50 protein-coding genes are annotated in these 56,334 nt (G+C 75.0%); 28 read left to right on the forward strand and 22 right to left on the reverse strand.

What is annotated here, in order from left to right; all coding sequences use genetic code 11:
* Positions 1–458: 458 nt before the first annotated feature.
* Together AC02VZ_RS14885 and AC02VZ_RS14890 are read right to left on the reverse strand one after the other, a co-directional pair.
* Entirely contained in the window at positions 459–2,393 is a 1,935-nt protein-coding gene (locus AC02VZ_RS14885) for a glycoside hydrolase family 15 protein (RefSeq protein WP_432058577.1), read from the reverse strand.
* Positions 2,394–3,031: 638 nt separating this feature from the next.
* Complete coding sequence (locus tag AC02VZ_RS14890) at positions 3,032–4,165, reverse strand: methyltransferase (protein ID WP_432058581.1); 1,134 nt, start codon at positions 4,163–4,165, stop codon at positions 3,032–3,034.
* 67 nt (positions 4,166–4,232) lie between these two features.
* Here AC02VZ_RS14890 and AC02VZ_RS14895 point away from each other — a divergent pair, with 67 nt between their 5' ends.
* From AC02VZ_RS14895 to AC02VZ_RS14910, 4 genes are all read left to right on the forward strand, one after another.
* Positions 4,233–4,883: an alpha-ketoglutarate-dependent dioxygenase AlkB family protein gene (locus AC02VZ_RS14895; protein WP_432058576.1), complete on the forward strand. Its 651-nt coding sequence runs from the start codon at positions 4,233–4,235 to the stop codon at positions 4,881–4,883.
* A gap of 36 nt (positions 4,884–4,919) precedes the next feature.
* Positions 4,920–6,158, forward strand: coding sequence for an ROK family protein (locus AC02VZ_RS14900; RefSeq protein ID WP_432058575.1), 1,239 nt, complete (start codon positions 4,920–4,922; stop codon positions 6,156–6,158).
* A gap of 198 nt (positions 6,159–6,356) precedes the next feature.
* On the forward strand, positions 6,357–7,238 hold the full coding sequence (locus tag AC02VZ_RS14905; RefSeq protein WP_476475569.1) for an NAD(P)-dependent oxidoreductase: 882 nt from the start codon (positions 6,357–6,359) through the stop codon (positions 7,236–7,238).
* A gap of 93 nt (positions 7,239–7,331) precedes the next feature.
* Positions 7,332–7,754, forward strand: coding sequence for a PPOX class F420-dependent oxidoreductase (locus AC02VZ_RS14910; protein ID WP_476475570.1), 423 nt, complete (start codon positions 7,332–7,334; stop codon positions 7,752–7,754).
* Between the two features lie 339 nt (positions 7,755–8,093).
* Here AC02VZ_RS14910 and AC02VZ_RS14915 read toward each other — a convergent pair whose 3' ends face one another.
* The gene (locus AC02VZ_RS14915) at positions 8,094–8,648 is read right to left on the reverse strand and encodes an ATP-binding protein (RefSeq protein ID WP_432058573.1); all 555 of its coding nucleotides are present in this window, start codon (positions 8,646–8,648) and stop codon (positions 8,094–8,096) included.
* A gap of 195 nt (positions 8,649–8,843) precedes the next feature.
* Positions 8,844–9,167: a hypothetical protein gene (locus AC02VZ_RS14920; protein ID WP_432058580.1), complete on the reverse strand. Its 324-nt coding sequence runs from the start codon at positions 9,165–9,167 to the stop codon at positions 8,844–8,846.
* A 324-nt stretch (positions 9,168–9,491) separates the two neighbouring features.
* Here AC02VZ_RS14920 and cds1 point away from each other — a divergent pair, with 324 nt between their 5' ends.
* Positions 9,492–10,616 (forward strand): L-cysteine desulfhydrase Cds1, encoded by a 1,125-nt coding sequence (gene cds1, locus AC02VZ_RS14925; protein WP_476475571.1) that lies wholly within the window; start codon positions 9,492–9,494, stop codon positions 10,614–10,616.
* Between the two features lie 160 nt (positions 10,617–10,776).
* Here the strand turns inward: cds1 and AC02VZ_RS14930 are convergent, their stop codons facing one another.
* Positions 10,777–11,739, reverse strand: coding sequence for a DeoR/GlpR family DNA-binding transcription regulator (locus AC02VZ_RS14930; protein WP_476475572.1), 963 nt, complete (start codon positions 11,737–11,739; stop codon positions 10,777–10,779).
* A 290-nt stretch (positions 11,740–12,029) separates the two neighbouring features.
* Here AC02VZ_RS14930 and AC02VZ_RS14935 point away from each other — a divergent pair, with 290 nt between their 5' ends.
* A complete protein-coding gene (locus AC02VZ_RS14935; RefSeq protein WP_476475573.1) occupies positions 12,030–14,477 on the forward strand; it encodes a hypothetical protein in 2,448 nt (815 codons plus the stop codon).
* Here AC02VZ_RS14935 and AC02VZ_RS14940 read toward each other — a convergent pair.
* From AC02VZ_RS14940 to AC02VZ_RS14950, 3 genes are all read right to left on the reverse strand, one after another.
* A complete protein-coding gene (locus AC02VZ_RS14940; protein WP_476475574.1) occupies positions 14,447–16,897 on the reverse strand; it encodes a right-handed parallel beta-helix repeat-containing protein in 2,451 nt (816 codons plus the stop codon). The two genes, AC02VZ_RS14935 and AC02VZ_RS14940, sit on opposite strands and share 31 nt — an antisense overlap.
* Before the next feature lie 335 nt (positions 16,898–17,232).
* Positions 17,233–18,081 carry an MOSC domain-containing protein gene (locus tag AC02VZ_RS14945; RefSeq protein WP_476475575.1) on the reverse strand — a complete coding sequence of 283 codons (849 nt, stop codon included), beginning with the start codon at positions 18,079–18,081 and terminating at the stop codon, positions 17,233–17,235.
* Between the two features lie 76 nt (positions 18,082–18,157).
* Entirely contained in the window at positions 18,158–18,592 is a 435-nt protein-coding gene (locus tag AC02VZ_RS14950) for a DUF6643 family protein (RefSeq protein WP_362100614.1), read from the reverse strand.
* A gap of 294 nt (positions 18,593–18,886) precedes the next feature.
* On the opposite strand from AC02VZ_RS14950, the gene AC02VZ_RS14955 reads away from it, so the two are divergent.
* Positions 18,887–20,152 (forward strand): TerD family protein, encoded by a 1,266-nt coding sequence (locus AC02VZ_RS14955; protein ID WP_476475656.1) that lies wholly within the window; start codon positions 18,887–18,889, stop codon positions 20,150–20,152.
* A gap of 19 nt (positions 20,153–20,171) precedes the next feature.
* Here AC02VZ_RS14955 and AC02VZ_RS14960 read toward each other — a convergent pair whose 3' ends face one another.
* Positions 20,172–21,365 (reverse strand): glycosyltransferase, encoded by a 1,194-nt coding sequence (locus AC02VZ_RS14960; RefSeq protein WP_432058578.1) that lies wholly within the window; start codon positions 21,363–21,365, stop codon positions 20,172–20,174.
* 39 nt (positions 21,366–21,404) lie between these two features.
* Here AC02VZ_RS14960 and AC02VZ_RS14965 point away from each other — a divergent pair, with 39 nt between their 5' ends.
* Both AC02VZ_RS14965 and AC02VZ_RS14970 read left to right on the forward strand, forming a co-directional pair.
* On the forward strand, positions 21,405–22,199 hold the full coding sequence (locus tag AC02VZ_RS14965; protein ID WP_432058567.1) for a glutamate racemase: 795 nt from the start codon (positions 21,405–21,407) through the stop codon (positions 22,197–22,199).
* A 153-nt stretch (positions 22,200–22,352) separates the two neighbouring features.
* Complete coding sequence (locus AC02VZ_RS14970; protein ID WP_432058566.1) at positions 22,353–22,895, forward strand: hypothetical protein; 543 nt, start codon at positions 22,353–22,355, stop codon at positions 22,893–22,895.
* 33 nt (positions 22,896–22,928) lie between these two features.
* On the opposite strand, the gene AC02VZ_RS14975 is transcribed toward AC02VZ_RS14970, so the two are convergent.
* The gene (locus tag AC02VZ_RS14975) at positions 22,929–23,930 is read right to left on the reverse strand and encodes an O-antigen ligase family protein (RefSeq protein WP_476475657.1); all 1,002 of its coding nucleotides are present in this window, start codon (positions 23,928–23,930) and stop codon (positions 22,929–22,931) included.
* 388 nt (positions 23,931–24,318) lie between these two features.
* Here AC02VZ_RS14975 and lnt point away from each other — a divergent pair, with 388 nt between their 5' ends.
* Entirely contained in the window at positions 24,319–25,965 is a 1,647-nt protein-coding gene (lnt, locus tag AC02VZ_RS14980; RefSeq protein ID WP_476475576.1) for an apolipoprotein N-acyltransferase, read from the forward strand.
* Positions 25,966–26,213: 248 nt separating this feature from the next.
* Here lnt and AC02VZ_RS14985 read toward each other — a convergent pair whose 3' ends face one another.
* Positions 26,214–27,704: a SulP family inorganic anion transporter gene (locus AC02VZ_RS14985; RefSeq protein ID WP_432058563.1), complete on the reverse strand. Its 1,491-nt coding sequence runs from the start codon at positions 27,702–27,704 to the stop codon at positions 26,214–26,216.
* 424 nt (positions 27,705–28,128) lie between these two features.
* Here AC02VZ_RS14985 and AC02VZ_RS14990 point away from each other — a divergent pair, with 424 nt between their 5' ends.
* The 7 genes from AC02VZ_RS14990 to AC02VZ_RS15020 all read left to right on the forward strand — a co-directional run bounded on the left by AC02VZ_RS14990 (position 28,129) and on the right by AC02VZ_RS15020 (position 34,818).
* Positions 28,129–28,542, forward strand: coding sequence for a MerR family transcriptional regulator (locus AC02VZ_RS14990; RefSeq protein WP_476475577.1), 414 nt, complete (start codon positions 28,129–28,131; stop codon positions 28,540–28,542).
* 173 nt (positions 28,543–28,715) lie between these two features.
* On the forward strand, positions 28,716–29,195 hold the full coding sequence (locus AC02VZ_RS14995; RefSeq protein ID WP_476475578.1) for an NUDIX hydrolase: 480 nt from the start codon (positions 28,716–28,718) through the stop codon (positions 29,193–29,195).
* Between the two features lie 113 nt (positions 29,196–29,308).
* Positions 29,309–31,564, forward strand: coding sequence for a helix-turn-helix domain-containing protein (locus AC02VZ_RS15000; RefSeq protein WP_476475579.1), 2,256 nt, complete (start codon positions 29,309–29,311; stop codon positions 31,562–31,564).
* A 76-nt stretch (positions 31,565–31,640) separates the two neighbouring features.
* A complete protein-coding gene (locus tag AC02VZ_RS15005) occupies positions 31,641–32,222 on the forward strand; it encodes a gas vesicle protein (RefSeq protein WP_476475580.1) in 582 nt (193 codons plus the stop codon).
* Positions 32,223–32,232: 10 nt separating this feature from the next.
* Positions 32,233–33,150, forward strand: a complete 918-nt coding sequence (locus tag AC02VZ_RS15010; RefSeq protein ID WP_476475581.1) for a gas vesicle protein — start codon at positions 32,233–32,235, stop codon at positions 33,148–33,150.
* A gap of 472 nt (positions 33,151–33,622) precedes the next feature.
* Positions 33,623–33,937: a gas vesicle protein K gene (locus AC02VZ_RS15015; protein ID WP_164335082.1), complete on the forward strand. Its 315-nt coding sequence runs from the start codon at positions 33,623–33,625 to the stop codon at positions 33,935–33,937.
* Positions 33,934–34,818 (forward strand): GvpL/GvpF family gas vesicle protein, encoded by an 885-nt coding sequence (locus tag AC02VZ_RS15020; protein ID WP_476475582.1) that lies wholly within the window; start codon positions 33,934–33,936, stop codon positions 34,816–34,818. The genes AC02VZ_RS15015 and AC02VZ_RS15020 overlap by 4 nt, the downstream gene beginning before the upstream one ends.
* Positions 34,819–35,007: 189 nt before the next feature.
* Here AC02VZ_RS15020 and AC02VZ_RS15025 read toward each other — a convergent pair whose 3' ends face one another.
* On the reverse strand, positions 35,008–35,376 hold the full coding sequence (locus tag AC02VZ_RS15025) for an STAS domain-containing protein (RefSeq protein ID WP_432055691.1): 369 nt from the start codon (positions 35,374–35,376) through the stop codon (positions 35,008–35,010).
* 202 nt (positions 35,377–35,578) lie between these two features.
* Here AC02VZ_RS15025 and AC02VZ_RS15030 point away from each other — a divergent pair, with 202 nt between their 5' ends.
* The 5 genes from AC02VZ_RS15030 (at position 35,579) to AC02VZ_RS15050 (ending at position 41,284) form a co-directional block, all read left to right on the forward strand.
* Positions 35,579–37,228, forward strand: a complete 1,650-nt coding sequence (locus AC02VZ_RS15030) for a PP2C family protein-serine/threonine phosphatase (protein ID WP_476475583.1) — start codon at positions 35,579–35,581, stop codon at positions 37,226–37,228.
* A complete protein-coding gene (locus AC02VZ_RS15035; protein WP_432055689.1) occupies positions 37,225–38,331 on the forward strand; it encodes a cobalamin B12-binding domain-containing protein in 1,107 nt (368 codons plus the stop codon). Before AC02VZ_RS15030 ends, AC02VZ_RS15035 begins: the two co-directional genes overlap by 4 nt.
* Positions 38,332–38,427: 96 nt before the next feature.
* Positions 38,428–38,646 carry an EF-hand domain-containing protein gene (locus AC02VZ_RS15040; protein WP_432055688.1) on the forward strand — a complete coding sequence of 73 codons (219 nt, stop codon included), beginning with the start codon at positions 38,428–38,430 and terminating at the stop codon, positions 38,644–38,646.
* Between the two features lie 479 nt (positions 38,647–39,125).
* On the forward strand, positions 39,126–40,190 hold the full coding sequence (locus AC02VZ_RS15045) for a right-handed parallel beta-helix repeat-containing protein (protein WP_476475584.1): 1,065 nt from the start codon (positions 39,126–39,128) through the stop codon (positions 40,188–40,190).
* 68 nt (positions 40,191–40,258) lie between these two features.
* Positions 40,259–41,284, forward strand: a complete 1,026-nt coding sequence (locus AC02VZ_RS15050; RefSeq protein ID WP_432055686.1) for a methyltransferase — start codon at positions 40,259–40,261, stop codon at positions 41,282–41,284.
* A 163-nt stretch (positions 41,285–41,447) separates the two neighbouring features.
* Here the strand turns inward: AC02VZ_RS15050 and AC02VZ_RS15055 are convergent, their stop codons facing one another.
* The 7 genes from AC02VZ_RS15055 to AC02VZ_RS15085 form a co-directional block, all read right to left on the reverse strand.
* Complete coding sequence (locus tag AC02VZ_RS15055; protein ID WP_476475585.1) at positions 41,448–41,780, reverse strand: TcmI family type II polyketide cyclase; 333 nt, start codon at positions 41,778–41,780, stop codon at positions 41,448–41,450.
* Between the two features lie 56 nt (positions 41,781–41,836).
* Positions 41,837–42,319 carry an SRPBCC family protein gene (locus AC02VZ_RS15060; protein WP_476475586.1) on the reverse strand — a complete coding sequence of 161 codons (483 nt, stop codon included), beginning with the start codon at positions 42,317–42,319 and terminating at the stop codon, positions 41,837–41,839.
* 2 nt (positions 42,320–42,321) lie between these two features.
* Complete coding sequence (locus tag AC02VZ_RS15065) at positions 42,322–42,582, reverse strand: acyl carrier protein (protein ID WP_432055683.1); 261 nt, start codon at positions 42,580–42,582, stop codon at positions 42,322–42,324.
* Between the two features lie 26 nt (positions 42,583–42,608).
* Positions 42,609–43,874, reverse strand: a complete 1,266-nt coding sequence (locus tag AC02VZ_RS15070; RefSeq protein ID WP_476475587.1) for a ketosynthase chain-length factor — start codon at positions 43,872–43,874, stop codon at positions 42,609–42,611.
* Complete coding sequence (locus AC02VZ_RS15075) at positions 43,871–45,139, reverse strand: beta-ketoacyl-[acyl-carrier-protein] synthase family protein (protein ID WP_432055681.1); 1,269 nt, start codon at positions 45,137–45,139, stop codon at positions 43,871–43,873. Before AC02VZ_RS15075 ends, AC02VZ_RS15070 begins: the two co-directional genes overlap by 4 nt.
* A complete protein-coding gene (locus AC02VZ_RS15080; protein ID WP_362100557.1) occupies positions 45,136–45,603 on the reverse strand; it encodes a cupin domain-containing protein in 468 nt (155 codons plus the stop codon). Before AC02VZ_RS15080 ends, AC02VZ_RS15075 begins: the two co-directional genes overlap by 4 nt.
* A 67-nt stretch (positions 45,604–45,670) precedes the next feature.
* On the reverse strand, positions 45,671–46,792 hold the full coding sequence (locus AC02VZ_RS15085) for a SchA/CurD-like domain-containing protein (RefSeq protein WP_476475588.1): 1,122 nt from the start codon (positions 46,790–46,792) through the stop codon (positions 45,671–45,673).
* 247 nt (positions 46,793–47,039) lie between these two features.
* On the opposite strand from AC02VZ_RS15085, the gene AC02VZ_RS15090 reads away from it, so the two are divergent.
* Positions 47,040–48,698, forward strand: a complete 1,659-nt coding sequence (locus AC02VZ_RS15090) for an FAD-dependent oxidoreductase (RefSeq protein ID WP_432055679.1) — start codon at positions 47,040–47,042, stop codon at positions 48,696–48,698.
* A gap of 20 nt (positions 48,699–48,718) precedes the next feature.
* On the opposite strand, the gene AC02VZ_RS15095 is transcribed toward AC02VZ_RS15090, so the two are convergent.
* Together AC02VZ_RS15095 and AC02VZ_RS15100 are read right to left on the reverse strand one after the other, a co-directional pair.
* On the reverse strand, positions 48,719–49,690 hold the full coding sequence (locus AC02VZ_RS15095; RefSeq protein ID WP_432055678.1) for a tetratricopeptide repeat protein: 972 nt from the start codon (positions 49,688–49,690) through the stop codon (positions 48,719–48,721).
* A gap of 236 nt (positions 49,691–49,926) precedes the next feature.
* Positions 49,927–51,372, reverse strand: coding sequence for a glyceraldehyde-3-phosphate dehydrogenase (locus tag AC02VZ_RS15100; RefSeq protein WP_432055677.1), 1,446 nt, complete (start codon positions 51,370–51,372; stop codon positions 49,927–49,929).
* Between the two features lie 177 nt (positions 51,373–51,549).
* Here AC02VZ_RS15100 and AC02VZ_RS15105 point away from each other — a divergent pair, with 177 nt between their 5' ends.
* The 5 genes from AC02VZ_RS15105 to AC02VZ_RS15125 all read left to right on the forward strand — a co-directional run bounded on the left by AC02VZ_RS15105 (position 51,550) and on the right by AC02VZ_RS15125 (position 54,846).
* The gene (locus AC02VZ_RS15105) at positions 51,550–51,954 is read left to right on the forward strand and encodes an SseB family protein (protein WP_432055676.1); all 405 of its coding nucleotides are present in this window, start codon (positions 51,550–51,552) and stop codon (positions 51,952–51,954) included.
* 273 nt (positions 51,955–52,227) lie between these two features.
* Entirely contained in the window at positions 52,228–52,485 is a 258-nt protein-coding gene (locus tag AC02VZ_RS15110) for an ArsR family transcriptional regulator (RefSeq protein ID WP_476475589.1), read from the forward strand.
* Between the two features lie 453 nt (positions 52,486–52,938).
* Positions 52,939–53,424 (forward strand): fluoride efflux transporter CrcB, encoded by a 486-nt coding sequence (gene crcB, locus AC02VZ_RS15115; RefSeq protein WP_476475590.1) that lies wholly within the window; start codon positions 52,939–52,941, stop codon positions 53,422–53,424.
* Entirely contained in the window at positions 53,421–53,795 is a 375-nt protein-coding gene (gene crcB, locus AC02VZ_RS15120; RefSeq protein WP_476475591.1) for a fluoride efflux transporter CrcB, read from the forward strand. The genes crcB (AC02VZ_RS15115) and crcB (AC02VZ_RS15120) overlap by 4 nt, the downstream gene beginning before the upstream one ends.
* A 118-nt stretch (positions 53,796–53,913) precedes the next feature.
* Positions 53,914–54,846, forward strand: coding sequence for a glutaminase (locus AC02VZ_RS15125; protein ID WP_476475592.1), 933 nt, complete (start codon positions 53,914–53,916; stop codon positions 54,844–54,846).
* 112 nt (positions 54,847–54,958) lie between these two features.
* Here AC02VZ_RS15125 and AC02VZ_RS15130 read toward each other — a convergent pair whose 3' ends face one another.
* Complete coding sequence (locus AC02VZ_RS15130) at positions 54,959–56,167, reverse strand: D-alanyl-D-alanine carboxypeptidase family protein (protein ID WP_432055671.1); 1,209 nt, start codon at positions 56,165–56,167, stop codon at positions 54,959–54,961.
* Between the last annotated feature and the right edge of the window lie 167 nt (positions 56,168–56,334).

Genomic DNA, 56,334 nt, shown 5'->3' on the forward strand with positions numbered 1-56,334 from the left:
CTCAAGCGATTCGTCGCCCGCGAGGTCTACCGCACCCTGACCAGCACATCAACCGGACGAATCACCCAAACCAACCTCGCTCCAGCCGCTTGACAGCCATAGGAGCATCCCCGGCACCACGGACCCGGACGGCACGACCCCGGGGAACTCGCACTCCGGGAGTCCGGAACACTCTGGGAGTCCGGAACACTCCGGGAGCGACACGCCCGGCGGGGACCACGACCCCGCCGACGGGCACGGCCACTGACCGGCAGGTTCCGCGACCGGGGACCACCCGAGCCGGCCCCGGCACCACCCGCGCCCGCCCCTGGACGACCCGAGCGCATCCACGGACCACTCGATCGAGCCCCCGGCCACCCGAGCCACCGTCGGCCGACCCTCACGAAGGGGCCGCCGGCCGGGCTCAAGGGCGACCGCCGGCCGGGCTCCACGGTGACCGTCGGCCGGGCCGCGGGCCGTCAGCCCAGTGCCCGGTCCAGGTTGAACGCGGCGCTGATCAGGGACAGGTGCGTGAACGCCTGCGGGAAGTTGCCCTGCTGCTCGCCGGTGTGACCGATCTGCTCGGCGTACAGGCCGAGATGGTTGGCGTAGGTCAGCATCTTCTCGAAGGCGAGGCTCGCCTCGTCCAGCCGTCCCGCCCGCGTCAGCGCCTCCACGTACCAGAACGAGCAGATGGAGAAGGTGCCCTCGCCGCCGCGCAGCCCGTCGGGGCTGAGGCCGGGGTCGTACCGGTACACCAGCGAGTCCGACACCAGCTCCCCGGTCAGCGAGTCCAGGGTGCGCAGCCACTTCGGGTCGGTCGGCGCGATGAACTTGGTCAGCGGCATCATCAGCACCGAGGCGTCCAGCACCTCCCCGTCCTCGTGCTGCACGAAGGCGCCCCGCTGCTCCGACCAGCCGTGACTCATGATCCGCCGGTAGATCGTGTCCCGGCACGCCTGCCAGCGGGGCAGGTCGGCGGGCAGCCCCCGCCGGTGGGCCATGCGGACGGCGCGCTCGATCGCCACCCAGCACATCAACCGCGAGTACAGGAACGTCCGGCGACCGCCCCGGGTCTCCCAGATCCCCTCGTCCGGCTGGTCCCAGTGCCCGCACACCCACTCCACCAGCGCGCAGACGTGGTCCCACTCCTCGCTGGAGACGGGTTCCGCCCACTTGTCGTACAGGTAGACGGAGTCGATCAGCGCGCCGTAGATGTCGAGCTGCAACTGCTCCGCGGCGGCGTTGCCGACCCGCACCGGGGCAGAGCCCAGATGGCCCTCCAGGTGGCCGAGTTCGGTCTCGGTCAGGTCGGTGCGGCCGTCGATGCCGTACATGATCTGCAGCGGGCCGGACGGGTCGCCGTCCCCGGGGCTGATGTGCCGGGACACGAACCCCATGAAGGCCCGGGCCTCCTCCGAGAACCCCAGCCGCAGCAGCGCGTACACGCAGAACGCGGCGTCGCGCACCCAGACGTAGCGGTAGTCCCAGTTGCGTTCCCCGCCGATCTCCTCCGGCAGGCTGGTGGTCGGCGCGGCCACGATCGCCCCGGTCGGCGCGTAGGTGAGCAGCTTCAGGGTGAGGGCCGAGCGGTGCACCATCTCCCGCCAGCGGCCCCGGTACCGCGAGGAGGACAGCCAGCGCCGCCAGTAGCGCACCGTCGCGCCGAACGCGTTCTCCGCCTCGTCCGGCGCGCAGCCGCGCGGTGTCACACCCTCGGCCAGGTGGTCCAGGGCGAGGATCGCCGTGCCGCCCTCGGCGAGCCGGAACTCCCCCCGCACGTCGTCCCCGTCGGGCGTCAGGGGGACGGTCGAGGTGAGTCCGAGGGACAGGCGCTCGGACGCGAACACCGTCACGTCCCCGAGCGGGCGCACGGTGTGCGGCCGGGTGCCGTAGTCGAAGCGCGGCGCCACCCGGACCCGGAACGGCATGGTCCCGCGCACGCACAGCACCCGCCGGATCAGCCGGTGCCTGCCGATCTCGGCGGGGTCCTCCGAGACGGGCATGAAGTCCTGCACCTCTCCGACGCCGTCGGCGGTGTAGAACCGGGTGATCAGCACGTTGGTGTCGGGGAAGTAGAACTGCTTCGTGCGGGCCGGCACGGCCGCCGCCAGCTCGAAGCAGCCGCCGCGGTCGGCGTCCAGTACGGCCGCGAACACGCTGGGCGCGTCGAAGGACGGGGAGCAGTACCAGTCGATGGTGCCGTCGATCGCCACCAGGGCCGCGGTGCGCAGGTCGCCGATCAGTCCGTGGTCCGCGATCGGCACGTACCGCCGGCCGTCGCCCCGCCCGTCCTGCGTGTCCTGCCCACCCCGCCCGTCGACCCCGCCTCTCCCGGGCTCCGCGGCGGGGCCGTGACGTTGGGCGGCGCGGTCGTCCCCGGCGGCCCCGTGTTCCCCGTCCGTTCCGCCCATCGCAGCCTCCCTGGCCCGGCGGCGTGTCGTCGTCCTGCCTGCCAGCCTAGGGTCCCGGGCCGGACCCGGCCCGGTGTGCGGCGCTCGCGCCACGACGACCCGGAAGGAGCCCCGCCTCCTTGGACACGCGCGCCGTCCGTGGGGCCGCCGTCGCGCCGCTGACCGGCGTCTCCACCGCCGCCGCCGTGCGGGTCCGGGCGAACGCCCGGCGACCCCGTCTGCCGCAGCCGGCGGCCACCACGCCGCCGCAGCGCCCGCGACCCGCCCCGTGGTGCCGGCCCCAACACCCCGGCGACCCGCCCCGCGGAGCGCGCCCGCCCCAGCGCCCGCGACCCGGGCGCCCCGGCGCCGACTCGCCCACCCGGGAAGGACCGGCCGTGCCCCTCGCCACCACCGCCGCGCTCGTCTCCCGCGCCACCGGGTCCCGCTCGGCGGTCGCCTCCCTCAACGTCATCACCACGTTCCGGCACGTCGGGGCGGTCATCGCCGGGGCCGAGTCGGTGGACACCCCCTGCCCCCCTTGTCCTCCAGGTCGGCGGGGCAGCCGGCCCGTTCCGCTACGGCCGGCTGCTTCCGCTCTGCCGGGCCGCCGCCGCCGGACGCGTCGCCCTCAGGCGGTCACCGGCGTCGGCGGACGGTCACCGCCGGACGGCCCGGAGCACCACGAACTTCCGGTCGGACGCGGCCACTTCGCTGCCCCCGAACAGTCGCCGGAGCCGTAGGTGGTATCCCAGGTGCCGGTTGCCGACGACCCACAGCTCCCCGCCCGGCCGCAGCACCCGCCGGGCGTCGCCGAACATCCGCCGGGCCGTGGCGTCCGTGGTCGCCTGGTGCGAGTGGAACGGCGGGTTGGTGAGCACCAGGTCGACGCTCCCGTCCGGGACGCCCGCCAGCCCGTCACCGACCCGGAACTCCGCGTGCCCCGGCACGCCGTTCGCCCGATAGGTGGCCTCGGCCGATGCCACGGCCTGGAACGACTCGTCGGTGAACAGCACTTCGGCCCGCGGCTGCGCCAGCGCCACGGACGTGCCGACCACACCGTTGCCGCAGCCCAGGTCCACCACCCGTGTCCCGTCACCGGCGGCCGGGAGGTGTTGCAGGAAGAACCGGGTGCCGATGTCGAGGCGGTCCGCGCAGAACACCCCCGCGTGGTTGACGACCGGCCGGCCGGACACCGCGCCGATGCCGTCGGGCAGCGTGTACCGGTACGGCCAGGGGTTGTCCGGCCGCTTCAGGGCCGGGTCCGGGGTGCACAGGATCAGCCGCGCCTTCTGCTCGGCGAGCGTGGTCCTGGTCGGGCCGAGGATCCGTTCGAACAGGCGCAGCGTGGAGGTGTGGATCTCCTTCACCATGCCGGTGCCGATCACCACCGTGTCCGCGTGCACCGCGGGCGCCAGCCGCAGCAGCTGGTCCTCCAGCAGGGCCAGGCTCTTGGGCACCCGCACGAGCAGCACGTCGATCCGGCCCGGTGGCGCGTCCTGCGTGGTGAGCAGCCGGACCGCACCGGGCTCCACCCCGTTGCGCGCCAGGTTGGCCCGGGTCGCCTGCTGCCCCAGCCAGGAGTCCGTGATCTGCGTCGGCCGGTGCGCCGCCAGCGCGGTGACCAGCGCGCCCCACCGGTCACCGAGCACCACGACGGTCCCGGACGGCACGATCCCCTCCCGGTCCAGGTACCGCAGCAGATAGGCGTCGGAGGCGTCCCAGGCGCGCAGCCGGTCGCGCGGATCCTCGGGGAAGCGGGTCAGCGCCGGCGCACCCCACGGCGTCGTCATACGGTCGTCCATCGTGCCCACAGGCTAGCCGAGCCCCAGCTCAGGCCCGGTCCGGCAGGATGGGGGCATGGACGCCGAGCTGTTCCCCAGGGCCCGGGCGGAGATCGCGCCCGGCGCGGTGCACGTGCCGGGCTGGTTGGACCTCGCCGGGCAGCGCGAACTGCTCGCGGCCTGCCGGGAGTGGGCCCGGCCGCCCGCCGGACTGCGCACGGTCCGCACCCCCGGCGGCGGCACCATGTCCGCCCGCCAGGTGTGCCTGGGATGGCACTGGTACCCCTACGGGTACGCCCGCACCGTCGTCGACGGTGACGGCGCCCCGGTCAAACCGTTCCCCGACCTCCTCGGGCGCCTGGGCCGGCGCGCGGTGGCCGACGCCCTGGGGGCCGACGCGGCCCGGGCGGCGGCGTACGACATCGCGCTGGTCAACTTCTACGCCGCCGACGCCCGGATGGGCATGCACCGCGACAGCGACGAACGGGCGGACGCCCCCGTGGTGTCCCTGAGCCTCGGCGACACCTGCGTCTTCCGCTTCGGCAACCCCGAGACCCGGACCCACCCGTACACCGACGTCGACCTGCGCAGCGGCGACCTGTTCGTCTTCGGCGGCCCCTCCCGGCTCGCGTACCACGGGGTGCCCCGCGTGCACGGCGGCACCGCACCACCGGAGTTGGGGCTGGAGGGACGGCTGAACATCACGCTGCGGGTGTCCGGCCTCTAGTCGGCCACCGGGACGGATCATGGAACACTCTCCTTCATGAGCGGCAACGCGGACCCCGGGACGCCGGGGAAAGGGACCACCACGAGGGCGCGGCTGGACCGGGGGCGCGCCGCGCTCGGGCCCGCCCTGGAGCTCGTCCACACCGGCCGGGCGCCCACCCGGGCGGTGCTCACCGCCGAACTCGGCGTGACCCGGGCCACCGCGGGGGCGGTCGCGGCCGAACTGGAGGCCCTGGGCCTGATCCGGGTGGACGCCCGCCCCGGGGCCGCCGCCGGTTCGCAGGGGCGTCCCTCGCACCGGCTGGCGGTCGCCGAGGACGGACCGGTGGTGCTCGCCGCCCAGGTGCACGCCGACGGGTTCCGTGCCGCCCTGGTCGGTCTCGGCGGCCGGATCGTCGCCACGACACCCGGCTGCGAGGTGGTGGACGCCGACCCGGCGAAGGTGCTCGGCTCCGTCGTGGCGGCCGGCGCCGACCTGCTCCGCGAGACCGGGCGCCGGTGCGTGGGAGCGGGGCTCGCCGTGCCGTCCGCGGTCGCCGAACCGGAAGGGCTGGCGCTCAACCCCCTCCACCTCGCCTGGCCCGCGGGGGCGCCGGTGCGGGAGATCTTCACCGAGCAGGTGCGGGCCGCCGGGCTCGACGGCCCCGCCTTCGCCGCCAACGACGTCAACCTCGCCGCCCTCGCCGAGCACCGGCACGGCGCCGGACGGGGCTCCCGTGACCTGCTGTGCGTGGCCACCGGCCACCGCGGCGTCGGCGGCGCGCTGGTCCTCGACGGCCGCCTGCACTCCGGCAGTTCCGGGCTCGCCCTGGAGGTCGGCCACCTCCCTGTCCACCCGGAGGGACGCCCCTGCCACTGCGGCAGCCGCGGCTGTCTCGACGTCGAGACGGACCCGCTGGCCTTCCTGACCGCGGCCGGCCGGGCCCCGGGTCCCGAGGTGTCCCTGCTGAAGCACGCCGACACCCTGATCCGTGAGCATGGCGACGACCCGGCCGTCCGCGCTGCGGTGGAGCGCCTGATCGACCGCCTCGGCCGCGGCCTCGCCGGGCTGGTGAACATCCTCAACCCCGACCGGATCATCCTCGGCGGCCTGCACGGCACGCTGCTGGAGGCGGACCCGGACCGGCTGCGCGCCGTCGTCGCCGACCGCAGCCTGTGGGGCCGCAGCGGCAGCGTCCCGATCCTGCCCTGCACCCTCGCCCATAACAGCCTGGTCGGCGCGGCCGAACTCGCCTGGCAGCCCGTCCTGGACGATCCACTGGGCGCCCTCGCGTAGCCCGGGCCCGGACGATGGTGGCGGCCGGGACGGCAACTGGCCCGGGGACACGTCGCAGGCGACTCCGCGACCGCACGCGCACGCACCGACCGCACGCGCACGCACCCGGCGGAACCGGGTACAGGAGAGCGGGGGGCCCGGGAGACCGGACCCCCGGGGCCGCGAGGCGGCCCGGCCCGACGACGGAAGGCGGACGGCATGACCGACGACCAGCTCACCGTGGCGGTCCTGGGCACCGGCATCATGGGTGCCGCGATGGCCCGCAACCTCGCCCGCGCCGGACACGCCGTCCGTGCCTGGAACCGCACCCGCGCCAAGGCCGAACCGCTCGCCGCCGACGGCGCGCACGTCGCGGACACCCCCGCCGACGCGGTCGGCCCGGCCGACGTCGTGCTGACGGTGCTGCACGACGGCCCCGCCACCCTCGACACCGTGCGGCAGGCCGCCCCCGCCCTGCGGCCCGGCACGGTCTGGGCGCAGTCCACCACCGCCGGACCCGACGACGTCACCGGACTCGCCGCCCTCGCCCGCGAGCACGGCCTGCTGTTCTACGACGCCCCCGTACTCGGCACCCGGCAGCCCGCCGAGGCCGGGCAGCTGACGGTGCTCGCCGCCGGCCCTGCCGAGGGCCGGGAGAGGGTCACGCCCGTCTTCGACGCGGTCGGCACCCGCACCGTGTGGACCGGCGACGACGGCGCCGCGGGCAGCGCCACCCGCCTGAAACTGGTGGTCAACAGCTGGGTCCTGGCGGCCACTTCCGCCGTCGGTGAGTCCCTGGCGCTCGCCGAGGCCCTGGACGTCGACCCCGACGGCTTCCTGGACCTCGTCAGGGGCGGCCCCCTCGACATGGGCTACCTGCACGCCAAGGCCGGCCTGATCCGCTCCGGACAGCTGTCCCCGGCCCAGTTCGCCGTGACCACGGCCGCCAAGGACGCCCGCCTGATCGTGCGGGCCGGTGAACAGCACGGCGCACGCCTGGACGTGGCCGCGGCGGGCGCGGAGCGCCTGGAACGCGCCGCCGCACAGGGCCACGGCGACGAGGACATGGCCGCCGCCTACTACGCCAGCTTCCCGGACTGATCCGGCCGCCCGGCCACCCCGCCCGTGCCGCCCCGGCACGCCCCCCGACCCCCAGTCACCACCTCTTAACACCAAGAACACGAAGGAGTGCCCGTGTCCGAGCCCCCGCTGCCCGCCGACGCCGTCGACCTGCTGCGCCGCCCCAACCCCTGCGTCATGGCCACCGTGCGCGCCGACGGCTCGCCCGTGTCCACGGCGACCTGGTACCTCTGGGAGGACGGGCGGGTCCTGCTCAACCTCGACGAGGGCCGCGTCCGCCTGAAGCACCTGCGCCGCGACCCGCGCGTCACCCTCACCGTGCTGGCCGAGGACGGCTGGTACACCCACGTCACCCTCATCGGCCGGGTGGCCGAGTGGCGGGACGACGCGGACCTCGCCGACATCGACCGCCTCGCCCGGCACTACACCGGCGGCCCGTACCCGAACCGGGAGCGGGGCCGGGTCAGTGCCTGGGTCGAGGTCGAGCGCTGGCACGGCTGGGGCCGGATGAAGGACACCGCACAGCCCTCGTCCTGACCCCGTCCCGCGCGGCTTCCGGCGCCACGGCCCCGGAGCCACCGGCAGGCGGGGCGGGGGCCGCGCCCGCCGGGCGGCCCGGGGCCGTACGTCCGTGCGGTCCCGGTCCCGGTCGCACGACCGCGCCCCGCGCGGTGCCGGTCCGGGCGCCCGTGGGGGAGTCCGGCAGGACCCCGCGGCCGTGACAGGTACGGCCGCGACCGCGGGCGCACTCCCGTCGCGGACGCGGCCGGACACTGACACGGCCGCGACCGTGACCGCGACCGTGGATCACCCCGGACAACACCGAGGCACAGCGCGACCGCGCCGACATCGCCCGGCGACGAGGTCACCGCCCGGTCAGCCGGGAACGGCCGACCGGGCGGGAGCCGGTTCGGGGCGGTGGCCCTCGGTGGCACGTTCGACCAGGGCGACCTCCGCGACCTCGGTGATCCGGGGCGAGGGACGCTCCGCCCCGTTCAGGCGCGGGAGGCGGGCCGGCACGGTCGCTGCGGTCGCGGCCGGCGTCGGCAGGGTGAACCACACGACCTTGCCGTCGTCGCCGTCGGGCAGCGCGCCCCAGCTCTCGCTCATCGCGGCGACCATCGCCAGCCCCCGGCCGCAGGTCGCGAGCGGGCTCGCGTCCGACACGACGGGCAGGCGCGGATCGCGGTCGTGCACCGAGACCTTGAGCCGGTCGAGCAACAGCTCCATCTCGACGGTGCAGGTCTTGTCGGGCCGGGCATGCCGGTGGACGTTGGACAACAACTCCGTCACGCCGAGCGAGGCCCGGTCGATCAGGCAGTCCATATGCCAGTAGCGCAACTGCGCAGATACGATTCTGCGGACCTGTCCGATCCGCGACGGCAGGGCTTGGAGCTCCACCGTGCACTGTCTGCTTGGGTGACTGATCACGGCTGCGACTCCCCGATGTCAGGTCCGGATCGGAGTCCGGAAGAACACGGAGTACGGATCCAGCAGGATGCCTGCGTGACGCTGCCGCCTGCTGTCGTGGCCGGCGGGCTGGTTCGCAGCGTTATCGCCGGTAAACCCAGAGTGACGTGTGAACAGCGTGACGCACGGGGCGGTGTGGCGCAACTCACGGACATCTCAGTCGTCGCGCCCCGCCGCCCGCCGCACGGCCTCGATGAAGCGGCGTGCCGCCGGCGGGCCCGGCTCGCCCGGGGCGGGATCGTGGTCACCGAGGGTGAGTGAGTAGCGGGTGCCGTTGACGTCGGCCAGGGCCCTGTCCTCCGGGGCGAACCAGGGGCGGGAGGCGCGTACGGCCTGCACCGGCGCGCTGTCGATCTCCGTGCCGTAGCTGGTGAGCAGTTCGAGGCGGCCGTCGCTGATCCGGACCTGGCCGGCCCGGGTGAGCGACCGCAGCCGTCTGCCGATCCGCACGCCGGTGGCCGTGAACTCCGGCTCCGCCATGTCCCACGCCCCCTCGTCGCGCGTCGTTGTGCCGAACCCTTCCGGGTCCGGCGCGTCCACCACCGGTCTCCCCGCCCGGGGATCCTCCCGCCGGTGCAGTGTGCCCCCGCACGCCGTCGAGCACCAGTGCGCGCGCTCCCTCTTCCGCAGGCGCGCGAAGCACTCGGGCCCGTGCGCCCCCGCGACTTCACGCCTCCGTCCCCAGGAGCCCCTTTGAGCCGGTCAAAGTTGCGTTTATGCAGGTGAAGAGGGGTGCGCGGGGTGCTTATGATCGATGTACCGGCCGCGTGAGACGCCGTCGGCGCTCAGCGTAAGGAGCCCGCCGTGAGCACTTCCCCCCTGACCCGGGCGGACGTCACCCTCGACGTCGACCGGACCGACACCGCCTACCGCGACTGGCTGAAAGAGGCCGTCCGCCGGGTCCAGGCGGACGCCAACCGCTCCGCCGACACCCATCTGCTGCGTTTCCCGCTGCCGGAACGGTGGGGCGTCGACCTCTACCTCAAGGACGAGTCCACGCACCCCACCGGCAGCCTCAAGCACCGGCTGGCCCGGTCGCTGTTCCTCTACGGGCTGTGCAACGGCTGGATCCGCCCGGACCGTCCCGTGATCGAGGCGTCCAGCGGCTCCACGGCCGTGTCCGAGGCGTACTTCGCGCACCTGATCGGCGTGCCCTTCATCGCCGTGATGCCGCGCACGACCAGCGCCGAGAAGTGCCGACTGATCGAGTTCCACGGTGGCCGGTGCCACTTCGTGGACGACCCCCGCACCATGTACGAGGCGTCCGCCGCACTCGCGGCGGAGACGGGCGGCCACTACATGGACCAGTTCACCTACGCCGAGCGGGCCACGGACTGGCGGGGCAACAACAACATCGCCGAGTCGATCTTCCGGCAGATGGAACGGGAGCGGTTCCCCGAACCCGAGTGGATCGTCGCGACGGCCGGCACCGGCGGCACCTCCGCCACCCTCGCCCGCTACGTCCACTACCTCCAGTACGACACCCGCATCTGTGTCGCCGACCCCGAGAACTCCTGCTTCTTCGACGGCTGGACGACCGGTGACGCCGACGTCACCTGCGACCGGGGGTCACGCATCGAGGGCATCGGCCGCCCCCGGATGGAGCCCAGCTTCGTGCCCGGCGCGATCGACCGGATGATGAAGGTGCCGGACGCGGCGAGCGTGGCCGCGGTCCGCGCCCTGGAGAAGGCGATCGGGCGCCGGGCGGGCGGCTCCACCGGCACCGGGCTGTGGAGCGCGCTGCGGATCGTCGCGGAGATGGTGGCCGCCGGGCGGCAGGGCAGCGTGGTCACCCTGCTGTGCGACCCGGGGGACCGCTACCTGGACCGCTACTACTCGGACGCCTGGCTGACCGGGGAGGGGCTGGACATCACCCAGTACGCGGCGGTCATCGACACCCTGCTGAGCACCGGCGTGTGGCGGGAGTGACACGCCGGCCGGAGTGACCCACGCGGGCGCCTGGGCGTCCGGGTCCGTACGGAAGGGCACCGGGAGGTCCCGGCCGCACGGGCCGGCGCTGCGCGCCGAGCCGCCGGGCCGGCGCCGTGACCGCGTCGCGGAAGGCCCGTGCGAGGTCGGGCCGCGCGGCTCAGGAAGGCCGGTCGCCCTCCCCGGCGTGTCCGGCTGAACCGGGGCCGTCACCGTCGTCGCCGTCGGGTGCGGAACCGGTCGTGCCCCCGGGGCCGTCGTCGTCGCCGGGCGCGGTGTCCTCCGGTCGCCCCCCGGTCTCCGCCGGCGTCCCGGCCTCGCCCGCCACCACCAGCCGCCGCAGCCGCTCCGCGACCTGCTCCCGGGCCCGGGCCGGCAGCCCGGAGTCGGTCACCAGCGTGTCCACCTGGTCCAGGGACGCGAACGAACTCAGGCCCACGGTGCCCCACTTGGTGTGGTCGGCGACCACCACGACCCGGCGCGCCGACTGCACCAGCCGACGGTTGGTCTCGGCCTCCGCGAGGTTCGGCGTCGACAGGCCCGCCTCGACGGATATCCCGTGCACGCCGAGGAACAGCAGGTCGAAGTGGAGCGTGGCGATCGCCTGGTCGGCCACCGGGCCCACCAGCGAGTCCGACGGGGTCCGCACCCCGCCCGTCAGCACCACCGTCGCGGCACCCGGGCGCGGCCCCGACGTGCGCTGCGCCGCGTGGAAGACGTCCGCCACCCGCACCGAGTTGGTGACCACCGTCAGATCGGGCACCTCCAGCAGCCGGTGCGCCAGGGCGAACGTCGTCGTCCCGCCCGAGAGCGCGATCGCGGCGCCCGGCGGGACCAGTTCGGCGGCGGCCCGCGCGATGTCCTCCTTGGCGCTCAGCTCCAGACCCGACTTGGCCTCGAAACCGGGCTCGTGGGTGCTGGCCTCCACCACCGGGACCGCGCCGCCGTGCACCTTCTCCAGCACGCCCTGCCGGGCCAGCGCGTCGAGGTCGCGGCGCACCGTCATGTCCGACACACCGAGCCTGCGGGTCAGCTCGTTGACCCGGACCCCGCCCCGGCGCCGGACCTCGTCCAGGATCAGGGTGCGTCGTTGCTCCGCGAGGAGGTTCTGATTCTCGCTCACGTACGCTCGGGTCCTTTCGCCGCGTAACCGTCCGACACGCCCGGCACTCCCGCGGCGGCGAGCACGTTCCACCCGGCCCCGGTGCACGGACGTTCCATCCTCCCACGACGGGACCCGCCCGGCGCCACCGGCGGATCGTCGCGCACACGTCACTCGCGTCCCGTCCGTGACCCGCCTGTCACACGGACCGGGGAGATTGCGTGACGGGAGGTGTGAGGGGGTCCGCCGCCGGACATCCTGAGCCCGCACGGACCGAGCCGACGGCGTGTCACGGGGGGAGTTGCCGAGCAGTGGAACGGGCGCAGGAACGCGGATCGGCGGAGGACACCGGGGCCCCCGCCGCGGGTCCCGGGGAGGGCGGCGCGGCCCTGGAACTCCTCGTCCACGGCGTGGGCGGCACGACCCCCGAGGCGATGCTCAACGACCCCCGCACGGTCCGCGTCACCGGCGACGACGTGGCCGCCGTCTTCCGCCGGGCCGACGACGCCGACGCCGAGCGGCGGGCCCCCGGGCAGCGCGACGGGCCCGTCCCCGAGGCATACGTCTGGTGCAACCTCACCTCCGGCAACGGCACCCGCGCCCTGTGGCTGCTGCTGCTGCCGTTCATGGTCGTCAACCTCGCCCACTGGATGCGCCCCACCGCCCGCGGACGCCCCCGCACCGTCCGCCTGTACGGGGTGCTGCTGCGGCTGGCCGGACTGAGCCTGACGGTGCTCCTCGTCGCCGCCGCCTGCGAGGTCGCCCTGGACCTGGCCGCCTGGCAGTGCGCGGGCACCGGCGCGTGCGCCGCCCGCCACTCCTGGCTGGGATTCCTCTCGCCCGAGATCTCCGACGGCGGCTGGTGGAGCCAGCCCGGCCGCCGCCTCGCCCTCGCCGCGCTGGTACCCACCGCGCTGACCGGTCTGCTGTGGTACCTCTCCCTGCGCACCTGGAGCGCCTACGAGTCCCAGCAGCCGCTGTCCCCGCGGCAGGACCCCGGCACTCCCGCCGGTCCGGCGGGAGAGGAGGGGGACGGCGGTACCGCGCTGGGCCGCCCCGGCTTCTGGTACGGCCGCCGCCTCGGCGCCCGGCTGCGGGCCGCGCACACCGCGGCGGCGCTGCTGACGGTCGCCGCCGCGGTCGGCTCCGCCGCCGCCCGCCACGACCGCGAGAGCCCCGAGCCGGCCGTGCCCGCCCTGCTCGGACTCCTCCTGGAGAGCGCGCTGGCCGCCGCCGCGGCCGTCGTCGTGTGGGTGGTGTGCCGCCGGGGCCGGGCCGAACGCCGGGCCGACGCCGCCCTCGACACGCGCCTGGTGCGGTGGCTCCCGCTGACCGCCCTCGCCCTGCTCGTGCTCAGCGTCGTCCACGCCGGGTGGGAACGCCCCGGCTGGGCGTCCTCCGGCAGGCTCCCCGGCGACGAGACGTTCGGTGCCCTCGGCCTGGCCCAGGGGCTGCTGGTGATCGCCCTCGGTGGTGCCGCCCGGGTGCTGCACCGCAGCGACCCCGACCGCCGTGCCGCGCTGCGCGGCCTGGCCGGACCCGCCGTGGCGATGCTGGCCTGCGCCCTGGGCGGGGTGATGTCCGGCGGCGTCGCCCAGCGGGTGGCGGACTGGCTCGACGGCACCGGCACCGCGATGCCCGGACCGCCGGTCGTGCTGACCTGGCAGGCCTCCGCGATCCCGCCCCTGCTGGTCCTGCTGCTGGTGCTGGCCGGCTGGCTGGCCCGGCGCGCCTGGCAGCTGGCCCGCGAGGAACGCGCCGCCGTCGCCCGTGACTACGCCGGCGAACCGGCGGACCCCGCCCGCACCCGCCGCATCGCCCGCACCCGCGCCCTGGCCGCCCTCACCGACCGCGGGCCGCGCATCGTGGCCGTCACCTCCGGCGCGACCCTGCTGCTGGGAGCGGGCGCCCTCGTCGGCGCCCTGGTCACCGACCGGACGCCCGGCGAAGCCGCCCGCGGCTCGTACGCCGTCGTCCACGGCGCCGCCGAGACCGCGCAGGCACTCGGCTCCTGGCTGATCGGCCTGGGCTTCATACTGTTCGTCACCTGGGGGCGGCGCGCCTACAAGGACGCCTCCGCGCGGCGCACCATCGGCATCCTCTGGGACGTCGGCACCTTCTGGCCGCGCGCCGCCCACCCCTTCGCCCCGCCCTGTTACGCGGAGCGCGCGGTGCCGGACCTGACCTGGCGGATCGCCACCTGGACCGAGGACACCGGCGGCCGGCTGGTCGTCTCCGGCCACTCCCAGGGCAGCGTGCTGGCCGCCGCCGCGGCCTGGCAACTGCCGCCGGCCACCCGCAGCCGGGTCGCGCTGCTGACGTACGGGTCGCCGCTGGAGCGCCTCTACGGCCGCTGGTTCCCGGCCCACTTCGGGCCGGAGGCCCACGACCGGCTGCACCGGGAGGCCGACTGCTGGACCAACCTGTACCGGCTCACCGACCCCATCGGCGGCCCCGTACGGCTGTCCGGCGACGACGGCCCGCCGGTGGACCGCCCGCCGCTGAAGGACCCGCTCGCCTACAGCCGCACCCGCGCCCACCCGCTGCCCGCGCCGATCCTGGGCCACTCCGACTACCAGGCCGACCCGGTCTTCGCCGAGGAACGGCGTCGGCTACTGGCACGGCTGCGGCCCGAGGTCCCGGGACCGCGTCACACCGGGCCGTCGTCCGGCGCGGTGCCCGGGCCGGCGACCCGACAGGCGGCCGGAGGCGCGTCCGGCGCGGCGGATCAGGGCAGGGCCGGCAGGTCCTCGCCGTAGAGCAGGGTCAGGTCGTCGGTGCTCGGCTCCGCGAGCTGGGCGACCCGGCCCGCGTGCCGTTCCACCATCGCCTCGAACGTCTGGCGCGCGGTGCGGCCGTTGCCGAAGGCGGCCCCCTTGGGGATGTCGGTGAAGTACGCCAGCAGGGCCTCGGCGGCCCCCGGGGCGAGCCGGTACTCGTGCTCCTCGGCCTGCTGTTCCACGATGCGCAGCAGTTCCTGCGGGCCGTAGTCGCCGAAGGTGATCGTCCGCGAGAAGCGGGACGCCACACCGGGGTTGACCGACAGGAACCGCTCCATCTCCGCCGTGTAGCCCGCGACGATCACCACGACCGCGTCGCGGTGGTCCTCCATCAGCTTCACCAGCGTGTCGATGGCCTCCTTGCCGAAGTCCCGGCCGGCGTCCTCCGGGGAGAGGGCGTACGCCTCGTCGATGAACAGCACACCACCGCGCGCCCGCTCGAACGCCTCCTGGGTGCGGATCGCCGTCGAGCCGATGTGCTCGCCGACCAGGTCCACCCGGGACACCTCGACCAGGTGCCCCTTCTCCAGCACCCCGAGGGAGGCCAGGATCTCGCCGTAGAGCCGGGCGACGGTGGTCTTGCCGGTGCCGGGGGAGCCGGTGAACACCAGGTGCCGCTTCACCGAGGCGGCCTTCAGGCCCGCGCGCTGCCGGGCACGGCCCACCTCGATCATGTCGATCAGCGCGCGGACCTCCCGCTTGACGCTCTCCAGACCCACCAGCGCGTCGAGTTCGCCGAGCACCGCCTTCGACTCGCGGGCCTCCGGTTCCACCGTGGTCACCGGCGCCACCGGGGCGGCGGGCACCGGTTCGGGGCGCTGCTCCGGGACGGCGCCCAGCAGACCGGGGGAGTGGCCCGCCGTCTGCACGGCCGGTTCGGCCGGCGCGGTGGCGGCGGGGCGCAGGCCGCCGCTCTCGTCGCTGGTGCAGTCCTCGACGAGCGGGCCGCCGGCCCCGGTCGCGTCCGCGCCGCCCTCCGCGAACTCGTAACCCCCCCGCGCGCAGCGCTCGGTACGGCACTTGCGCAGCGTGGTGCGGCTGCCGTCGATGACGTGGAAGCCGTAGCCTCCGCTGCCGGTGACCCGGCAGTTCAGGAAGGAGCCGCGGCCCCCCGCCGAGACGTACACGCCGGCTTCGGCGGGGGAGTCGACGGTGCAGCGCTCGACGGTCGGGTCGGCGCCCTTGGTGACGATGACCCCGGTCTGGGTGCCGTCCAGGGTGCAGTTGCTGAGGGTGCCGCCGCTGCCGTGGTCGCGGAACCAGGCGCCGGTGGCCGCCTCGCGGATCCGGCAGTCGTCGAGCTGCGCGGTGGCGCCGTCGCTCACCGACACCGCGGTGTTGCGCACCTGGGACAGGTCGCTGTCGACCACGTCGGCGCGGGATCCGCGGTCGAGCACGAACAGGGCGTCCGGCACGTCGTGCACCCGGCAGGAGTCCAGCACGGCGGTGGCCCCGTCGCTCACCCAGACCGCCGGGTAGTCGCCGGTGCTGTCGAAGATCTCGCACTGGTTGGCGTCCACGCGGGTGCCGGGGTCCCACACCGACAGGCCGTTGCGGCCGAACTGCCGCACGGTGGTGCGGGTCAGGGTGAGCACCGAGCGGGAGCGCAGGTCGACCGCGTTCTCCGGGATGTCGTGGATACGGCAATCGGCCAGCGTCAGCACCGCGTCGGTGTCGAGGGTGACGCCGTCGCCGGTGGTGCGGTGCACGTCGCAGTCGGTGAGGTGGGCGGCGGCCCGGTGGGTGACCTGGACGCCGCTGCCGCGCACCTCGTACACCTCGCAGCCCACCGCCTCCAGCGCCGAGTTGTCCCCGGTCACGGTGAGGCCGGACCCCGCGGCGTGGTGCACCCGGCACCGCTCCAGGCGCGGGTGGCCGCCGCCGCGCACCGCGACGCCGGCCTGTCCGGCCGAGACCACCTCGCACTCCTCGAACACCCCGCCCCCGCCGTCGAGTACGGCGATGCCGACGCCCGCCGGATTGTCGACCGTGCAGCGGCGCACGGTGGGCCGGGCGTCGCCGCGCACCTCGATGCCGGCGGCGGAGCGGGTGACGATCCGTACGTCCCGCAGCTCGGGGGTGCCCTCCTCGACGAGGACGGCGGGGGCGGCCGCGTCCTGGCCCTCCACGTGCAGGTCCTGGACGACCGCGGAGGCCCGCACGGTGAGCGGCACGCCGTCCGCGGGCGCGATGCGCACCGAACCGGGCGAGCCGTCCGGCCCGCGCAGCGTCACGGCCCGCTCCACGACGAGGTTCTCCCGGTACGTGCCGGGGGCGACGGTGAGGACGTCGCCGTCGGCCGCGGCCTCCAGGGCGGCGGCGAGCGATGCGTACTCACCCGTGCGGCGCCGCCACCGCGAGGTGCCGGTGTGCGTCACCTGGACCGTGCCCTGTGCCATGGCGTAACTGTGCCCCCACCTCGTTGTACGCGGGTTGTCGCCGAGTGCCTCGGCCCGGTCCACCGTAGCGTGCGCGGGGCGCGCGAGTTGACCGGAGCCGGAAGGCGGCCCGCGCCCGCCGTACGGCTTCCCCCGGCCCCGCGCCCGCACGCCTCGGCGCCTCGTCGGTACCGCACCGGCCCCGGTGGGTGCCGGAGGGGAGGGGGCGCGCATGGGGGCGCTCACGGCGGCGGGCGCGCGGCGCCGTCCGCCCTGCCGCCGCTCGGCCGGTGAGCCGCCCCGGCCGTGCCCCGCCCCGGCCGGTGAGCCGTTCCGGCCGTGCCGCGCCCGGCGGGTCAGTCGCCCCGGCCGGACCGGCGGGCGAGGACCCGCACCGGGTCGCCGGTGCGGACGGTGCCGGTGGTGAGCGGGATCAGGTTCTGGCCGAAGAGCAGCTTGGTGCCGTCCCGGCGGTGCCGCGCCAGGGAGTGCAGCGGCTCCCGGCCGCGCCGCCCGGTGCGCTGGTCGGTGGTGGTCACCACGCACCGCCCGCAGGGCTTGGCGATCCGGAACGCGACCTCGCCCACCGCGACGCGCTCCCAGTCGTCCTCCGCCCAGGCGTCGGTGCCCGCCACGACGAGGTTCGGCCGGAAGCGGTTCATGGGCAGCGGCCCCTCCGAGGCGTGGTCCCCCACCGCGATCAGGGAGTTGAGGGCGTCGAGGGACGCGGTGGTGGTGAGCAGCAGGGGGTAGCCGTCCGCGAAGGTGACGGTGTCGTCCGGACCCGCGTACGCCGGGTCGATCCGACGGCGGGTGGCCGGGTCGTCCAGGTGCACGAGACGATAGCCGGTGCCGAAGCGGGCCCGGCACCACTCCCGCACGGCCGGGTCCTCGACGGGCGACGCCTCCACCTTGTCGCTGAAGATCTCCACCGTGACCGTGGTGCCGGTCCGGGGGACGGGCACCGTCAGCGGCTCCGTCCCCGGCACGGACAGCCGTACGCCGCCGCCGGGCAGCAGCTCGGCGACGGCGAGTGCGAGGCGCGGCTGCTGACGTTGCGTGACGACCCTGCCCCCGTCGTCGATCAGCATCCAGCGCCGGTCTCCGGCGGGCCCCCACGGCTCGACGACGACCTCCGTGAGCGGCACGCTCCGGAGCGCCTTGACCGGATGAATGTGAATCGAGTGCAGACGCGCGTTCCCCATGGAGCCATCCTGCCGGACGCCACGGACGGCACGGTCGGCGCGGACGGCTCCATGGGCCGGCTCGGCGGCGCGGTGCTCAGTAACCGCGGTACTGCTGGCTCTGGTACGGGTCCTGGTAGGGAGCCGGGCCGGGCCGCGGGGCCGCCGCCGGGCGCATCGCCTCGTAGCCCCCGCCCGGGGGCACCGGGCGCGGCGGCTGCGGCTGCGGGCCGGGGTAGCCGCGCGGCGCGGTGGCCTGCTGCGGGATGTAGGCCGTGGGCGCCTGCTGCAGCGGTGCGGGCTGCTGCGCCTGCGGGTAGCCGTAGCCGTACTGGGAAGGAGCCGCCGGGAGAGCGGGCAACGCCGAGGGAAGCGCGGGCAGATGACTGCCGGGTGCTTCGTAGGCTGCCGGGACCCGGATCGGGGCGATCTGCGGGGTGCCCCGCTCGGCCACGAGCGAGTCGTAGATCGGAGTGTCCGGGAAGGAGGCGGAGTAGTAACCGCCGCCATAAGTGGAGCGGGGGGAGGTCATGGCACATAAGTTAAGCCCACGATGTGTTTTTGGGGAGACCGGTAAGACGGTTCTTTTCCGTGCCCGCAGTGGCGTGGCCGCACTTATGTGAGTGAACGTGTCGAAAAGGGGCGTCCGGGCGGTTGACGTTATGGTAAAGCCCGAGTTCCGGGCCTGTTACCGCCGGTTGACTCCCGGTCATGACGGGTCGTTCCTCACGTCCGCGGCCCACGGGGCATAGTGGGGCGGACGAGAAGACCACGCGTGCCGGGGCCCGACCTGGCGTGATGACCCGTGATGGGGGCGCACATGTCCATGCCGAAGGGATCGAACACACCGGTGCCGACCGCGGCGCTGCGGGTGGAACTGGGGTGGCGTACCGGCCCCGGAGTGCCGGACGCGGACGCCTCGGCGCTGCTTCTGGTCGGCGGGAAGGTCCGCTCCGACGACGACTTCGTCTTCTACAACCAGCCGTCCCACGCCTCCGGGGCCGTGCGCCACGAGGGCAAGCGGAACGCCGGGGACCGCGTCACCGACACCCTCGCGGTGGACCTCACCCGGGTGGAACCCGCCATCGAGACGGTGATCCTCGCGGCCTCCTGCGACGGCGGCACCTTCGGAGCGATCCCGGACCTCTACATCGAGGTGCAGGAGCCCGGGGGGACCGTCGCCGCCCGGTACGACAGCACCGGCGCCACCACCGAGACGGCGTTCGTCCTGGGCGAGTTCTACCGGCGCCAGGGCGCCTGGAAGTTCCGCGCCGTCGGCCAGGGGTACAGCAGCGGCCTCGAAGGACTCGCCACCGACTACGGCATCAGCGTCGACGAGCCCCAGCAGGCGACGCCCCCGCCCGCCGGCCCGCCCGCGGCCCCCGCCGCGGCCCGGCCGGTGACGCCCCCGGCCCCGCCCGCCGCTCCGCCCGCCCCCGCCGCGGCACCCGTGCGGCTGACCAAGGTGACGCTCACCAAGGCCGCTCCGTCGGTCTCCCTCACCAAGCAGGGCGGCACCTCGGGCGCCCTGCACGTCAACCTCAACTGGGAGGTGCGCAAGCAGTTCTCGGGCTGGGCCGCGAAGCTCGGCCGCGCCGTCGCCACCCACTCCGACCTGGACCTCGACCTGTGCGCCCTCTACGAGCTCACCGACGGCCGCAAGGGCGTCGTCCAGGCCCTCGGCAACGCCTTCGGCTCGCTGCACCAGCCCCCGTACATCCACCTGGACGGCGACGACCGCACCGGCGCGGTCGCCAGCGGCGAGAACCTCACCGTCAACCTCGACCACAAGCAGGCCTTCCGGCGCATCCTGGTCTTCGTCACCATCTACGAGGGCGCCCGGTCCTTCGCCGACCTGAACGCCACGGTGACCCTCCGGCCGCAGAACGGCGCCCCGATCGACTTCTCGCTCGACGAGTGCACCGTGCCCTCGACGGTGTGCGCCCTCGCCCTGATCACCAGCACCGGTGACGGCGACCTCATGGTGCAGCGCGAGGCCCGCTACCTCATCCCGGACCGCGGGGTGAGCCCCCAGCGCACCGTCGACCACGCCTACGGCTGGGGCATGAACTGGACCCCCGGCCGCAAGTGACCCCTCCGCCCGGCCGGCGTCAGCCCTCCTCGGGGAGGGCGTCCGGCCGGGCGTAGGTGCGGCCCTTCCACGCGGCACCGCGCCCCCGGTGGTGCTGCACCGCGGAGTCCACCGTCATCAGCAGGTACAGCGACGCGGTGAACGGCAGCAGCGGCGCGAGCCACCACGGCTGCCCGTAGTGCCGCACCATCGGCAGGTACGTCCCCGTCATCACCAGCCAGACCGCCCCGCCGAGCGCCGCGGCCGGCCACGTGCCCGTCACGGCACCCGCGACCACCGCCACCGGCGGGACCAGGTAGACCAGCGCCAGCCCGGCGACCGTGCCCGCCAGCAGCAGCGGACTGTGCCGCAGCTGCGCGTAGGCGCTGCGCGACACCATGCGCCACAGGTCGCCCAGCCGCGGGTACGGGCGCACGCTGTCCACCCCGTCGGCCAGGCCCAGCCAGACCCGGCCGCCGACCCCCTTGACGGCCCGCGCCAGCGCCACGTCGTCGATCACGGCGTGCCGGACGGCGTCGGGGATCCGGGCCCGCTCGGCCGTGTCGGCCCGCAGCAGGACGCAGCCGCCCGCCGCGGCCGCGGTACGGGCGCCCGGCCGGGAGATCCACCGGAACGGGTACAGCTGGGCGAAGAAGTAGACGAAGGCCGGCACCACCAGCCGCTCCCAGCGGGCCGCCACCCGCAGCCGGGCCATCTGCGAGACCACGTCGAACCCGCCGCCCGAGGCCGCCGCGACCAGCCGGCGCAGGCTGTCCGGCGCGTGCGCGATGTCGGCGTCCGTCAGCAGCAGGTACACGGGCTCCCGCTCGCGGGCCAGGGCGATGCCGTGCCGCACCGCCCACAGCTTGCCCGTCCACCCGGGCGGCGGCTCACCGGGCGTGCCGACCGTCAGCGGCAGCCCGCCCCGCTCCCGGGCCAGCTCCCGGGCGAGGGCGCCGGTGCCGTCCGTGCTGCCGTCGTCGACGAGGAACACCTCCGCGCGGCCCGGGTAGTCCTGGGCCAGCAGCGTCGGCAGACTGACGGGCAGCACCGGGGCCTCGTCCCGCGCCGGGACCACGACGCACACCCGCGGCCAGGTCTCCGGCTCCCGACCCGGCGGCAGCCGGACGTCCGTCCGCCAGAAGAAGCCCTGGCCGAGCAGCAGCCACAGCCAGGCGACGAGTGATCCGGCGGCACTCCACACGACGACGTCCACCGGCGCAGTGTCCCCCACCGGGGCGGCCGGAACCGGCACATCGATTATCGTGACCGGGTGAAGATCGCGCTCATGGACTCCGGAATCGGTCTGCTGGCGGCCGCCGCCGTGGTACGGCGCCTGCGCCCGGACGCCGATCTCGTGCTCTCCCTCGACCCCGACGGCATGCCGTGGGGCCCCCGCACCCCGGAGGACCTGACCGCCCGCGCCCTGGCGGTCGCCGAGGCCGCCGCCGCGCACCGGCCCGACGCCCTCGTCGTCGGCTGCAACACGGCCACGGTGCACGCCCTCACCGCCCTGCGCGCCCGCCTGGAACCCGGACTGCCCGTGATCGGGACCGTCCCGGCGATCAAACCGGCCGCGGCCGGGGGCGGGCCGATCGCGATCTGGGCCACCCCGGCCACCACCGGCAGCCCCTACCAGCGCGATCTGATCGACACCTTCGCCGACGGGGTGGAGGTGGCCCAGGTGCCGTGCTGGGGACTGGCCGAGGCCGTGGAGCGCGCGGACGAGTCCGCCGTCGACGCCGCCGTCGCGGCGGCCGCCGCCCTCACCCCGGACGACGTGACGGCCGTCGTCCTGGGCTGCACCCACTACGAACTCGTCGGTGAGCGCATCCGGGCCGCCGTCCAGCGTCCCGGCCGCCCGCGGCTCGCGCTGTACGGCTCCGCCGGTGCCGTGGCGGCGCAGACGCTGCGCCGGATCGGCGGGGAGCCCGCGCCGCAGGCGCCGGCGACCGGCACCCTGACGGTGCTGCTGAGCGGGCGGGAGGGGCCGCTCCCGGCGTCGGTGCTCACGTACGCCGAGGGCCGGCTCCTGGACGGCACCGCCGGGACCGCCCCGGTCGGCTGACTCCGTCCCTTCCGTCGGTCCCTCCGTGGTCCCGTGGCCCGGCCGCCCGCCCGCGCGCCGGAGGGTGCCGGGCCCGGCCGTGCCCGCGCCCGCGGAATCGTCACGCGGAGTGACGCCGTACCGACGGAGCGAAACCTGAGTAACCTCGAAGGTATGAGGGACCACCCCCACGGCAAGCCCGCCCCCTACACCGACGTCTGGATCGGCCGGGCGACCAACCGCATCCAGTGGCTGCTCGCCCTGATCGGTGCCGCCTGCCTGGCACTCGGCATCACCCTGGCCGTCGACTCCGCGTGGACGACCGGCATCGCCCCCCTGGCCATGGCCGTCGTCGGCTGCATCGCCGCCGGGCTGCTGGTGCTGTTCGGCACCCTCGCCTTCGTGCACGTGGCGCTGCGCGTCGACGAGGACCACCTGGAGGTGCGGTGCGGCCACATCGGCGTGCCGCGCCGCCGCATCCCCCTGTCGCAGGTGGCCGGGGCGGAGTTCGCCCCGCACGTCACCCCGCGGCACTGGGGCGGCTGGGGCTACCGCTGGCGGCCCGAGAAGGGCACCGCGGTCGTCGTGCGGCGCGGGGAGGGGATCGTCCTGCGCCTGTGGGACGGACACACCTTCACCGTCACCGTCGACGACGCGGAGGCGGCGGTGCGCGTCATCCGCGACCGGCTGCACCCGCACCGGGGCGCGGCCCGCTGACCCGCGCGGCACCGGCCGGGGGAGCTGGGGCCCTCAGGGTGCCGGCCGTCCCTGCCCGGGAGGGGCAGGGGGCGGCGGTGTCCGGTCCTGGGCGAAGGGGCGCGCGGTCGCCAGCCCGGCGAGCAGCCCGGCGCCCAGCGACACCACGGTGAAGCTCAGGGCGTTGCCCACGGCGGCGACGGCCGCGACGGCGGTCAGCGCGGCGCCCGCGGTGAGCACCACCGCCGTGCTCCGCGGACTGCGCCACAGCGCGTGGAGGATCCAGCCGAACGCCGCCGCCAGCAGCGCCGCCCCGACCAGCCCCTGTTCGGCCGCGAGCTGCAGGGGCGCCGAATGCGGCCGGTCGCCGGAGAACACGGACCGCGCGGCCGCGGTGCTCAGCTCCCCGAAGTTCCCCGGCCCCACACCCACCCCGGGGTGCCGCTCGGCCATGGCCAGCGCGTCCCGCCACAGCTCGACGCGGTGCGGGGTCAGCCGCCCCTCCAAGGCGGCGGCGAACCCCTCGGGCACGGCCCGGCCGGCCACCGCCCAGGTCAGCCCGGTCACCCCGGCGGCGGTCACCGCGAGCGCGGCGAGGCCCGGGCCGCGGCGGACCGCCCGGCCGGCGGCGAGGGAGCACAGCAGGACCACCGCGGCGGCCGTGCAGCCGCCCACCGAACCGAGCGCCGCCCCGGTCACCGCGATCCCGGCCGCCAGCAGTCGCAGCGCGAGCCGGGCCGCCCGGCCGGACGCCGCCCCGGCCGCGCAGCAGGCGCCCCCGGCGGACAGCGCCAGGACGGCCGCGGTGGCGCCCGCGTGTCCCGGCGGCGTCACCATCTGCGGGCCGGGCGTCAGGTCCGGCACCAGCACCGCCGCACCCGCTCCGGCCAGGGCCGCGACAGCGGGGGCCGCCACCGGCAGCAGCGCCCCGCCGATCCGGCCCGCCGCGTACCCGGCCGCGACCGCCAGCACGGCGAGCAGCATCCCCTCGGGGCGCCCGCCCCGGACGGCCGCCGTGATCAGCGGCCAGGCCGCGCAGGCGCCCAGGACCACGATCCCCGCGGCGTCCGCACCCGTACGTCTGTCGCCGTCCGTCTCCGGACCGGCCGTGGACCTCTCCGTGGAACCACCCACCCCGCACCCCGTACCGCGTCGCCCCCGACCCTGACGGCACCCCGGCCGTCGGCCGCCGCGTCCCGCGGGCACGTCCAGGGCACCGGCACACCGTAACGGGTGACGGCCGGTCCGGGACGGTCGTGAACCGGTCCGGTCCGCCCGCCCCGCGGCAGCGCGGGCCCGCTCACGGGGCCCCACCCCGGTCCGCCTCGGCCTGTCACGACCCGCGGCGACCGAGGCGGAGGGCCCGGCCGAGCGGGCCGAGGGCGCCCCGGGGGCCGCCGGTCCGCGCTGTCGTCGCCGAGGTCACGCGCCGTAGACTCCCCGCGTGACCGTCACCGCACCTCCCGTCGGCGCGGCGGACCCCGTGCCACCGCCGGCCCCCACGCCCCGCGACCGCCTGCTCGGGCGCGCCCGGCGCCTCCTGCCCGCCGCCGCGTCCGCCCTGGCCGGCCTGCTCCTCTACGTCAGCTTCCCGCCGCGCACCCTGTGGTGGCTGGCCGTGCCGGCCTTCACCGTCCTCGGCTGGGCCCTGCGCGGGCGCGGTTTCCGGGCGGCGCTGGGCCTGGGCTACCTCTTCGGACTGGGCTTCCTGCTGCCGCTGCTGGTGTGGACCGGGGTCGAGGTGGGTCCGGGGCCGTGGATCGCCCTGGTGGTGATCGAGGCCGTGTTCGTCGCGCTGGTGGGGGCCGGTGTGGCCGCCGTGTCCCGGCTGTCGGCCTGGCCCGTGTGGGCCGCCGCCCTGTGGACGGCCGGCGAGGCGGCCCGCGCCCGCGTGCCCTTCAGCGGTTTCCCGTGGGGCAAGGTCGCCTTCGGGCAGGCCGACGGCGTCTTCCTGCCGCTGGCCGCGCTGGGCGGCACGCCCGTGCTCGGCTTCGCGGTCGTCCTGTGCGGCTTCGGCCTGTACGAGACCGTGCGCGTGACCGCGGCGGCCCGGCGCACCGGCGGCCTGCGGCGCGGCGCGGCGGCCGCCGGCCTGCTGAGCCTGGCCGTCCCGCTCGTGGCGGCGGTGGCCGCCCGGCCGCTCGTGACGGACACGGCCGAGGACGGCACCGTCAGGGTCGCGGTCATCCAGGGCAACGTGCCCCGGCTCGGTCTCGACTTCAACTCCCAGCGGCGCGCGGTCCTCGACTACCACGCGCGGGAGACGGAACGCCTGGCGGCCGAGGTCGCCGCGGGCCGGGTCGCTCGGCCCGACGTGGTGCTCTGGCCGGAGAACTCCTCCGACATCGACCCCTTCACCAACCCCGACGCCCGCGCCGTGATCGACCGGGCGGCCAAGGCCGTGGGCGCGCCCGTCTCCGTCGGCGGCGTGGTGTCCAAGGACGGCAGGCTGCTCAACGAGCAGATCCTGTGGGACCCGGAGAAGGGCCCCGTCGACACCTACGACAAGCGGCAGATCCAGCCGTTCGGCGAGTACCTCCCGCTGCGCTCGCTGATCGGGGCGATCAACGACGAGTGGACCTCGATGGTCCGCCAGGACTTCAGCCGCGGCTCCGAGCCCGGCGTGTTCTCGATGAACGGCGCGGGCGTCGGCCTGGTCACCTGCTACGAGGCGGCCTTCGACTGGGCGGTGCGCGACACGGTCACCGCGGGCGCCCAGCTGATCTCCGTGCCCAGCAACAACGCGACCTTCGGCCGCAGCGAGATGACCTACCAGCAGCTCGCCATGTCCCGGGTCAGGGCCGTCGAGCACAGCCGCACCGTCACGGTCCCGGTGACCAGCGGGGTCAGCGCGATCATCATGCCGGACGGCACGGTGGCGCAGCGGACCGGGATGTTCGTCGCGGACTCGCTGGTCCAGGAGGTGCCCCTGCGCTCCTCGCAGACCCCGGCGACCCGCCTCGGTGTGCTGCCGGAGGCGGCCCTGGTCCTCGTCGCCGCGGGCGGCCTGGGCCTGGCCGTCGCCGTGCGGCTGCGCGCGCGGCGGACCGGGGAGGCACAGAGCGGGGACACGCGGACCGGGCAGGCGTAGACCCGGGACGCGTAGCCCGGCGAGCAGGCCGGGCGGACGCGGCCGTGACCGCCTGTTCGCGGGTCCGCACCGCCGTGGCGGTCCGGTCCCTCCCGGGCCCCGGGCCCCCGGCCCGTCGGCCTCCGGGCGCGCTTCTCGCCCTGCGTCGTGACCGCGCCCGAACGGACCGAGCGGCGGGCAGAAGACCTACGGAAGGACCCCGGCACGACGGGCCGGGGTCCTTCCGCCGTGGTCGTGCGGCGACGCGGTCAGTGGCTGCCGGCGAGTTCGCCGGTGAGCTTGCCGTGGAGGTCGGCGCTGGGGTGGTTCAGGCCGGTGATCTCCACCGTCTTGCCGCGCTGGGCGTACTTGGTCTCGATCGCGTCGAGAGCGGCCACGGAGGAGGCGTCCCAGACGTGCGCGGCCGACAGGTCGATGACGACCTTCTCCGGGTCGTTCGCGTAGTCGAACTGACCGACGAGGTCGTTGGAGGAGGCGAAGAACAGCTCCCCGGTGACCCGGTAGACGACCGTGGTGTCGTCGGGGTCGGTCACGGAGGTGACCTCGGCGAGGTGAGCGACCCGCTTGGCGAAGATGACCATCGCGGTGATCGTGCCGACCACGACGCCGATGGCGAGGTTGTGGGTGGCGACCACGGCGACCACGGTGATGACCATGACGCCGATCTCGCCCGCCGGCATCCGCTTCAGCGTCTTGGGGGCGATGGAGTGCCAGTCGAAGGTCGCGAACGACACCATGATCATGACGGCGACCAGCGCGGCCATGGGAATGTCGGACACGACCGGCCCGAAGACGATGCACAGCACCATCAGGAAGGCGCCGGCGAGGAAGGTGGACAGACGGGTGCGGGCGCCGGACACCTTCACGTTGATCATGGTCTGGCCGATCATGGCGCAGCCGCCCATGCCGCCGAAGAAGCCGGTGACGATGTTGGCGATGCCCTGGCCGACGGACTCGCGGGTCTTGTTGGAGCGGGTGTCGGTGATGTCGTCGACCAGCTTGGCCGTCATCAGCGACTCCATCAGACCGACCAGGGCCATCGCGAAGGCGTACGGGGCGATCGTCGTCAGGGTGTCGAGGGTGAACGGCACGTCCGGCAGGCCGGGGACGGGCAGGGAGGAGGGAAGTTCGCCCTTGTCGCCGACGGTCGGCACCGCGATGGCGGCACCGACGGTGATGACGGTCAGGATGACGATGGAGACCAGCGGCGCCGGGATCACCGTGGTGACCCTGGGGAAGAGCACCATCAGGGCCAGGCCGCCGATGATCAGCGGATACACCGCCCAGGGCACGTCCCTCATCTCCGGGACCTGGGCCATGAAGATCAGGATGGCGAGGGAGTTGACGAAGCCGACCATCACCGACCGCGGAACGAACCGCATGAGCTTCGCCACGCCGAGCGCGCCGAGGGCGACCTGCATGACACCGGCGAGGATCACGGCGGCGACGAGGTGGCCGAGGCCGTGCTCGCGGTTGAGCGGGGCGACGACGAGCGCGATGGCGCCCGTGGCGGCGGAGATCATCGCCCGGCGTCCGCCGACGACCGAGATGACCACGGCCATCGTGAAGGAGGCGAACAGTCCCATCGCCGGGTCGACCCCGGCGATGATCGAGAAGGAGATCGCCTCCGGGATCAGTGCCAGGGCGACCACCAGTCCGGCCAGGACCTCCGTGCGCCAGACCTTCGGGTTGTTCAGCCAGTCGGGCGTGACGCCGCGCAGCCGCGCGGTGAGTGTCACAGCAGCAGAAGACAAGAGGATGCGTACCTGTCGTGTTCGGGCACACCCCGTCGGCAGGCCGGGGCGTGCGGGAAGGACGCGCGAGGGCCGGGCCGGCACCCCGCGGACGGCCCGCGGAACGAGCCGGAAGTCGAAGAGGGGGAGGAGGTGTGGGGCGGACGGCGCGCACGGGCGGCCGGGCGGCTCACCTCCGGGGGCGAAGCCTCACGGCGGGCAGACAGCGGCGGTGGGCGTCATGGGCTCGCGCACGCGCTCTCTCCTGCGGGATCTCGGGTCTTCGCCGGGGGCGTCGTCGGCCCCGGAACAGCGGCAGCGAGGAGGCCGGGCCACCCTCACGGGCAGCTACCCTACCCTAACGTTAGAGTAGGGCTTGCTGGGGCCGCGGACCGCGGGCCGCCGACGGAGAAGGGCCGGGACCACGGGCGTGGACGACACACACATGCAGATCGGCGAGGTCGCCGCGCGCACGGAACTGTCCTTGCGGACCATCCGGCACTACGAGGAGACCGGCCTGGTCACCCCGTCCGCCCGCTCCCGGGGCGGCTTCCGCCTCTACACCGAGACCGACGTCGCCCGCCTGATGGTCGTCCGCCGGATGAAGCCGCTCGGCTTCACCCTGGAGCAGATGCGCGACCTGCTGGACGCCACCGACCGGCTGGAGAGCCACGACACCCTCGACGCCGGCGAGCGTGAGGTGCTGCTGGAGCGTGTACGGGCCTACCGGCAGGACGCCGCCGAGCAGGTGGAGAAGCTGCGCGTCCAGCTCGCGCGCGCCGAGGACTTCGTCGCGACCCTGGGCGCCCACCTGGAGCGGAACGCTCCGTCCACCCGCGTCTGACACGCCGCGGCGTCCCTCGGGGGCCGCTTCCTCGTCCGCTGCGCGGCGGCGGCTCGTGTGGGGGCTCGTGTGGCGGCTCGTGGGGAGGGTCACCCATGGCCCCCGGCCACGGAAGGTGATCACCGGTCGGGCCCGTGGCTCGGGCGCCGCCGGACACGCCGTAGGGTCGGGCCATGGCCACTCCCGATTTCATCCGCACCCTGCGTGCCTCCGCCGGGCATCAGCTGCTGTGGCTGCCCGGTGTCACCGCCCTCGTCTTCGACGACCGGGGGCGCGTGCTGCTGAACCGGCGGACCGACACCGGCATCTGGTCGGTGATCGGCGGCATCCCGGACCCCGGTGAGCAGCCCGCGGCCTGCGCGGTGCGGGAGGTCGAGGAGGAGACCGCGGTGCGGTGCGTCGTCGAACGGGTCGTCCTGGTCCAGGCGTTGTCACCCGTGACGTACGGCAACGGCGACGTCTGCCAGTACATGGACATCACCTTCCGCTGCCGGGCGGTGGGCGGCGAGGCACGGGTCAACGACGACGAGTCGCTCGACGTGGCCTGGTTCGACATGGACGCCCTGCCGGAGCTGGGCGAGTTCGCGCACTTCCGCATCAAGCAGGCCATGTCCGATGCACCTACATGGTTCGACACCACAGGAATCGGCTGAACTGTGTAGGGCGGATACATGGGGCGAGGGTCGACCGCTGTCTAGGGTCGGCCGCATGACCGCGTTGTCCACAGGCCTGACGGGGCGGCCGCGTGATGAGGAATCCTGTGACCATGTCCCGTGACCACCAGCCGCTCGCCGGGCGTCCGCGCACCGGGTCCCGCGCCCAGGCCGGGACCCCGGCCGACGCGACGGCGGCAACCGCCCCCGCTGCCCGACCGGCCACCGGCCCCGACCGCGGCCCCGCGTCCCCGAGCCACCCGCGCGCCGACCGTCCGGGAACCAGGACGGCGACGAGAACGCGGACGGACACCGCCACGGAGACGGAAGCAAGGCCCGGGACCGACACGGACCCGGGCCGGGGCCCGGGTGCCGCCTCGGCCGACTCGGCTGCCCCGACCGCCGCGGCCGGTTCGGCCGAACCGGCCGGTCCGGACCGGGCCGGCGAGCCGCCCGCCTCCGCGTCCGCCCCCACCCCCGCCGAGACGCCGTTCCTGGAACTGCTCGCCCGGGGCGCGCCCGCCGAGGCGTACGAGCAGCCCGTGCTGCTCGCCCGTGCCGAGGGGCGGCCCGCCGAGCGGGTCGCCGCGCTGGAGGACGCCAAGCTGCTCGCCCTGCGCGTCCGTGCCGAGCTGGAGGGCAGGCGCCGCCGGGAGGCCGAGCTGTCCGCCCTGTTCGAGACCGCGCACGACCTCGCCGGGCTGCGCGACCTGGACGCCGTGCTCCAGGCCATCGTGCAGCGCGCCCGCTCCCTGCTCGGCACCGACGTCGCCTACCTCAGCCTCAACGACCCGGCCCGGGGCGACACCTACATGCGGGTCACCGGGGGGTCCGTGGCGGCCCGCTTCCAGCAGTTGCGGCTGGGCATGGGCGAGGGACTCGGCGGCCTGGTGGCGCAGACCGCCCGCCCCTACGTCACCGACGACTACTTCCGCGACGACCGCTTCCAGCACACCGTCCCCATCGACACGGGCGTGCGCGACGAAGGTCTCGTGGCCATCCTGGGCGTGCCGCTGATGCTCGGGAACACCGTGATCGGCGTGCTGTTCGCCGCCGACCGCCGGGCCCGGGTCTTCGAACGCGAGCAGATCGCCCTCCTCGGCTCCTTCGCCGCCCTCGCCGCGGCGGCCATCGACACCGCCAACCTGCTCGCCGAGACCCGGGCCGCCCTCGCCGGGCTGGAGCGCGCCAACGAGATCATCCGCGACCGCAGCGGCGTCATCGAACGCGCCTCCGACGTGCACGACCGGCTCGCCGAGCTCGTCCTGCGCGGCGGCGGGGTGCACGACGTGGCCGCCGCCGTCTCCCAGGTCCTGGACGGCACCGTGGAATTCACCGAGGCCGCCGCCGCGCCCGCCCGCGCCCTGCAGACCTCCCGCGCGGAGGGCCACGCGGTCCCGCACGGCGACGACTGGATCGCCGCGGTGGCGGCCGGCGGCGAACTGCTCGGCGCGCTCGTCCTGCGCGGGCACCCCGGACTCGACCCGGTCGACCAGCGCACCCTGGAACGGGCGGCCATGGTGACCTCGCTGCTGCTGCTGGCCCGCCGGTCCGCCGCCGAGGCCGAGCAGCGCGTGCGCGGCGAACTCCTCGACGACCTGCTCGACGCCCGGGACCGGGACCCCCGCCTGCTGCGGGAGCGGGCGAGCCGGCTGAACACCGACCTCGACGCCACCTACGCCGTGCTCGCCACCCGCCTGGAGACCGGTACCGCCGACGCGGACCAGGAGGCCGACGCCCGGCGGCGCCTGTGGGCCGCGGCCTCGCACCTGGCGGCCACCGGAGAGGGCCTCGCCGCCGCCCGGGACGGCGGCACGGTCCTGCTGCTGCCGCTCGCCCCCGGGGACACCGCCACCGACCTGGCCCGCCGCGCCGCCCGCCAGCTCGGCACCGCCGTCCAGGAGCCCGTCACCGTCGGCGCCTCCGCCCCCGTCGAGCACCTGACCGCCGTGCCCGACACGGTGGCCCGCGCCTACGCGGAGGCACGGCGCTGCCTCGACGCCCTGCGGCTGCTCGGCCGGGCCGGGGACGGTGCCGCCGCGGAGGACTTCGGCTTCCTCGGCCTGCTGCTCGCCGGGGACCGGGACGTCGGCGGCTTCGTCGAGCGCACCATCGGCCCGGTCGTGGCGTACGACGAACGCCGCGGTACCGAACTGCTGCGCACCCTCGACGCGTACTTCGCCTGCGGCATGAGTCCCGCCCGCACCAAGGACGCACTCCACGTCCACGTCAACACCGTCGCCCAGCGCCTGGAACGCGTCGGCCGGCTCCTCGGCGACGACTGGCAGGAGCCGGGCCGCGCCCTGGAGATCCAGCTGGCCCTGCGCCTGCGCCGGCTGGCGGGGCGGACGCCGCCGGTCGCGGACTGACCCGGCGGGGCCCTTCCCGAGGGCGCCGGATGCCCGCCGTGAGTGTGAGGGGCGGGGAAACGGTTAAACGCGGGGGATGAGCAGCTATCCCGAAAGGATCAGGTCCGGCGACGGCGGTTTCTCCTCGGCGGTCTCCCCGCGCGAGCCGTCGGCCCGCGTACCGGCGACGGGGGCGGGCGCGTCCCCCATGCAGCCCCGGCGGGACGGCGAGGGCAGCCTCGCGCACGTGGTCGAGACCCTGCTGGACAAGGGACTCGTGCTCAACGCGGACATCATGGTCTCGGTGGCCGGGGTGGAGCTGCTGGGCATCCGACTGCGCGCGGCGCTGGCCTCGTTCGAGACGGCGGCCCGTTACGGGCTGGAGTTCCCCTCCGGTACCGACACGGAGACCGCCGCGTGGCGCGAGACCCGGGAGGAGAAGGAGTCCTGCCCGGCCTGCGGCAAACGTGCCCCGCTGGAGCAACTGCTGAACCAGTGGTGCCCCTGGTGCGGCTGGCGCAGCGCCCAGGCCCAGGCCCGCGCGGCCGAGGGCGGCGACGCCCCTCAGGCCGTGGCCGGGGGCCGGGAGGCCACCGCCGCCGTCGAGCCGGGGCGGGACGACGCGGACCCGGCGGGGGAGCCCGCCGCCGAGCGGGAGGCGTCGCGGAGTGACGGCTGAGCGAGCCCCCATGCGGCCCACCCGGGACCCCCGGGTGACCCTGGACGACCTGGTGGAGGTGCTGCTCAACAAGGGGGCGGTCCTGCACCTCGACCTCATCGTCGCGGTGGCGGACATCCCGCTGATCGGCGTCTCGCTCCGGGCGGCCGTCGCCGGGATGGAGACCATGCTGGAGTACGGCATGATGCGCCACTGGGACGAGGCCACCCGCGCCTGGGCCGAACGGTCCGTCGCCCGCCGCGCCCTGGACCTCCGCGAGGGGGAGCGCCTCCTCCACCGCACCGGCGGCGGACACCTGCTCACCGAGGGTGTCTACCGCGGCTGGCGGCCCGGGACCGTGCACGTCACCGACCAGAGGATCGTCGTGCTGCGCGCCGAGCCGCGCGAGGTCCTGTGGCAGGCCGACCTCGCCGCCCTGCGCGCCGTGCGGATGACGCCCGAGCGCACGGTCGGCGGCGAGGAACGCCTGCGCCTGGAGCTGACCCTGGCCGACGGAGCCCGGGAACTGCTGTCGGCCCGCGAGCCGGAGGCGCTGCACGAGGTGCTCACCCGTGCCTGCGCCGGGAAGCTCGCGCCCGCCCTCCCCTTCGGTCACGCCCCCGCACGGGAGGAGGACCCGGCGCTCGCCGAGGGCCACCTCTGGTACGAGGAGCAGCGGCGTTCCGGCCTCCTGTGGCGGGGCGGGCGGGCCCGGCTCACCGAGGACCGGCTGACCTGGAAGTCCCCGGTGGACGCCCGTCCCGCGCTGGTGCTGCGCACCGCCGACATCACCGGCGTGCGACGGCTGCCCGGCCACGGCCCGGCCGGCGAGGGCAGTGTCCTCGGCCTGCGGACCGCCACCGGCGACGAGGTACGGCTCGCCGCCGACGACCCGGCGGCCTGGATCCGCCGGCTGGACGCGGCCCGCCCCGTGGGGGCCGCCGGATGACCGCACGACGGCCGGACAGCCGCCCCGCACCGCGCACCGGGCCGCCCGCGCCCGTGGACCGCGGAACGGGACAGGCGATCAGACACCGAGGAGCCGGACACACGCCCAGGGGAGCGACCCGGCGTGCCCGGACCGGCTGGACGGACACCCGACCCCACCGAGACCGAGGCCCCGAGCGGACCGCCGGACAGGGCCCCGCGCGGACTGCCGGACAGGGCCCCGGGCGGACCGCCAGGCAGGGCCCCGGGCGGACCGCCGGGCAGGGCCCCGGGCGGACCACCGGCCAGTACCTCCGCCCGGCCGCTGACCGGGACCTCCGCCCGGCCGGTGACCGGAACACCCGCCCGGCCGGTGACCGGAACACCCGCCCGGCCGGTGACCGGAACACCCGCCCGACCGGCGACCGGGCCGGCCGCCCGGCCCAGGAACACGACACCCGACAGGCCCGCGGAAAAGACAAGGGAGGACCGACATGCCGTTGACGGTCGACGAGAACAGCCTCAAGCAGGGGGTCCTGTCCCTCGTCGTGACGCTGGTCGAGGTCATCCAGGAGGCGCTGGACCGCCAGGCACTGCGCCGTATGAACGGCGGCGACCTGACGCCGGAGGAGTCCGAGCGCCTCGCGGACGCCCTGCTGGAACTCGACGAGGCACTGGAACAGATCAAGGAGGACCACGGGATCGTCTCGTCGGTGGCCGACCTGCACCGCGGACTGGACGAGGTGGTCGACGACGTCGTGGACAAGCTGATCAACCCCCGGCGCTGGGCGGAGGAGGCACACGGATGACCGGCCACGACCGCACGGCGCTCTACGTGTACGCGCTGGTTCCCGACCGCCCCGGGGCAGCCGACGGGATCACCGGGCTGGACGGCCGCCCGCTGCGGCTGGCTCCGGTGCCCGGCACCGGCGTGGCCGCGCTGGTGCACGACGCGGCGCCCGTCCCGTACGAGGGCGGCGACGCCGAGGTGCGGCGCTGGGTGGCGGAACAGAGCGAGGCGGTGACCGCCGTCTGGGAACGCACCGGCAGCGTGCTGCCGATGACCTTCAACGTGCTCGTCGCCGACGACACCGCCTCGGGCCTCGACGCCCGACAGCGCCTGGCCGCCTGGGTGGCCGAGCAGGAGCCCGGCGTCAGCGAGCAGCTGGCGGCCCTGGAAGGACGGTGCGAGCTGCGGGTGGAGATCACCGTGGACCGCGCGGCGGCAGCGGACGGATCCGCCCCGCCCCCGGACACCCCCCACTCCGACGCCCCGCCCTCCGCCACCCCGGGCCGGGGCACCCCGGACCGGGACACTCCCCAGGCGCGGCCGGCGGACGGAGCCGTCTCGCCCGGCATGCGCAGGCTGCTGGCCAAGCAGCGGGAGCGGGAGGCCCGCGACGCGGCCGGGCGGCTCGCCGACGCGCTCCACGCCGAGGTGCGGCAGCGCCTGCTGGCCGTCGCCGAGGACATCCGGGACCGCGGGCCCGTCCACCGGGCCGCCGACGAGACGGACGTGCTCTCCGCCGCGCTGCTGGTGCGCAACGAGGACATCGACGCCGTCGGCACCGTCCTCGGCGACCTCGGGGCCCGGGAACCCGCCGTCCGCATCCGCTTCTTCGGCCCCTGGCCCCCCTACTCCTTCACCGACGACCGGCACCGGGCCTACGCGGAGCGGCCCGCGTCCTGAGGGCGGATGCGGTCCGCGTCCGTGAGGCGAGCGGATCCCCGGCCGGCACGTGTCGTACCCCACACGCCGTCGGCGGTGCGCTTCATCACGGCCGGGGCCGCATCCGCGGCCGGCCCGGGGTCGCGCGGGCGGGGCGGGCGGGTCCGCGCGGCGCTCCGCCGTCCGCCCGGGCGGACGGCGGCCGCGGGCTCAGCGGCGGTCGCTGTCGGACGCCGCCCCTCGTACGGCCGCCTCCACGTTCTCGGTGAGCGGAAGGTGGCCGGCGGTGCCCGTGAGGTCGAACAGGCGCCGTACCGCGTCGTGGAAAGGACCCGCCACCGCCAGCCGCCGGCCGGCGGCCGAGTGGCGCGCCTGGGCCTCCAGCAGCAGGTTCAGCAGGCTGGAGTCGGCGAACCGGATACCGGAGAGGTCCACGACCGTCACCGGCGCGTTCGCCTCCCAGGCCCGGGTCATGCCCTCCTCGAGCGCGTCGACCGTGTCGATGTCGATCTCGCCCGTCACCTCGAGAACGAACGCCTGGGCACCTTCCCGCACCGTCACCATCTGCTCGTCGCTCATGCCCGCACTCTGCCACCCTCCCGCGCCCAACCCCAAAGGTTCCCGTCGCCCGCCGCCGGAATCCCCCGTGCGGGTCGGGCCCGTGGGCCCCGTCCCCGGCGGCTCACCGGCTTGCATCAGCGCACCGGGATGAGGAAAGGTGGCCGGGCCACCCACCACTGATGGAAAGGGGAGGTGAGCGGCCGCACCTGGCGGCCCGCGCATGACGACGCTCCCCGACCTGCCCGATCTCCCCGACGCCCTCGGCACCGATGCGACAGGTCCGGTCGGCTGGGCGGCGGCCTCCCCCTTCCCCGTCGTCGTCCTGGACGCGGCCGGGTACGTCGTGGCGGTCAACGCCCCGGCGGCGGCCCTGCTGCCGGACGCCCGCGCCGGACAGCCCCTCGGCTCCCCGGCCTGGCTCGTCGAGGCCCACCGTGCTCCCGGAGCCGGCACCCCGCGCGGTCCCGTCGGTGACCGTCTCGTCGAGGCCACCGCCGTCCCGCTCGGCGAGGGCGGCCGGACGGCCTGGTGGCTGCGGGACGAGACCGCGCACCGCGCCCTCGCCGCCGAACTGGCGGCGGAACGCCGGCGCACCCGGTTCCTCGCGGAGGCGTCCAGCGCCCTGCTCGCCTCGCTGAACCCGGAGCGGTGCATGGAGGTCACCGCCCGCCTCGCGACCGAGCACCTGGCCGACGCGGCCGTGGTGGTGACCCCGACCGGGGCCCGCAAGCTCCCCGTGGTCGTCTGCGACCACCGCGGCCGGATCACCCGGGACGCCGTCGCCGCCGCTGCCGCGTCGGAGCTGCCCGGACTGGACGAGGCGCTCCAGGGCTTCCCCCCGACGCCCCCCAGGTGGATCGACCCGGCCGCCGCTCCCGACTGGCTGGTCCCCGAAGGGTTCGGCGAGGTCGGCTCGATGGCGGTCACCCCGCTCCCCGGCCACGGCCTGTCGGCCGGCGCACTGATCCTCCTGCGCCACACCCGGCGCGCCGCGTTCGAGCCCGCCGAGGGGGAGCTCGTCGGTCTGTTCGCCGGCCGGGCGGGCGCGGCGATGTCGGCCGCGCGCCTGTACGCCGAGCAGAACCAGGTGACCGACACCCTCATGCGGGCGCTGCTGCCGCCCACCCTCCGGCACGTCGAGGGCATGGAGTTCGCCGGCGGCTACCGCGCGAGCGTCGACACCGACCGCGTCGGCGGCGACTTCTACGACGTGCACCCGCCCGGCGAGGACTGCGCGGAGACGCTCGCCGTGCTGGGCGACGTGGCGGGCAAGGGCCTGGACGCCGCCGTGATCACCGGCCGGATCCGCAACACCCTGAACGCCCTGCGGCCGTTGGCGGACGATCACGGCCGGATGCTGCGCCTGCTGAACAACGCCATGCGCAGCGAGGGCGGCCGGGTGCGCTTCGCGACCCTGGTGCTGGCCTCCGCCCGCCGCGAGGGCAGGTCCGTGGCGTTGCGCCTGACGTCCGCCGGGCACCCCCCGCCGCTGATCGTGCGGCGGGACGGCACCGTCGAGGAGGCCGACACCGGGGGCACCCTGATCGGCGTCCTCCCGGAGATCACCTCCCGCACCGCGCACGTCCGGCTGGCCCCGGGCGAGACCTGCCTGCTGTACACCGACGGCGTCACCGAGGCCAAGGGCGGCCCGCTCGGCGACGCCCAGTTCGGGGAGGAGCGGCTCAAGCGCGCCCTGGCCGAGTGCGGCGGCCTGCCCGCGGCGGCCGTGGTCGAGCGCGTGCAGATGCTGACGGACGCCTGGATCGGCGGCGGACGCCACGACGACATCGCGGTCCTCGCCGTCACCGCGCCCCGCGGCGAGCCGACGGGTGCCGTGGACACGGCGACGGTGGGCACTCGTACCGCATGACGGTCACACGCGCATCCTCCCGCCAGGACGGGCCCGCCCACCGGACCGGGTCCGGCCCGGCCCCGGCCGCCGGCGACGGGCGGGCGGAGCCATGGGCCGAGCGGCTCTGGCAGGCCGCCCTGGCGGCGGACGAGTACGCGGCCCTCGACGTCGTGGCCGAGGCACTGGCGGCGGGACTCGACCCGGAGTCGGTGCTCCTGGACGTGATCGGCGCCGTCCAGCAAAGGGTCGGGATGGAGTGGGCCGCCAACCGCATCGGCGTCGCCGACGAGCACGCCGCGACCGCCATCAGCGACCGGGTCATAGCCGCCCTGCCCGTACCCCGGCCGAACCCGGCACGGGGCAGCGTGACCGTCGCCTGCGTGGACAAGGAGTGGCACGCCCTGCCCGCCCGGCTGCTCGCCGAGACCCTGCGGCTGCGGGGCTGGCAGGTCGCCTACCTGGGGGCGCAGGTCCCCACCGCCCACCTGGTGCGCCAGCTGCACCGCACCGGATCGTCCGTGGTGTGCCTGTCGGCCGCCCTCTCCACCCGCCTGCCCATGGCGCACGCGGCGATCACCGCGGTCCAGGCGACCGGCGTGCCCGTCATGGTCGGCGGTCTCGGCTTCGGCGTGGACGGCCGCTACGCGCACCGGCTCGGCGCCGACGCCTGGGCGCCGCACGCCCGCGCCGCCGCCGACCGGCTGGGCGCCGGGCCGCTGCCCGCCCCCCGGCCCCGCCACCAGACCGTCGACGATCTGCCGCACCTCGCCGACCAGGAGTACACGAAGGTCACCCGCGCCGCGTACCACCTGGTGCGCGAGACCGTCGAACGACTGGAGCAGCGTTTCCCGCCGATGCGCGACTACGACGAGGAACAGCGCGAGCGCACCGCCGAGGACCTGGCCCACATCGTCGACTTCCTGGCCGCCGCCCTCTACGTCGACGACGCCGACGTCTTCACCGGCTTCCTCACCTGGACCGCCGAGATCCTGGCCGCCCGGGGCGTGCCCGCCCGCTCACTGCCGCCCGCCCTGGACGCCCTGGAGGAGCAGGTGCCGGACCTGCCCCGGACCCGCCGGCTCCTGGACGCCGGACGCGCCGCCCTCGCCGTCGGAGTCTGACGCCGGCCGACCTCGCGGGAGCGGCCGGCGGCAGGACCCAGCCGCGCCCGGCGCTACTGTGGCCCCGTCAGCGGAGATCGCAGGAGGACGGAACACATGGCGGACATCGTGGAGAAGGCGGCGCGCACGGTCTTCGAGCGCTACGACCTCGACGGGGACGGTCAGGTCACCCCGGAGGAGTACCGGCAGGTCGTGGCCGAACTGGAGGGCTCCCACATCACCGAGGCGCAGGCCCGCGAACTGATCGACTCGCTGGACACCGACGGCGACGGCCGCATGTCCTTCGAGGAGTTCTGGGCGGCCATGAACGGCTGACCCGCGCCGCCGGCCCGGCACCGGCCCGGTCCCCACGGGAGGGCCGGGCCGGCGCCGTCGAGAGGGCCGGACCCGGTCCGGACCGGCGGGCACGCCGCCGGGACCCGCGCGCCGGGGGAGGGGGCGAGGCCCAGCAGGGGGTGCTGTCCCCGTGAGGGCACCGGTCCCGCGAGGGGCGCCGTCGCCCTCGTGAGGCACCGTCCCCGCGAGGGGCGCCGTCCCGGCCCGCCTGCGTCCGGCCCACCCCGCCCGCCGACGCCGTGGCCCACCCCGGCCGCCGCCCCGGTCGCGGCGGTCCCGCCCGGCCCGTCGTTCCACCCGCCGACCCTCGTCACCGCTGCCCGCCCGGCCCTCATCACCGCTGCCCGACCGCCCCTCTGACGGGCCGTCGCCCCCGCCCCGGGCGGCACAGCGCACGCCGAGCCCACCTGGGCGATCACCGGTGGCGGGGCGGTACCCCCGGCTCATAGCTTCGGCACATGACCAAACGACACCTCACCTACCTCGCCTGCACCGCGGCGATCGTGGGTACCGGCCTGGCCGCCACACCGGCCGCACCGTCCGCGGACCACCGCTCCGTGCACCGGGTGAACCCCGGCCAATCCATCCAGAAGGCCGTCGACGCGGCCGAACCCGGCGACACCGTCCTCGTCGCCCCCGGCACCTACAAGGAGAGCGTCCGCATCACCGTCTCGGACGTCACCCTGCGCGGCTCCGGTGCCGGGCGCACCGTCCTCGTCCCCGGCACGGGCAAGGACGCCTGCGCCACGGCCGGCAACGGCGTCTGCGTCACCGGAACCGACCAGGAACCCCTCAAGGACGTCTCCGTACGGTCGTTGACCCTGCGCGGGTTCGAGAAGAACGGCCTGTGGGCCACCCGCACCGAAGGGTTCGAGGTGCGCGGCGTGAGCGCCGAGAAGAACGGCCAGTGGGGCATCGCCCAGGAGCGCTCGGTGCGCAGCGTCGTCAGCCACAACGTGGCCGAGGACAACGGCGACGCCGGACTGTTCGTGTCCAACACCACCGACACCGAGGAGGGCGCCCGGGACGCGGACGGCACCGTCATCCGCCACAACCGCATGACCGGCAACCGCATCGGCGTCACCGTGCGCCGCCTGCGCAACCTGAGCGTGGAACGCAACGAGGCCACCGGCAACTGCGCCGCCGTGTTCGTCGTGGGCGACGAGTCCACGCCCCGGGCCGGCGCCCTGAGCGTCACCCGCAACCACATCCACGCCAACAACAAGCACTGCGCCGCGACCCCCCGGCTTCCCTTCCTCCAGGGCTCCGGCATCGTCCTCACCGGCGCCGAGGACACGGTGGTGGCCCGCAACCGGGTCGAGGACAACCGCGGCACGTCACCGCTGTCCGGCGGCATCGTGCTGTTCAAGAGCTTCGTCGGCGCCGTCAACGAGCGCAACGACATCCGCGACAACCTGGTGACCGGCAACAGCCCCGCCGACCTCGCCAACCGGGACACCGCCGGCGCCAACACCTTCCGCGGCAACACCTGCACCCTCTCCGAGCCCGCCGGACTGTGCTGACCCCGGCCCCGCCCGGCCCCCACACCCCCACACCCCACATCTCAGCACCATCAGAAGCGAGGCAACGGATGACCACCGTTGATCCGGCTCCCCCGCCGCCCATGCGGCTGAGGGAGCTCGTTTTCGGCGCGGCCTGCGCCGCCGCCGTCCGCGCCGCCGTCCGCCTCGGCGTGCCGGACGCGCTGGACGACACGCCCCTGACCGTCGACGACCTGGCGGAGGCGGTCAAGGCCCCGCCGCACACCCTGCGCCGCCTGCTGCGCGCACTGACCTGCCAGGGCGTCTTCACCGAACGGCCCGACGGCACCTTCGCCCACACGGACATGTCCCGCCTGCTGCGCGAGGACGACCCGCACAGCCTGCGCTACATCGCGCTGTGGTGCACCGAGCCGTGGACCTGGAACGTCTGGCCGCAGCTCGACGAGGCCGTGCGCTCCGGGCGCAACGTCTTCGAGGACGTCTACGACGAGGAGTTCTTCACCTACCTCAACGCCTCCGCCCCGGAGTCCGCGCACGTCTTCAACCGCGCCATGACCACCTCCAGCGAGCAGTCCGCGCGGGACGTCGCCCGCCTTCTCGACCTGGCCGGCGCGGCCTCCGTCGCGGACATCGGCGGCGGCCAGGGCCACGTCCTGGCGAGCCTCCTGGAGAAGCACCCCCACCTGCACGGCACCCTGCTGGACCTGCCGGGCGTCGTGGACAACGCCGACCCGAGGCTGCGCGCGGGCGGCGCCCTGGCCGGCCGGGCCACCGTCGTGCCCGGCGACTGCCGCGAGGACATCCCGGTCCGGGCGGACGTGTACATCATCAAGAACGTCCTGGAGTGGGACGACGACAGCACCCGCAGGGCGCTGGCCAACGTCCGCCGCGCGGCGCGGCCCGGGGCCCGGGTCGTCGTCATCGAGAACCTCGTCGACGACACCCCCTCCATGCGGTTCACCACCGCCATGGACCTGCTGCTGCTCCTCAACGTCGGCGGTGCCAAGCACACCCGGCAGAGCATGACCGACCGCCTGACCGACGCGGGCCTCGTCATCGACGACGTCAGCCCGGTCAACGCCTACCTGCACGCCTTCGACTGCACCGTCCCGTAGGCCCGGCCGTCACCTTCCCGTCCGCCGGCCTCCGGGCGGACGACGGGAAGGTGACGCCGGGCCCCGGACCGCCCCGGACCGCGCCGGACTCCTCCCGGCACCCGCACCGAGGCCGCCGGCCCCGCGACGTACGCGGAACCGGCGGCCTCGGTGCATTCCCGGCCTAGGAGCCGCCGCGCTCCCAGTGGTAGAAGCACTGCGCCATGGCGTCCTTGGGCCCGCGCCAGGTGGCCGGGTCGTACGGGCTGACGTACGCCTCCAGCTGTTCGCTGATGCTGCGGAACTCCGGGTGCCCGGCCACCTTCGCGATGGCGGGCGCCGGGTCCTGCTCGGACTCGATGAGGTGCAGGTACACGTCGTCGCCGAACCGGAACAGCCGCCGCCGGCCCACCCCGACCAGGTGGGGGAGTTCCCCCCGGTCGGAGGCGGCGAACACGTCGGCGATCTTCGACTCCGACCCGGGAGCCATCCGGGCGACGATCAGGGCGTGGTGCATCGGTGGTGTCCTTCCTGGACCTCGGGCCTTCCCGGACCTTCCCGGACCGGTGTCTCTCAGCGGGTGGAGGCGACGGACGCGTCGTCCCGCTCGCGGGCGGCCTGCTCGATCCGGTCCCGGATGAGCGCCATCTGCGTGCGCGAGTTGCGGTTGATGTTGTCCGTCATCCACGCGTCGTCGACGGGGGCGTCGGGCTTCATCGCGAAGTCCTGCGTCCAGCGCATCTGCACCCCGCCCGGCAGCTCCGCGTACTCCCACAGGATGTCCATGTGGGCGAACGGGCCGGTCTCGACGCGGCGGGCCCGCACGGTCCGCGCGGAGCGGTCCGGGGTGCGCTCGGACACCCAGCTCCAGACCTTGCCGTTGTCGTCCGGGTGCATGGTCAGGCGGAACCGGGTGGTGTCGCCCTCCCGTGCGAGCACCTCGACGGAGGCGTACTCGCTGAACAGGTTCGGCCAGTTCTCCAGGTCGTTGGTCATCTCCCAGACGAGGTCGAAGGGAGCGTCGACGGTGATGCTGTTCTCGGTGTGTCCGGCCACGGTCAGGCTCCAGCCTTGAGGGTACTGTTGACGAGGTCGAGGAACTCCCGGGGCGTCTTGCAGCGCTCCGAGTCCGGCGGCAGCGACCGGCCGTACCGGTTCTCCAGCTCGCCGACGATGCCGAGCAGGCCCAGCGAGTCCAGACCGAAGGAGTCGAAGGGGGACTCCGCGGCCTGCCTGAGCTCCTGCGGGTCGACGGTGATGCCGGCCGCCTTCTTCATCAGGGCGGCCAGTTCGTCGAAGGTCACTTCGGTGGTGATCATGCTGTCTGCTCCTTCCCCGCCCGGACCTACCGGGCGGACTCGCCACCGCGGCGCACGACCAGCGCCGCGTTGGAACCCATCAGTCCCCTGCTGAGGACCAGGGCGGTGCGCAGCTCGGCCGGGCGGGCCCGCGACGTCACCAGGTCGAGGTCGTGGCAGCCGGTGGACACGTTGGGCGTGGGCGGCACCTGGCCGTGCTCCAGGGCGAGCACCGCGGCCACCGTGTCCAGCACCGGCGCCGCGCAGTGCGCCCGCCCGTAGCCGGTCTTGGGAGCGGTGACGGGGACCCGGCCGCCGTGCGCGCCGAGGGCGTCGGTGATCGCCAGTGCCTCGGCGCGGTCCGCCTCGGGCACGCCCATCGCGTCGGCGAACACCACGTCGACGTCCTCGGGGGCGCAGCCCGCCTCCGCCAGCGCGCCCTCGATCGCCCGGGCGAGGCCCGCGCGGGAGTCCGCCCAGCGCGACGCCCCGGTGAAGGTGGCGGCGTGCCCGGCCAGGATGGCGCGCACCGGCACACCCCGCTCCCGGGCCTGCTCCTCGTCCTCGACGACGAGCAGCGCGCCGCCCTCGGCGGGCACGAAACCGCTCGCCGCCTCGGTGAACGGGAGGTAGGCCCGCTCCGGGTCCTCGACGGTGCTCAGTTCGGGGTAGCCGAGCTGGCACACCATCGAATAGGGGGCCAGCGGGGCCTCGGCGGCGCCGACCAGCATGGTGCCGGTGCCCCGCCGCACGTCCCGCGTGGCGTGCGCGAGGGCGTCCAGCCCGCCGGCCTCGTCGCCGGCCACCACACCGCAGGGCCCCTTGAAGCCGCCGCGGATGGAGATCTGGCCGGTGCTCGCCGCGTAGAACCAGGCGATCGACTGGTAGGGGCCGACGAACTTGGGGCCCTGGCCCCAGAGTTTTTGCAGCTCCCGCTGGCCGAACTCGCCGCCGCCGGACCCGGCGGCGGTGACCACCCCGACGCCGAACGGCTCCGCGGGGTCACCGCTGCCGAGCCCGGCGTCGTCGAGGGCGAGGGAGGCCGCCGCCATCGCGAAGTGGCTGAACCGGTCCGTCTGCACGAGGAACCGGTCCTCGATCAGGTCCGCCGCGTCGAAGCCGCGGACCTCGCCGGCCACCCGCAGCGGCAGGTGGTCGCAGCCCTCCCGGGTGATCCGGTCCAGTACGACGACGCCCTCGCTGACGGCCTTCCAGAAGGCGTCGGTGCGCGTCCCGTTGGGCGCGATCACACCGATGCCGGTGACGGCGGCGCCCCGGGGGTGCCGGCCGCGCTGTGTGCGCTGTGTGCTCATGGGGTCCTCCCGCGCGGCCCGGTCAGCAGCACCGCGGACTGGAAGCCGCCGAACCCGCTGCCCACGGAGAGCACGTGGTCGAGCTTCCGCGGGCGTGCGGTGCGCGGCACGTAGTCCAGGTCGCACTCCGGGTCGGGGGTCTCGTAGTTCGCCGTCGGCGGTACCACCTGGTGCTTCAGCGCCAGGACGCAGGCGACCACCTCGATCGCGCCGATCGCGCCGAGGGAGTGCCCCACCATCGACTTGATGGAGCTCATGGGCGTGTCGTGGGCGTGCGCGCCCAGCGACCGCTTCACCGCCGCCGTCTCGTGCCGGTCGTTCTGCCGGGTGCCGGAGCCGTGCGCGTTGACGTAGTCGATGCGCGTGGGGTCGATCCGGGCCTGGTCCAGCGTGCTGTCGATGGCGCGGGCCATCTCCAGGCCCTCACTGGTCAGCCCGGTCATGTGGTAGGCGTTGCCGAAGGTGGCGTACCCGCCGATCTCGCAGAGGATCTCCGCGCCCCGGGCCCGGGCGTGCTCGTACTCCTCCAGGACGAGCACCGCGGCGCCCTCACCCATGACGAAACCGTCGCGACGGGCGTCGAAGGGGCGGGAGGCGTGCGCGGGATCGTCGTTGTTGGGCGACGTCGCCTTGATGGCGTCGAAGCACGCCATGGTGATCGGCGATATCGGGGAGTCGGACGCCCCCGCGATGCAGACGTCCGCGCGGCCCTCGGCGACGGTGTGGAAGCCGTAGCCGACCGCGTCGAGCCCGGAGGTGCAGCCGGTGGAGACCGTCTGCACGGGCCCCCGCGCGCCGAAGCGTTCGGCGACGACCGAGGCGAGGGTGCTCGGCTGGAACGCCAGGTGCAGCTTCGGCTCGGCCGCCCGGTGGTCGACGTCCCAGCGGCTGCCGTGCTCGCTGACCCGGACGTAGTCGCGTTCCAGCCGGGTGGTGCCGCCGACCGCGCTGCCGAGGCTGACCGCGGTGCGCCAGGGGTCGGCGGGGGAGGAGTCGAGCCCGGCCTCCCGCACCGCCTCGTCGGCCGCGACCGCCGCGAACTGGATGTAGCGGTCCGCGTGCTGGCACAGCTCCGGGTCGAGGCCGTGCGCGAAGGGATCGAAGTCGCACTCGGCGGCTATGCGGGAGCGCAGTCCCGCCGGGTCGAACAGGGTGATGCCGCGGGTGGCGGTGCGGCCGGCTGCGAGGAGGTCCCAGAACGCCGTCGTCCCGGTACCCCCGGGAGCGACCACACCGATACCGGTGACGGCCACTCGCCGGGTCATTTTATGGCCCCACTGGGCTCGGACGGCCGCCCGTGCTCGGGCCCGCCGACCGTGAGCTGCGGCCCGGCCTCGCTGGAGACGTTCTCCTCGGTGTCGACGTGGCCCAGGCTCGGGTGCGGGGCCAGCGGACCGAGGTGGAAGACCATGCGGGCCTCCTCGTCACCGACGTTGCGGAAGCGGTGCCGCATGTCGACGGGGATCAGCAGGCCCTGCTCGGCGCGCAGCGCGAACGGCTCGCCGTCCAGGTCCACTTCGAGGGCGCCGCTGACGACGTACACGAACTCCTCGGAGTACGGGTGGTAGTGCTCGCCGATGCGCTCACCGGGCTTGATGATGGCCAGCCCCATGAACCCGCTGGTGGAGCCCACCGTGGCGGGCGTGAGGAGGGTCCTGAGGTCACCGCCGCGCCGGCGGTTGGGTTCCGTCTCGCTCAGGTCCACGATGCGTGGATGATGCTTGGACATGATGGGTACCTCCGGTTGGGGCGGGGACGCCGGGGCGTCGACGGCCCGGCGTCGCCGCGGTTGACCGTCAGGAAGCCGCCGCGCTGCGGTCGGTGACCGGCATCATGTCGGCGTGCGACAGGAGCCGGTTGAGGGTGCGCTCCGAGTCCAGGGAGCCCTCGACGCCGATCGCGGCGCCGTCCAGCAGCCGCTCCAGCTCGGCGGCCTTGCCGGCGCCCTTGATGCCGAGGGCGGCGTGCGGGTCGAGGTCGAGGTCGCCGGTGACGTCGATCAGGCGGACCACGATGTCGTCGCGCTGGAAGACGGTGCTCGCGTACACCGGGCCCGACGGGTCGTCGGCCGCGGCCTCGTCCTGGTGGGCGAGGAAGCGGGCGAGGTCCGTGCCGCGGCCGGTGACGGCCGGGTAGAACAGCATGTGCCGCCGCAGCCCCGCCGGTTCCGGTCCGCCGGACACCACGTGGTGCACGGCCGGCAGCGCGGCGCGGGTGAAGAACACCCGGGCGGAGTCGGGGTCGGTGAGGTCCCGTTCCTGCTCCAGGTACGGGTCCAGGGCCTGCTCGACCGCCCGCACCCCGGGCTGCTTCGCCACGTGCCGCAGCGCGGCCAGCAGGTCGCCCTCCACCTCCACGGCCCGGACGACCCGGTTGCCGTGCATGAACAGGGAGGTGCGGCGCAGCCGGGTGGTCTCGTCGACCCGGGCCTCGGGGGACTCGTACCCGGCCAGGAGTTCGGCGACCTTCGACTCGGAGCCCGGCTTCACGGTGAACGTCAGGGCGTGGCGGGCCACTCCCTCGCCCGCCCGGGCGGCGGTCTGCAGACCGGCCGCCGTTCCCGCGTCCGACGGCTGCTCGCGGTGGGTCTCGCGCAGCACGGTGTAGCGCATCGAGCGGGTGTCGCGGACGCAGCTGTGCATCGGCCGGACGGTCTCGACGTGCTCCTCGCTGTTCACCCAGGCGAGGAACGGCGGGGCGCTCTCCCACTCGCTGGTGATGAGCCACTGCGAGGGGTTCTCGATGGACTGGCAGAGCTGGTCACTGATGTGACCGGGCACGGAGGCGACCTTGCTCCGCATGTGCTCGTACGCGTCGAGGAACTGCTGCTGCGCTCCCTCGTACAGGTCGAGCAGCAGGATCACCCGCAGCCTGGAGCCGTCGAAGGCGGACTGCGATATGCGTCCCGACGTGGTCATCCGGCACACCTCTCCTCTTCTTCGCGGAAGTTCTACTCGAGGGTCAGGAACGACCGCCTGTCCGAGGGGGCCGGGGTCGCCTTGCCTCGATGGTCGACGCGGCCTCCACCGGGCGCGAGCGACACGGTGCACCCGGGTGAACCCCGCGCCAACCGGGTGCCGCGGCGACGCGCGGCTCTCCCCGCCGGGCATGTAAGGGGCGTCCCGTTCCGCAGCCCCGCGCGGGCGATGCTGGAGGCGCTCTGTCATGAACCGAATCGAAGAGGCCGGCGAGGTCGGGCACCGCACGCCCGTCCTCATCGTCGGCGGCTCGCTCGTGGGCCTGTCCACGTCCCTGTTCCTCGGACGCCTCGGTGTCCCCCACACGCTGGTCGAACGCCACGCCGGCACGTCCGTGCACCCGCGCGGGCGCGGCAACAACGTCCGCACCATGGAGCTGTTCCGGATCGCGGGCGTCGAGGAGCGGATCAAGCGGGCCGCGACGGTGCTGGCGGACAACCACGGCATCCTGCAGACGCCGAGCCTCACGAGCGACGCGGGGCAGTGGCTGTTCCGCGAGATCGACCCCGGCGGCGGCCTGGCCCGCTTCAGCCCCACCGGCTGGTGCCTGTGCAGCCAGAACGACGTCGAGCCGGTGCTGGTGGAAGCGGCCCGCGAACTCGGCGGCGACCTGCGCTTCCACACCGAGCTGATGTCCTTCGACCAGGACGCCGATGGGGTCACCGCCCGGGTCAAGAGCCGGGACACCGGCGAGCACACCACCATCAGGGCGGACTACCTCGTCGCCGCCGACGGCCCGCGCAGCCCCGTCCGCGAACGGCTCGGCATCGCCCACAACGGCCCCGGCGACCTGTTCCACAACGTCAGCATCACCTTCACCTCCCGCGACCTCGCCGACGTGGTGGGCGACCAGCGGTTCATCGTCTGCTACCTGACCGGTGAGGGCGGCGACGGGGCCCTGCTGCCGGTGGACAACCGCGAGCGCTGGGTCTTCCACGCCCCCTGGCACCCCGAACACGGCGAGACGCTGGAGGAGTTCACCGACGAGCGGTGCACCGCCCACATCCGGCGGGCCGTCGGCGTACCCGACCTGGACGTCACCATCACCGCCCGCGCCGCCTGGCACGCCGCCGAGCGGGTCGCCGAACGGTACGCCGACGGCCGGGTGTTCCTGGCCGGCGACTCCGCCCACGAGATGTCCCCCACGGGGGCCTTCGGCTCCAACACCGGCATCCAGGACGCCCACAACCTCGCCTGGAAGCTGGCCGCGGTGCTCGGCGGCTGGGCCGGGCCGGGGCTGCTGGACTCCTACGACGCCGAACGCCGGCCGGTCGCCGAGGCCACCAGCGCCCGCGCCTCGTCACGCTCGGTCGAGCACAGCCACCCCGGCTACACCCCCGCCGAACAGGCGGGCGGGCCCGGCGGACGCAAGGGCGGCATCCTCAACGTCGCCCTGGCCTACCGCTACCCCCGGGGCGCGGTCCTCGGCGCCGACCCCGCCACGCCCGTCGTGCCCGACGGGGTCCGGCTGACCGGTGAGCCCGGCAGCCGCGCCCCGCACCTGTGGCTGGAGCGGGACGGCGCGCGCCTGTCCACGCTGGACCTGTACGAGCGCACGCCCGTCCTGCTGAGCGCCGCGGGCTCCGACTGTCCCTGGCACGCGGCGGCGGACCGGGTGGCGCGGCGGCTGTCCGTGCCGCTCACCTCGTACCGGGTGGGCGACGGACCGGACACCGACCTCCGGCCGGCGGACGGCGCCGACTGGGCGGCGGCGCACGGCATCACCGCCGGCGGCGCCGTCCTGGTGCGCCCCGACGGGTTCGTCGCCTGGCGCTCCGAGGAGCCGGTCACCGACCCGGAGGCGGCGCTGCGCGAGGCCGTCGGGGCGGTCTTCGACCGGCACTGAGGGCGGGGCGGCCGGGGGCGTCAGTTCCCCCCGATGCCTCCCTGCCGCCCCCGCTCCGCCTTGGCCTGGTGCTGCTCGAACCGCTGCACCGCGGGGCCGTCGACGTCCCAGGGCCACGGGGTGACGGTGCCCTGGAGCACCTGGAAGACGTGGTGCGCGTCGGCGGCCCGCCCGGCCGCGCACAGCGCGTACGCCAGCACGTTCAGGTCGGCCAGTGCCGCCGCGTGCTGGAAAAACCCGGGCTTCGCCCACAGTCCGGCGGCCTGGTCGACGGCGGCCGCGATCTGCCCGCCGTCCCACAACTGGCCCGCGGTCATGGCCCGTACGCCGCCCTGCGCCAGCAGCCCCTGGTACTGGCGGACGGCGGCCGTGATCTCTATCGCCGCGCAGGGCGCGTTGGCCGGGATGCGGGTGCGCACCACGTCGATGAAGTCCAGCACGGACGCGCTCGAACCGCCCTCCTCCGGCGAGAGGTAGGCGAGCATCTGCACGTACGCCTCACGGTGCCAGCGGTCACGGGCGGTGGCCTCCCGCCAGATCGCGTTGACGTCGTTCTGCGCGTACCGCTCGACCCGGGCCAGGCCCAGCAGGACCACCCAGGGCGTCGGGTCGGCGGGGTCGATCTCGGCCGCCCGGTGGCACTGGTGCACCAGTTGGGCGGCGTCCTCCACCCGCCGGTCCCGCAGGCCGCGCGCCAGGCCGACCCAGGAGTGGAACACCAGCGCGTCGGCGCTGTCCGGCTCGCGGTCCAGCCAGGCCGCGGCCAGCTCGGTCCCGGCCACCGCCTCCGCCAGCACGGACGCGCGGTGGCTGCGGCGGTCCCAGTCGTCGCCCGCCTCCCGCAGCAGCGTGGCGACCACCGACACCTCCGGGGCCCGGCCCCCACCGACCCCCCGCTTGCTCAACTGCTTCAGACCGCGGGCCAGGTCGGCGTCGTCGAGGGCGGGAACGATACGGGGACGTCTGCTGGTGCGACTGCTGAAGAGGGACATGCACGCAGCGTAGGAAGTGTTTCGCGCTCGGCAAGCGTTACCGGGTGATCGTTACCGATCTGGACCCAGGGGTTCGCGTACCGTCACCGAGCCGGGCGGAGCGATTCCGTCCGGACCGGTGACGATCACCCGGTACCGGACGCGGGGCCGCCCCCGGGCAGGACCGTGGCCCGGGGGTCACGGTCCCGCACCCGGGGGCGTACCGGTGGGACCGGCGGGAGGTTCCGCCGGTCCGGTCAGACCGCCGGTGCCGGGTAGGTCGGGTACTCCACGCCCGAGACGTGCTGGACGACCCGGACGACCTGGCAGGAGTAGCCGAACTCGTTGTCGTACCAGAGGTAGAGGATCGCGTTGTCGCCCTCCACCTTCAGGGCGCCGGCGTCGACGATGGACGCGTGGCGCGAGCCGATGAAGTCGCTGGAGACCGCGTCGGGAGCGCTGATGAAGTCGATCTGGCGCTTCAGCGGCGAGGTCAGCGACACGTTCCGCAGGTGGTCGAGGACCTCCTGACGGTTCGTCGCCCGGCCCAGGCGCAGGTTCAGGATGGCGATGGAGACGTCGGGCACCGGGACGCGGATGGAGCTGCCGGTGATGCGCGCCTTGAGGTCCGGCAGCGCCTTGGCGACGGCCGAGGCGGCGCCGGTCTCGGTGATCACCATGTTCATCGGCGCGGAACGGCCGCGGCGGTCGGACTTGTGGTAGTTGTCCAGCAGGTTCTGGTCGTTGGTGAAGGAGTGGACGGTCTCCACGTGTCCGCTCAGCACGCCGTACTCGTCGGCCATCGCCTTCAGCGGCGGCACGATCGCGTTGGTCGTGCAGGAGGCGCAGGACAGGATCCGCTCGTCCGGCTTGAGGGTGTCGTGGTTGACCCCGTGCACGATGTTGGGCACGTCGCCCTTGCCGGGCGCGGTCAGGACGACCTTGTCGACGCCGGGGCGCAGGTGCTGCGAGAGGCCCTCGCGGTCGCGCCACTTCCCGGTGTTGTCGATCAGGATCGCGTTCTTGATGCCGTACGCCGTGTAGTCGACCTGTGAGGGGTCGTTCGCGTAGATCACCTTGATGCTGTTGCCGTTGGCGACGATCGTGCTGTTCGCCTCGTCCACGGTGATGGTGCCCTGGAACTGCCCGTGCACCGAGTCGCGGCGCAGCAGCGAGGCCCGCTTGACGAGGTCCTGCTCACCGCCCTGGCGGACGACGATGGCGCGCAGCATCAGGCCGTTGCCGGAGCCGGACTTCTCGATCAGCAGCCGGGCGAGCAGCCGGCCGATGCGGCCGAAGCCGTAGAGGACCACGTCGCGGGGCTCACGGCGGTCGATCTTGTTGGCGCCGGTCGCGCCCGCCACCGCCTCCGCGGTGAACTCGGCCACCGACAGGCCGCGGTCGTCGGTCCGGTACGTCGCGGCCAGCATGCCGATGTCGATCTGGGACGGGCCGAGGTCGAGCCCGGTCAGGGCCTGCAGGAAAGGCAGCGTCTCGGTGACGGAGAGTTCCTCACCGGCGATCTGCCGGGCGAAGCGGTGGGTCTTGAGGATGCTGACCACCGACTTGTTCACCAGAGAGCGGCTGTGCAGCAGGACGGTGACGTCCCGCTCGCGGTGCAGCTTCCCGATGATCGGGATCATCGACTCCGCGATCTCCTCGCGGTGTTGCCAGGCGGTGAACGAGTCTTCGTTGACAGTCACAGGATCATCTTTCGAGCTAGACGGCGCTCATATGATAGCCATGCGTTTCAGGGGAGCGGCAGGGGGTCGGTTCTGCAGGGTTGCGCCGTCGCGGACCGGGTACGCGTGCAGCACCCGCGCCCGGAAACGATCTTGATCCGGGCGAGTCGCACGCACCTCCGCCAGCAGGGATCTGTCATGGAAACACCCGCGCACGAGAACAACGCCCCCACGCCCGCCCAGCGCGCCCTGGACGCGCTCGCGCACGACACCGAGGACACCGCCGCGCTGGACGCTCTGGCGGACAGTGAGGTCCTGATCCCGGTCCCCGACGACGCGGGCGACGAGGAGGCGGCCGACCCCGGTGCCGTGGCCCTGCCGGTGCTGGAGGAACCCGGCGGCACCCAGGTGGTCCCGGTGTTCACCTCGGAGCTGGAGATGGCCGGGCTGCTGCCCTTCGTCTCCCGCTACCGCCTGGTGCCGCTCGGAGCGCTCGCCGCGCAGTGGCCGGCCGAGGAACTGTCCCTCACGATCGACGGCAGTTCCGAGCACCGCCTCACGCTCACCTCCGAAGGCGTCCGCACCCTGCTCGCCCGCCCCTGAGGCACCGTCCGCCCCGGTGGCCAGGGGACCGCTCCCCGGCGACGGGGCGGTGCACCGCGTGCCCCGCCCCGCCCCGCACCGCGTGCCGTGTCGCCGGGGAGGTCGTCCGGTTCCTGGCGCCGCCGACCGCCGCCAAGAGGGCCGCATCGGCCAACTTGGGTACTCCACCAGGCCGTCGACCCGTCCGGCGCGCCCGAGCCCGGGACAGCGGGACCCGGACTGCGCGACAGTGGAGGAGCCCGCGGAGCGGCTCCCGCGGTGGAGGTGGACGACATGCTGAGGACACCCGTCGACGGGACACGGCTGCACATCCTGATGTGGCTCAAGCACCCCGCACTCGCCGAGAGGGGCGCCACCGCGGACGCCGTCGCGGCCCGTTTCCGGATGCCCGGCCCGGTCGCCCGCACCCACCTCGGACTCCTCGCCGCGCTCGGGCTGCTGCACGTCGACCGCGCCGGCGGCCCACCCCGCTACCGGCGGGACGAGGTGCGCATCGCCGAGGTGGCGCGCCTGGTGGAGAAGGGCTGGTAGCGCCCCGCGCGCAGGGCGCGGACGTTTTCCGCGACTGTGCTCAGCCTGTCCGCCGGCTCGCGGCTGTGCCCCGGCCGGCCGCCGCCATCGTGCTCGGGCCGTCCTGGGCCACCGTGCTGCCCCGGTCGGCCGCCACGTGGGACCTGCCATGAGGGCCGACGGTCCGCCCGGCCGTCCTGCCCGGCCGCGTGACGGGCAGGCCGGCAGTCGCGACGCACGCCGTCGGCGCCGGTGCTCCGGCTGTCCGCCCGCCTGCCCGGCCGCCCGGCCGCCCGTCCGCCCGCCCGCCCGTTCGTCCGTCCGGTCCGCCGCGTTAGGCTGAGGCCGCCGTGGCCCGCCCACGGCACGGCGGTGGGGCCCGCCGTCCCGAACCGCGCACCGCCGCCGACGGTCCCTGCTCATGACCGCACCCGGACGACGCCCGGGCCGCCCGCGAGGAGGAGACGCGTCCCGGTGACACCCCCGCCCCGCCCACGCCCCGTCCGGGCCGTGCCGTTCCCCGGCTTCCCGGTCCTGGCCGTCGTCGCCCTCGGCGGAGCGGCGGGTGCCGCCGCACGCCACGCGGCCACGCCGGGCCGGTCCGTCGCGCCGGACGGCTTCCCGTGGACCACCCTCGCGGTCAACGTCCTCGGCTGCGCCCTGATCGGGGTGCTCATGGTGGCGGTCACCGAGGCCCACGCCGTCCACCCGCTCGTCCGGCCGTTCCTCGGTACCGGGTTCCTCGGCGGCTTCACCACCTTCTCCACGTACGCCGTGGACGGCGTGCGCCTGATCGACTCGGGGCGCGCGGGCCTCGCGCTCGTGCTCCTCGCGGGCACCCCGGTCGCCGCGCTGGCCGCCGTGTGGACGGCCACCGCGGCGACCCGCCGCGTCCTGCGGCTACCCGCCCCCGGCCTCCTCCCCGGGGCGCCGGAGCCCACCGGCGGGGGTGGCCCGTGACCTGGCTGCTCGTCGTGCTGGGCGGGGCGGCCGGCGCCGTCCTGCGGCACCTCACCGACCACGCGGTGCGCTCCCGGCACGACACGGCGTTCCCCTGGGGGACGTTCCTGGTCAACGTCGCCGGCTGCCTGGTCCTCGGCCTGCTCACCGGCGCGATCGCGGCGGGCGCCGCCGGCCCCCGGCTCGGGCTGCTGCTCGGCACCGGCCTCTGCGGGGCCCTCACCACGTACTCGACCTTCTCCCACGAGACGTTCCGGCTGGCCGAGTCCGGCGCCCGGCTGCTCGCGGCCGTCAATGTCACGGCGAGCGTCGTGACCGGCACGGGCGCCGCCCTCGCGGGTGCCGCACTGGCCCGCCTCCTGTGGGCGTAGGCCCTGCCGGCGGACCATGCCCCGGAGTCCGCTCACCAGCGCTCGCGGGAGCCGCTGCTTTCCGCCCGCCCATCCCGCCGGTCAGGCCCCGGCGGCGGCGGGCGGGGGAGCGCGCACAATGGGGATCATGACGACGTCCATGACCTTCCTGCCGGTGCTGGAGCGCATCGCCGAGGAGATCGAGCGCACACCCGGCCGGGGCGCTCCCGCCGGTTACATCCCGGCCCTCGCGGCCCGCGACCCGCGTCGCTTCGGCATGGCCGTCGCCGAACTGGACGGCACGGTGTACGGGGTGGGGGACTGGCGGGAGCCCTTCTCGGCCCAGTCGATCACCAAGGTCTTCACCCTGGCGCTGGTGCTGGCCCGGGAGGGCGACGTCCTCTGGGAGCACGTCGGCCGCGAGCCGTCCGGCAACCCCTTCAACTCGCTGGTGCAGCTGGAGTACGAGGACGGCATCCCGCGCAATCCGTTCATCAACGCGGGCGCCCTCGTCGTCACCGACCGGCTGCACACCCGGACCGGCGACGCGGCCGGGGAACTCCTCGCCCTGCTGCGCACCGAGAGCGGCAACCCCGGTCTGGACTTCGACCTGGAGATCGCCGCCTCCGAGGACGCCCACGGCAACCGCAACGCCGCCCTCGCCCACTTCATGGCGTCCTACGGCAACATCGACAACCCGGTGCCGGTCCTGCTCGACCAGTACTTCCGGCAGTGCTCCGTCGCCGCCTCCTGCGCGGACCTGGCGTCGGCCACCTCCTTCCTGGCCCGGCACGGTCTGCGCGCCGACGGCACCCGCCTGCTCAGCCGCAGCGAGGCCAAGCAGGTCAACGCCGTGATGCTGACCTGCGGGACCTACGACGCGGCCGGGGACTTCGCCTACCGGGTGGGCCTGCCGGGCAAGAGCGGGGTGGGCGGCGGGATCATCGCCGTCGTGCCGGGCCGCTGCACCCTGTGCGTGTGGAGCCCGGGCCTGGACGAGCACGGCAACTCGGTGGCGGGCGTGGCCGCCCTGGACCGTTTCACCACCCTGACCGGCCTGTCGGTCTTCTGAGCCGGGCGAGCCCCCGGCCCGGGCTCCTCTTCACGGCCGGTCGGCCTCCGACGCCCCACCCCGTCCCGGTGTTCCGTGGTGGGGCGCCCGTCGCCGGGGTCCGGGCGTCGGCTCAGTCGCGCGGGGCCGGGCCGAACAGCAGGCGCAGCACCAGCGCCACGGCCGCCGCCCCGAGCAGCGCGGCACCGGCGACGGTCCAGGCCACCGGACGTCCGGAGGTGCCGCCGCCCCGCCCGGCCGCGGCGGCGCCGACGGGACGGGCCTGGGGGCCCGCCGCCGCGGCGGGCTCGGTGGCGCTCGCGGTGGCCCGCCCCGCGTCGAGCGAACCGACCGGGTCGACCCGCCCGGCCGCCTCGAACCCCCAGTCGAGCAGGGAGCGCGCCTCCTCGTACACGGCGTGCCGGTCGCCCGAGCGGGGGTTCATCACCGACACCACCAGCGTGCGCCCGTTCCGCCGGGCCGCGGCGATCAGCGTGTGGCCGGCGTGCGTGGTGTAGCCGTTCTTGATCCCGACCAGTCCCCGGTAGGGCCGCACGCCGTCCGCGCCGGTGAGCAGGCGGTTGGTGTTCAGGATGCCGTACGACCCTCCGTCCCGGCCGGGGAAGCGGGCCTCGGCACGGGCGCAGTACCGGGCGAAGTCGGGGTTGCGCAGCCCCGCCCGGCCGAACACCGCCAGGTCGAAGGCCGAGGACACCTGGCCGGGCGCGTCGTACCCGTCGGGCGACTTCACCCGGGTGTCGCGGGCCCCCAGGGCGCGCGCCTTGGCCTGCATGCGGGCCACCGTCGCCCGCCGTCCCCCGTTGAGGGCGGACAGGACGTGCACGGCGTCGTTGCCGGAGCTGAGGAACACGCCGTTCCACAGATCGGAGACCCGGTAGGCGCGGTCCTCGGCCACCCCGACCAGACTGCTGCCGGCCCCGATCCCCTTCAGCTCCTTCGGGCTGACCGTGTGGCGCAGCCCGCCCGGCAGGGTGGGCAGCAGGGTGAGCGCGAACAGGGCCTTGAGGGTGCTGGCCGGGGGAAGTTTGCGGTGCGCGTCGTGCCCGGCGAGCACCGCTCCGGTGCCGGCGTCGGCCACCAGCCACGACCGGGCGGACAGGTCCGGGACCTCGGGGGCCCCGGCGCGGGGACGGACCTGGGTGCCGCTCCGGTACAGCAGCGCCGCCGGAGCGGCTGCGGCAGTGGCCCGGCCGTCCGGCGGTCGCGGGTCCGTGCCCACGCCCGGACGGGCGGTCGCGGCGGCCGGCCCGGCCGCCAGCAGGCCGGCCGTGCAGAGGGCGCATCCGGCGGCGACGGCCCGCGAAGCAAATCCGATCGTCATTCCGCCAACGTAGAAACGGACCGGAGCCGCACCGCGCTGCCCGGGCCGGGCGAGGGGCCCGAGCACCCGGATGCCGCACGCCACTTCTCCCCGCGGGCAGCCGAAGGCACCACCGGGAACGTTCGGGGGCGGCCGGGAGTACCGGGGGAGGGAGTGCCGGGCGCGAC

This window comes from Streptomyces sp. 3-6, assembly GCF_056323165.1.

Bases quoted from the DNA above. Each gene is read 5' to 3' on its own strand.
- AC02VZ_RS14905 (WP_476475569.1), top strand. From the start codon at position 6,357: ATGACCGACGACCAGCTCACCGTGGCGGTCCTGGGCACCGGCATCATG.
- AC02VZ_RS14995 (WP_476475578.1), top strand. From the start codon at position 28,716: ATGGCCACTCCCGATTTCATCCGCACCCTGCGTGCCTCCGCCGGGCAT.
- AC02VZ_RS15010 (WP_476475581.1), top strand. From the start codon at position 32,233: ATGCGGCCCACCCGGGACCCCCGGGTGACCCTGGACGACCTGGTGGAG.
- AC02VZ_RS15125 (WP_476475592.1), top strand. From the start codon at position 53,914: ATGGGGATCATGACGACGTCCATGACCTTCCTGCCGGTGCTGGAGCGC.
- AC02VZ_RS14885 (WP_432058577.1), bottom strand. From the start codon at position 2,393: ATGGGCGGAACGGACGGGGAACACGGGGCCGCCGGGGACGACCGCGCC.
- AC02VZ_RS14895 (WP_432058576.1), top strand. From the start codon at position 4,233: ATGGACGCCGAGCTGTTCCCCAGGGCCCGGGCGGAGATCGCGCCCGGC.
- AC02VZ_RS15065 (WP_432055683.1), bottom strand. From the start codon at position 42,582: ATGATCACCACCGAAGTGACCTTCGACGAACTGGCCGCCCTGATGAAG.
- AC02VZ_RS15045 (WP_476475584.1), top strand. From the start codon at position 39,126: ATGACCAAACGACACCTCACCTACCTCGCCTGCACCGCGGCGATCGTG.
- AC02VZ_RS15055 (WP_476475585.1), bottom strand. From the start codon at position 41,780: ATGCACCACGCCCTGATCGTCGCCCGGATGGCTCCCGGGTCGGAGTCG.
- AC02VZ_RS14940 (WP_476475574.1), bottom strand. From the start codon at position 16,897: ATGGCACAGGGCACGGTCCAGGTGACGCACACCGGCACCTCGCGGTGG.
- AC02VZ_RS15035 (WP_432055689.1), top strand. From the start codon at position 37,225: ATGACGGTCACACGCGCATCCTCCCGCCAGGACGGGCCCGCCCACCGG.
- AC02VZ_RS15025 (WP_432055691.1), bottom strand. From the start codon at position 35,376: ATGAGCGACGAGCAGATGGTGACGGTGCGGGAAGGTGCCCAGGCGTTC.
- AC02VZ_RS14890 (WP_432058581.1), bottom strand. From the start codon at position 4,165: ATGACGACGCCGTGGGGTGCGCCGGCGCTGACCCGCTTCCCCGAGGAT.
- AC02VZ_RS15075 (WP_432055681.1), bottom strand. From the start codon at position 45,139: ATGACCCGGCGAGTGGCCGTCACCGGTATCGGTGTGGTCGCTCCCGGG.
- AC02VZ_RS15020 (WP_476475582.1), top strand. From the start codon at position 33,934: ATGACCGGCCACGACCGCACGGCGCTCTACGTGTACGCGCTGGTTCCC.
- AC02VZ_RS15000 (WP_476475579.1), top strand. From the start codon at position 29,309: ATGTCCCGTGACCACCAGCCGCTCGCCGGGCGTCCGCGCACCGGGTCC.
- AC02VZ_RS15050 (WP_432055686.1), top strand. From the start codon at position 40,259: ATGACCACCGTTGATCCGGCTCCCCCGCCGCCCATGCGGCTGAGGGAG.
- AC02VZ_RS15040 (WP_432055688.1), top strand. From the start codon at position 38,428: ATGGCGGACATCGTGGAGAAGGCGGCGCGCACGGTCTTCGAGCGCTAC.
- AC02VZ_RS15105 (WP_432055676.1), top strand. From the start codon at position 51,550: ATGGAAACACCCGCGCACGAGAACAACGCCCCCACGCCCGCCCAGCGC.
- AC02VZ_RS15130 (WP_432055671.1), bottom strand. From the start codon at position 56,167: ATGACGATCGGATTTGCTTCGCGGGCCGTCGCCGCCGGATGCGCCCTC.
- AC02VZ_RS15080 (WP_362100557.1), bottom strand. From the start codon at position 45,603: ATGTCCAAGCATCATCCACGCATCGTGGACCTGAGCGAGACGGAACCC.
- AC02VZ_RS14900 (WP_432058575.1), top strand. From the start codon at position 4,920: ATGAGCGGCAACGCGGACCCCGGGACGCCGGGGAAAGGGACCACCACG.
- AC02VZ_RS14920 (WP_432058580.1), bottom strand. From the start codon at position 9,167: ATGGCGGAGCCGGAGTTCACGGCCACCGGCGTGCGGATCGGCAGACGG.
- AC02VZ_RS15085 (WP_476475588.1), bottom strand. From the start codon at position 46,792: ATGACCACGTCGGGACGCATATCGCAGTCCGCCTTCGACGGCTCCAGG.
- AC02VZ_RS15110 (WP_476475589.1), top strand. From the start codon at position 52,228: ATGCTGAGGACACCCGTCGACGGGACACGGCTGCACATCCTGATGTGG.
- AC02VZ_RS15015 (WP_164335082.1), top strand. From the start codon at position 33,623: ATGCCGTTGACGGTCGACGAGAACAGCCTCAAGCAGGGGGTCCTGTCC.
- AC02VZ_RS15005 (WP_476475580.1), top strand. From the start codon at position 31,641: ATGAGCAGCTATCCCGAAAGGATCAGGTCCGGCGACGGCGGTTTCTCC.
- AC02VZ_RS15090 (WP_432055679.1), top strand. From the start codon at position 47,040: ATGAACCGAATCGAAGAGGCCGGCGAGGTCGGGCACCGCACGCCCGTC.
- AC02VZ_RS15030 (WP_476475583.1), top strand. From the start codon at position 35,579: ATGACGACGCTCCCCGACCTGCCCGATCTCCCCGACGCCCTCGGCACC.
- AC02VZ_RS14950 (WP_362100614.1), bottom strand. From the start codon at position 18,592: ATGACCTCCCCCCGCTCCACTTATGGCGGCGGTTACTACTCCGCCTCC.
- AC02VZ_RS14945 (WP_476475575.1), bottom strand. From the start codon at position 18,081: ATGGGGAACGCGCGTCTGCACTCGATTCACATTCATCCGGTCAAGGCG.
- AC02VZ_RS14970 (WP_432058566.1), top strand. From the start codon at position 22,353: ATGAGGGACCACCCCCACGGCAAGCCCGCCCCCTACACCGACGTCTGG.
- AC02VZ_RS14955 (WP_476475656.1), top strand. From the start codon at position 18,887: ATGCCGAAGGGATCGAACACACCGGTGCCGACCGCGGCGCTGCGGGTG.
- AC02VZ_RS15095 (WP_432055678.1), bottom strand. From the start codon at position 49,690: ATGTCCCTCTTCAGCAGTCGCACCAGCAGACGTCCCCGTATCGTTCCC.
- AC02VZ_RS15070 (WP_476475587.1), bottom strand. From the start codon at position 43,874: ATGAGCACACAGCGCACACAGCGCGGCCGGCACCCCCGGGGCGCCGCC.